Source organism: Nonomuraea sp. NPDC059007 (assembly GCF_042740555.1).
Lineage (GTDB): Bacteria > Actinomycetota > Actinomycetes > Streptosporangiales > Streptosporangiaceae > Nonomuraea.
The window spans coordinates 115344-173014 of record NZ_JBHYJD010000008.1 but is presented as its reverse complement, the minus strand read 5'-3'; the positions used below and the strand labels follow the sequence as shown (position 1 = coordinate 173014).

46 protein-coding genes and 1 pseudogene (2 of these 47 cut by a window edge) are annotated in these 57671 nt (G+C 70.9%); 18 read left to right on the top strand and 29 right to left on the bottom strand.

The window, feature by feature from the left end; all coding sequences use genetic code 11:
- The 4 genes in view from ACFWY5_RS15495 to ACFWY5_RS15480 are tightly spaced (at most 59 nt apart) and all read right to left on the bottom strand, a layout consistent with a single transcriptional unit that may run on beyond the window.
- Positions 1-178, bottom strand: the start of a protein-coding gene (locus tag ACFWY5_RS15495; protein WP_379632446.1) for an ABC transporter substrate-binding protein. The gene continues 782 nt to the left of window position 1, outside the view; the window shows 178 of its 960 coding nt (coding positions 1-178); its start codon is at positions 176-178; the stop codon falls past the left edge of the window.
- Positions 179-237: 59 nt separating this feature from the next.
- Positions 238-1011 (bottom strand): ABC transporter permease, encoded by a 774-nt coding sequence (locus ACFWY5_RS15490; RefSeq protein ID WP_379632444.1) that lies wholly within the window; start codon positions 1009-1011, stop codon positions 238-240.
- Positions 1008-1766 (bottom strand): ABC transporter permease, encoded by a 759-nt coding sequence (locus ACFWY5_RS15485; protein WP_379632442.1) that lies wholly within the window; start codon positions 1764-1766, stop codon positions 1008-1010. Before ACFWY5_RS15485 ends, ACFWY5_RS15490 begins: the two co-directional genes overlap by 4 nt.
- 42 nt (positions 1767-1808) lie before the next feature.
- Positions 1809-2750, bottom strand: a complete 942-nt coding sequence (locus ACFWY5_RS15480) for a helix-turn-helix transcriptional regulator (protein ID WP_379632440.1) — start codon at positions 2748-2750, stop codon at positions 1809-1811.
- Between the two features lie 62 nt (positions 2751-2812).
- Here ACFWY5_RS15480 and ACFWY5_RS15475 point away from each other — a divergent pair, with 62 nt between their 5' ends.
- Positions 2813-3904, top strand: a complete 1092-nt coding sequence (locus ACFWY5_RS15475) for a winged helix DNA-binding domain-containing protein (protein WP_379632438.1) — start codon at positions 2813-2815, stop codon at positions 3902-3904.
- Positions 3905-3979: 75 nt separating this feature from the next.
- A complete protein-coding gene (locus ACFWY5_RS15470; protein ID WP_379632435.1) occupies positions 3980-5128 on the top strand; it encodes an AI-2E family transporter in 1149 nt (382 codons plus the stop codon).
- A 188-nt stretch (positions 5129-5316) separates the two neighbouring features.
- Here the strand turns inward: ACFWY5_RS15470 and ACFWY5_RS15465 are convergent, their stop codons facing one another.
- Complete coding sequence (locus ACFWY5_RS15465; RefSeq protein ID WP_379632433.1) at positions 5317-7215, bottom strand: ABC transporter ATP-binding protein; 1899 nt, start codon at positions 7213-7215, stop codon at positions 5317-5319.
- 506 nt (positions 7216-7721) lie between these two features.
- Entirely contained in the window at positions 7722-9959 is a 2238-nt protein-coding gene (locus ACFWY5_RS15460) for a helix-turn-helix domain-containing protein (RefSeq protein ID WP_379632431.1), read from the bottom strand.
- A 201-nt stretch (positions 9960-10160) separates the two neighbouring features.
- Between ACFWY5_RS15460 and ACFWY5_RS15455 the strand changes: the two genes are divergently transcribed.
- The 8 genes from ACFWY5_RS15455 to ACFWY5_RS15420 all read left to right on the top strand — a co-directional run bounded on the left by ACFWY5_RS15455 (position 10161) and on the right by ACFWY5_RS15420 (position 17469).
- Positions 10161-10721: a MauE/DoxX family redox-associated membrane protein gene (locus ACFWY5_RS15455; RefSeq protein ID WP_379632429.1), complete on the top strand. Its 561-nt coding sequence runs from the start codon at positions 10161-10163 to the stop codon at positions 10719-10721.
- On the top strand, positions 10718-10900 hold the full coding sequence (locus ACFWY5_RS15450) for a hypothetical protein (RefSeq protein WP_379627318.1): 183 nt from the start codon (positions 10718-10720) through the stop codon (positions 10898-10900). Before ACFWY5_RS15455 ends, ACFWY5_RS15450 begins: the two co-directional genes overlap by 4 nt.
- Positions 10901-11214: 314 nt before the next feature.
- The gene (locus ACFWY5_RS15445; protein WP_379632427.1) at positions 11215-13014 is read left to right on the top strand and encodes an asparagine synthase-related protein; all 1800 of its coding nucleotides are present in this window, start codon (positions 11215-11217) and stop codon (positions 13012-13014) included.
- Positions 12995-13258 carry a lasso peptide biosynthesis PqqD family chaperone gene (locus ACFWY5_RS15440; protein ID WP_379627314.1) on the top strand — a complete coding sequence of 88 codons (264 nt, stop codon included), beginning with the start codon at positions 12995-12997 and terminating at the stop codon, positions 13256-13258. The genes ACFWY5_RS15445 and ACFWY5_RS15440 overlap by 20 nt, the downstream gene beginning before the upstream one ends.
- Complete coding sequence (locus ACFWY5_RS15435; protein ID WP_379632425.1) at positions 13255-13686, top strand: lasso peptide biosynthesis B2 protein; 432 nt, start codon at positions 13255-13257, stop codon at positions 13684-13686. The genes ACFWY5_RS15440 and ACFWY5_RS15435 overlap by 4 nt, the downstream gene beginning before the upstream one ends.
- Positions 13683-14879, top strand: coding sequence for a cytochrome P450 (locus tag ACFWY5_RS15430; protein WP_379632423.1), 1197 nt, complete (start codon positions 13683-13685; stop codon positions 14877-14879). The genes ACFWY5_RS15435 and ACFWY5_RS15430 overlap by 4 nt, the downstream gene beginning before the upstream one ends.
- Positions 14879-16591, top strand: a complete 1713-nt coding sequence (locus ACFWY5_RS15425) for an ABC transporter ATP-binding protein (protein ID WP_379632421.1) — start codon at positions 14879-14881, stop codon at positions 16589-16591. The genes ACFWY5_RS15430 and ACFWY5_RS15425 overlap by 1 nt, the downstream gene beginning before the upstream one ends.
- Positions 16588-17469, top strand: coding sequence for a PQQ-binding-like beta-propeller repeat protein (locus ACFWY5_RS15420; protein ID WP_379632419.1), 882 nt, complete (start codon positions 16588-16590; stop codon positions 17467-17469). The genes ACFWY5_RS15425 and ACFWY5_RS15420 overlap by 4 nt, the downstream gene beginning before the upstream one ends.
- Before the next feature lie 644 nt (positions 17470-18113).
- On the opposite strand, the gene ACFWY5_RS15415 is transcribed toward ACFWY5_RS15420, so the two are convergent.
- The 7 genes from ACFWY5_RS15415 to ACFWY5_RS15385 all read right to left on the bottom strand — a co-directional run bounded on the left by ACFWY5_RS15415 (position 18114) and on the right by ACFWY5_RS15385 (position 27934).
- Positions 18114-19430 carry a hypothetical protein gene (locus ACFWY5_RS15415; protein ID WP_379632417.1) on the bottom strand — a complete coding sequence of 439 codons (1317 nt, stop codon included), beginning with the start codon at positions 19428-19430 and terminating at the stop codon, positions 18114-18116.
- A gap of 92 nt (positions 19431-19522) precedes the next feature.
- Complete coding sequence (locus tag ACFWY5_RS15410) at positions 19523-21346, bottom strand: ATP-binding protein (protein ID WP_379632415.1); 1824 nt, start codon at positions 21344-21346, stop codon at positions 19523-19525.
- On the bottom strand, positions 21343-22443 hold the full coding sequence (locus ACFWY5_RS15405) for a hypothetical protein (RefSeq protein ID WP_379632413.1): 1101 nt from the start codon (positions 22441-22443) through the stop codon (positions 21343-21345). Before ACFWY5_RS15405 ends, ACFWY5_RS15410 begins: the two co-directional genes overlap by 4 nt.
- Before the next feature lie 763 nt (positions 22444-23206).
- The gene (locus ACFWY5_RS15400; protein ID WP_379627879.1) at positions 23207-24361 is read right to left on the bottom strand and encodes a phosphatidylserine/phosphatidylglycerophosphate/cardiolipin synthase family protein; all 1155 of its coding nucleotides are present in this window, start codon (positions 24359-24361) and stop codon (positions 23207-23209) included.
- Between the two features lie 628 nt (positions 24362-24989).
- Positions 24990-26282, bottom strand: a complete 1293-nt coding sequence (locus ACFWY5_RS15395; protein WP_379632411.1) for an RNA polymerase sigma factor — start codon at positions 26280-26282, stop codon at positions 24990-24992.
- 168 nt (positions 26283-26450) lie between these two features.
- Complete coding sequence (locus tag ACFWY5_RS15390; protein ID WP_379624347.1) at positions 26451-26762, bottom strand: hypothetical protein; 312 nt, start codon at positions 26760-26762, stop codon at positions 26451-26453.
- 47 nt (positions 26763-26809) lie between these two features.
- A complete protein-coding gene (locus tag ACFWY5_RS15385; RefSeq protein ID WP_379632408.1) occupies positions 26810-27934 on the bottom strand; it encodes an AMP-binding protein in 1125 nt (374 codons plus the stop codon).
- Between the two features lie 30 nt (positions 27935-27964).
- On the opposite strand from ACFWY5_RS15385, the gene ACFWY5_RS15380 reads away from it, so the two are divergent.
- Both ACFWY5_RS15380 and menD read left to right on the top strand, forming a co-directional pair.
- Positions 27965-28909: an o-succinylbenzoate synthase gene (locus tag ACFWY5_RS15380; protein WP_379632406.1), complete on the top strand. Its 945-nt coding sequence runs from the start codon at positions 27965-27967 to the stop codon at positions 28907-28909.
- A complete protein-coding gene (gene menD, locus ACFWY5_RS15375) occupies positions 28906-30561 on the top strand; it encodes a 2-succinyl-5-enolpyruvyl-6-hydroxy-3-cyclohexene-1-carboxylic-acid synthase (protein ID WP_379624353.1) in 1656 nt (551 codons plus the stop codon). Before ACFWY5_RS15380 ends, menD begins: the two co-directional genes overlap by 4 nt.
- A 1-nt stretch (position 30562) precedes the next feature.
- On the opposite strand, the gene ACFWY5_RS15370 is transcribed toward menD, so the two are convergent.
- A complete protein-coding gene (locus ACFWY5_RS15370) occupies positions 30563-31132 on the bottom strand; it encodes a hypothetical protein (protein WP_379624355.1) in 570 nt (189 codons plus the stop codon).
- Positions 31133-31238: 106 nt separating this feature from the next.
- Positions 31239-32525, bottom strand: a complete 1287-nt coding sequence (locus tag ACFWY5_RS15365) for a cytochrome P450 (protein ID WP_379624357.1) — start codon at positions 32523-32525, stop codon at positions 31239-31241.
- Between the two features lie 114 nt (positions 32526-32639).
- Here ACFWY5_RS15365 and ACFWY5_RS15360 point away from each other — a divergent pair, with 114 nt between their 5' ends.
- On the top strand, positions 32640-32894 hold the full coding sequence (locus ACFWY5_RS15360) for a hypothetical protein (protein ID WP_379624359.1): 255 nt from the start codon (positions 32640-32642) through the stop codon (positions 32892-32894).
- Between the two features lie 4 nt (positions 32895-32898).
- On the opposite strand, the pseudogene ACFWY5_RS15355 reads toward ACFWY5_RS15360, so the two are convergent.
- From ACFWY5_RS15355 to ACFWY5_RS15345, 3 genes and pseudogenes are all read right to left on the bottom strand, one after another.
- Positions 32899-34958 (bottom strand): annotated as a pseudogene (locus tag ACFWY5_RS15355) (dipeptide ABC transporter ATP-binding protein).
- On the bottom strand, positions 34955-35827 hold the full coding sequence (locus tag ACFWY5_RS15350; RefSeq protein ID WP_379624361.1) for an ABC transporter permease: 873 nt from the start codon (positions 35825-35827) through the stop codon (positions 34955-34957). The pseudogene ACFWY5_RS15355 and the gene ACFWY5_RS15350 overlap by 4 nt, the downstream one beginning before the upstream one ends.
- Complete coding sequence (locus ACFWY5_RS15345) at positions 35820-36800, bottom strand: ABC transporter permease (RefSeq protein WP_379624449.1); 981 nt, start codon at positions 36798-36800, stop codon at positions 35820-35822. Before ACFWY5_RS15345 ends, ACFWY5_RS15350 begins: the two co-directional genes overlap by 8 nt.
- A gap of 151 nt (positions 36801-36951) precedes the next feature.
- Here ACFWY5_RS15345 and ACFWY5_RS15340 point away from each other — a divergent pair, with 151 nt between their 5' ends.
- Genes ACFWY5_RS15340 through ACFWY5_RS15330 form a run of 3 tightly spaced genes read left to right on the top strand, consistent with a single transcriptional unit; the run spans position 36952 to position 42295 of the window.
- Positions 36952-38547, top strand: a complete 1596-nt coding sequence (locus ACFWY5_RS15340; protein WP_379632403.1) for an amidohydrolase family protein — start codon at positions 36952-36954, stop codon at positions 38545-38547.
- A complete protein-coding gene (locus ACFWY5_RS15335) occupies positions 38544-40523 on the top strand; it encodes a serine hydrolase (RefSeq protein WP_379632401.1) in 1980 nt (659 codons plus the stop codon). The genes ACFWY5_RS15340 and ACFWY5_RS15335 overlap by 4 nt, the downstream gene beginning before the upstream one ends.
- A gap of 29 nt (positions 40524-40552) precedes the next feature.
- Positions 40553-42295 (top strand): ABC transporter family substrate-binding protein, encoded by a 1743-nt coding sequence (locus ACFWY5_RS15330; RefSeq protein WP_379632399.1) that lies wholly within the window; start codon positions 40553-40555, stop codon positions 42293-42295.
- Between the two features lie 156 nt (positions 42296-42451).
- Here ACFWY5_RS15330 and ACFWY5_RS15325 read toward each other — a convergent pair whose 3' ends face one another.
- The 6 genes from ACFWY5_RS15325 to ACFWY5_RS15300 all read right to left on the bottom strand — a co-directional run bounded on the left by ACFWY5_RS15325 (position 42452) and on the right by ACFWY5_RS15300 (position 49801).
- Positions 42452-42793, bottom strand: a complete 342-nt coding sequence (locus ACFWY5_RS15325; RefSeq protein WP_379624370.1) for a hypothetical protein — start codon at positions 42791-42793, stop codon at positions 42452-42454.
- A gap of 28 nt (positions 42794-42821) precedes the next feature.
- Positions 42822-43808, bottom strand: a complete 987-nt coding sequence (locus tag ACFWY5_RS15320; RefSeq protein WP_379624372.1) for an ArsR/SmtB family transcription factor — start codon at positions 43806-43808, stop codon at positions 42822-42824.
- A gap of 376 nt (positions 43809-44184) precedes the next feature.
- Positions 44185-45375, bottom strand: a complete 1191-nt coding sequence (locus tag ACFWY5_RS15315; protein WP_379632397.1) for an FAD-dependent oxidoreductase — start codon at positions 45373-45375, stop codon at positions 44185-44187.
- Entirely contained in the window at positions 45372-45716 is a 345-nt protein-coding gene (locus tag ACFWY5_RS15310; protein ID WP_379632395.1) for a hypothetical protein, read from the bottom strand. Before ACFWY5_RS15310 ends, ACFWY5_RS15315 begins: the two co-directional genes overlap by 4 nt.
- 10 nt (positions 45717-45726) lie before the next feature.
- Positions 45727-48309: a rifamycin-inactivating phosphotransferase gene (gene rph / locus ACFWY5_RS15305; RefSeq protein WP_379632393.1), complete on the bottom strand. Its 2583-nt coding sequence runs from the start codon at positions 48307-48309 to the stop codon at positions 45727-45729.
- A gap of 145 nt (positions 48310-48454) precedes the next feature.
- Positions 48455-49801: a carotenoid oxygenase family protein gene (locus tag ACFWY5_RS15300; RefSeq protein WP_379624378.1), complete on the bottom strand. Its 1347-nt coding sequence runs from the start codon at positions 49799-49801 to the stop codon at positions 48455-48457.
- 155 nt (positions 49802-49956) lie between these two features.
- Between ACFWY5_RS15300 and ACFWY5_RS15295 the strand changes: the two genes are divergently transcribed.
- Positions 49957-50895: a TetR/AcrR family transcriptional regulator C-terminal domain-containing protein gene (locus ACFWY5_RS15295; RefSeq protein WP_379632391.1), complete on the top strand. Its 939-nt coding sequence runs from the start codon at positions 49957-49959 to the stop codon at positions 50893-50895.
- Here ACFWY5_RS15295 and ACFWY5_RS15290 read toward each other — a convergent pair.
- The 5 genes from ACFWY5_RS15290 to ACFWY5_RS15270 all read right to left on the bottom strand — a co-directional run bounded on the left by ACFWY5_RS15290 (position 50885) and on the right by ACFWY5_RS15270 (position 56886).
- Positions 50885-52729: a M4 family metallopeptidase gene (locus ACFWY5_RS15290; protein ID WP_379632389.1), complete on the bottom strand. Its 1845-nt coding sequence runs from the start codon at positions 52727-52729 to the stop codon at positions 50885-50887. The genes ACFWY5_RS15295 and ACFWY5_RS15290 overlap by 11 nt on opposite strands.
- Positions 52730-52844: 115 nt before the next feature.
- Positions 52845-53951 carry a serine hydrolase domain-containing protein gene (locus ACFWY5_RS15285; protein ID WP_379632387.1) on the bottom strand — a complete coding sequence of 369 codons (1107 nt, stop codon included), beginning with the start codon at positions 53949-53951 and terminating at the stop codon, positions 52845-52847.
- Between the two features lie 10 nt (positions 53952-53961).
- Entirely contained in the window at positions 53962-54549 is a 588-nt protein-coding gene (locus tag ACFWY5_RS15280; protein WP_379624385.1) for a dihydrofolate reductase family protein, read from the bottom strand.
- 52 nt (positions 54550-54601) lie between these two features.
- Positions 54602-55273 (bottom strand): response regulator, encoded by a 672-nt coding sequence (locus tag ACFWY5_RS15275; protein WP_379624387.1) that lies wholly within the window; start codon positions 55271-55273, stop codon positions 54602-54604.
- Positions 55270-56886 (bottom strand): ATP-binding protein, encoded by a 1617-nt coding sequence (locus ACFWY5_RS15270; protein ID WP_379632384.1) that lies wholly within the window; start codon positions 56884-56886, stop codon positions 55270-55272. Before ACFWY5_RS15270 ends, ACFWY5_RS15275 begins: the two co-directional genes overlap by 4 nt.
- A gap of 104 nt (positions 56887-56990) precedes the next feature.
- Between ACFWY5_RS15270 and ACFWY5_RS15265 the strand changes: the two genes are divergently transcribed.
- Positions 56991-57671, top strand: the 5' portion of a protein-coding gene (locus ACFWY5_RS15265) for a Bug family tripartite tricarboxylate transporter substrate binding protein (RefSeq protein WP_379632382.1). The gene runs 318 nt beyond the window's last position; the window shows 681 of its 999 coding nt (coding positions 1-681); its start codon is at positions 56991-56993; its stop codon lies off the right edge, out of view.

Here is a 57671-nt window from a genome sequence, read left to right as displayed (position 1 = left end):
CGGCGAAGTAGCCCTTGTCGATGGCGAGTTGCACGGGCGCCACCTCGGGAAGGGCCAGCATGCCGATCGTGATATCGGTCTTTTCCCGGCCATTTTCCTGCCCGGCCGAATTGCCGCCGCACGCGGCGATCACCAACGTGGCGGCACAAAAGAGAGAAAAGCGGCGAAACTCTAACATAAGAGCTCCAAGGGCCGATATAACCGTGATCTTGAGACTACCCGTGAATGACTCCCCTGTCATGACCGGTTATCTTGCGCGATGTCATGCCAGGTGAGGATGCGGCGTTCCAGATAAAGAAAGCCCTGGTTGAGCAAATAGCCCAGCACGCCCAGCAGGACGATGGCGCCCCAGACGCCCGGCAGGTCGAAGGCCCGCTGGGCGGCGCGGAGCTGGAAGCCGATGCCCTCGGTGCTGAAGAACTCCGCGATGACCATGAGGATCAGGGCCAGGGAGAGGCTGAGCCGCAGCCCGGCGAAGATCTTCGGCGCTGCTGCCGGAAGGATCACCCTGCACAGGCGCTGCCCGCGCGAGAGGCCGAAGACCCGCGCCGTGTCCAGATGCAGCCGATCCACGTGGCGCGCTCCGTCGGCCGCGTTGAACAGCACCGGCCACACGATCCCGAACGTGATCACCGCGATCTGCATGCGGGGCCCCGTCGAGAACAACGCCAGCATCATCGGCAGCAGCGCGGGCGGCGGCAGCGCCCGCCCGAACTGGATGGCCGGATCGAGCAGCCGGTAGAGCAGTGGCGACCGGCCCAGGGCCACGCCCAGCGCGACACCGGCCACGCCCGACACGGCCCAGCCCGCGAGCAGCCGGCCGAGGCTGGGCGGGAAGGTGGCCAGAGCGGTGTCGTTCAGCCAGAGCCGGGCGGGGGAGCCGGTGAACCACAACTCGCGCATGTGCGTCACGATCACCGACGGCGGCGGGAAGAAGGGGTGGGCCATGGCCCGCGTGGCCAGCTCCCAGATCAGCAGAACGGCGGGCACCACCACGACCCGCGCGATCACCGGGCCGCCCGCCAGTGGAAGAGGCGGCGTTCCGCCCAGGCGAACGCGCCGTTCGTGACGACGCCCAGCACTCCGGCCCACACGGTGGCGGCCACCGTCAGCGTGAGCCCGTCGGGGCTGCTTCCGGCCAGGATGATGAACGCGCCGATCCCGCTCGACCCGCCGGCCAGCAGTTCGGTGCTGATGGCCAGGATGAGCGCGATCGTCGCGGCCACCCGGATCCCGGTCGCGATGAACGGCGCCGTGCTCGGCAGCGAGACCCGCAGCAACACCGCGATCCGGCCGAACCCGAAGGCCCGCAGCGTCTCCTTGGCCAGGGGATCGACCTCCTTGAGGCCGTACATCGTGTTGATCAGCATGGGCCAGACGGAGGCGTACACGATCATCGCGATCTTCATGTCGAGCCGCTCGCTGAAGACGAACGCGGCCAGCGGGATGAGCGCCACCGACGGGATGGGCCGCAGGAACTCGATCACCGGCCGCAGCGCCGCCTCTATCGGCGGCACGCTGCCGAGCAGGAGCCCCGCCGGTACGGCCACCGCGACGGTGAGCAGCAGCCCCAGCGCCCAGCCCGCGAAAGTGGCGCCGACATCCAGCAGGAACGCGGGATCCATGGCGAGTTGCGCGGCGGTGACCAGCACGGTGGAGGCCAGCGGGAATTGCGCGGTGGAGACGATTCCCAGCCTGCCCGCCGCCTCCGCCAGAACGAACAGACCGGCCATGCCGATGAGCCCGCAGACTAAGGCGTTTTCCAAGAGAGTGTCGCGCTCAGCGGAAATACCGGCCTCCCGGGGTCTTTATCCTGATGCTTTCGCATATCGGCGAGCGAGGTGGGCGAAGGCGTCTTTGAGCGCGGGTGGCCCGACGACCTCGATGTCGGCGTCGAAGCGGCCGATGGTGGCTGCCAGGCCGGGCCAGGACCACGAGCCGAGGATGAGCCGGCAGCGGTCCGGGCCGAGTTCCTCCACGACGCCGTCGCGGGCGTAGGGGGAGACGTCGGCGGCGGGCAGGCCGAGGATCACCTCGCCGCGGCACGGCCACTCGCCCGATGCGCCGGCGCCCTTGAACCTCTCCGCCACGAACGCCGCCACGTCCCCCAGGTCGCGCGGGGTGAAGCGGGGACCCGACGGGGGCCGCGGGGTGACGCGGTCGGCGCGGAAGGTGCGCCAGTCGCCGCGGTCGAGATCCCAGGCGACCAGGTACCAGCGCCCGCCCCAGGTCAGCAGGTGGTGGGGCTCCACCCGGCGCGGCGTGTCGGCGCCCGCGTAACCGAAGCGCAGCACCTCGCGGGCGTGCACGGCGGCGCCGAGCACGGTGAGCACACCGCTGTCGGCCGGGGGATGCCGGCGGGCCGGCTCGACCGCGGTGATCTGGAGGGTGTCGATGCGGCGGCGCAGCCGGGCGGGCATGACCTGCCGGACGGTGTTCAGCGCCCGCGCCGCGGCCTCCTCGATGCCGGCGCCGCTGGTGGCCGCGCTCTGCAGGGCGATGGCCAGCGCCACGGCCTGCTCGTCGTCGAACAGCAGCGGCGGCAGGTCGGTGCCGGCGTCGAGCCGGTAGCCGCCGTCCGGGCCCTTCACCGCCACGATGGGGTAGCCGAGCTCGCGCAGCCGGTCCACGTCCCTGCGCACGGTGCGCGGGCTGATCTCCAGCCGCTCGGCCAGCAGGGCGCCGGGCCAGTCGCGGCGTACCTGGAGCAGGGACAGCAGCGACAGCAGCCGTGCCGACGTCTTGAGCATGACCTCTATGTTGCCCCGAGAAGAGGACACAAACTGACCGCTTCTCCTGCGATCTTTGGAGGATGACCGTTTTCGGCACCCGGGCGCTCAACCGCGCCACCCTCGCCCGTCAGATGCTGCTCGACCGCGCCGACCTGCCGGCCCTGGACGCCGTCGCGCACCTGTGCGGGCTGCAGGCGCAGGAGCCACAGGAACCGTTCGTGGGGCTCTGGTCGCGGTTGCGGGCGTTCGATCCGGCCGAGCTGTCCGATCTGCTGGTACGGCGGAGCGTGGTCCGTACCCACCTGATGCGCAGAACCGTTCACCTGCTCACCGCCGACGACGTCCTGGCCTGGCGCCCCCGCCACGACGCCATGCTGCGGCAGCGCGTCCTCGGAACCTACCGCCGCGAGCTCGCCGGAGTGGACCTGGGCGAACTCGCCGCGGCCGGCCTGGACGTCATGGCCGACGGCGAGCCGCGTTCGATGGCGGAGATCGCCCGCGCGGTGGCCGATCGGTGGCCGGAGCCGGGGACGCGGGCCCTGGGCGAGATGCTGGTGGCCGCGCTCATCCCGATGGTGCAGATGCCGCCGCGCGGGGTGTGGCGGACCAAGGGCGGGGTGCGCAACGCGCTGCTCTCGTCCTGGCTGGGCCGCGACGTCGTGCCCGCGCCCGCGAACGGCTCCGACCCGGCCGGCGCGGCGCTGGTCCGGCGGTATCTGGCCGCCTACGGCCCCGCCGCCACGGCCGACGTGCGCGCCTGGAGCGGCCTGGCCGGACTGCCCGCGGCGGTGGCGTCGATCCGCGCGGAACTGCTCACCTTCCGCGACGAGCGCGGCCGGGAACTCCTGGACCTCCCCGGCGCCCCGCGCCCCGACCCGGACACGCCCGCCCCGGTACGGTTCCTGCCCGCCTTCGACAACGCGCTCCTCGGCTACGACGACCGCACCCGGATCGTCGACGACGCCCACCGCGGCCTGTCGGTCGCGGGCACCCGCGTCGTCCTGGCCGACGGCCGGGTGGCCGCGACCTGGACCGTCGAGTCCGGCGCCGTGACCGTCACCCCGTTGCGCGCCTTCTCCCGCGCCGAGCGCGCGCAGGTGACCGAGCAGGGACAGGCCCTGGCGTCGTTCCTGTCCGACGGCGAAACCGATCAGGTGCGGATCTCTCCCTGAGCCGGCGGGGTGCGGCCGGGACGGTAGGAGGCGGCCGGTGAGGGCAGATGTCGTCCCTCACGTCCAGGAGCCGCCATGACCGACGACCGCCCCGCGCCCGATCCGTCCCGGAACCCGGCCCCCGCCACCCGGAGCGACCCCGGCCCCCACGGTCCCGCCGAGCCGGCCGGGGTGATGCCGTTCGGCAAGCCGGGACGGCCGTTCGGCAGCAGCCCGTTCACCTTCGGCTTCACCGCCGCGCTCGGCGTGCTGACCGCCTGGCTGCTGGTCCAGGCCCTGACCGCGGCCGCCTCGATGATCATCCTGATCGTCGTCTCGCTGTTCCTGGCCGTCGGCCTGGACCCCGCCGTACGGTGGCTGCAACAGCGCCGCCTGCCGCGCTGGGCCGCGATCTCGGTGGTGTTCGCCGGCGTGATCGCCTTCTTCGCCGGGTTCGGCCTCGCGGTCGTCCCGGCGCTGTCGCAGCAGGCCGGCCAGTTCATCGACCAGGTCCCCGCCTACGTCGAGCAACTGCAGAACAACCCCCAGATCCGCGACCTCGACCAGCGCTACGGCCTGCTGGAACGCCTGCAGACCTACCTGACCAGCGGCGATCTCGGCAGGCAGGTGTTCGGCGGGCTGCTGGGCGTGGCCGGGGTCCTGGTCAGCGCGGTGTTCTCGGCGCTGACGGTGCTCATCCTCACCCTGTACTTCCTGGCCTCGTTGCGCTCGGTCACCCGCACCGGCTACCGGCTCGTCCCCAGGAGCCGCCGCGCCCGCGTGCGACTGCTCGGCGACGAGATACTCAACCGGGTCGGCGGCTACGTGGCCGGTAACCTGATCATCTCGTTCATCGCCGGTGTGAGCAGTTTCTTCTTCCTGTCGATCGCGGGCGTGCCGTACGCGCTGCCGCTCTCGCTCATCGTCGCCATCACCGACCTCATCCCGCTGATCGGGGCCGGCATCGGCGCGTCGGTGGCCACGCTGGTGGCGTTGTTCGTCTCGGTGCCGGTGGCGATCGCCACGCTGGTGTTCTTCATCGTCTACCAGCAGATCGAGAACTACCTGATCGCGCCGAGGGTGATGAAGTCCTCCGTCGACGTGCCGGCCGCCACGACGATCGTCGCCGCGCTCATCGGCGGCGCCCTGCTCGGCGTCGTGGGCGCGCTGCTGGCCATCCCGGTCGCCGCCGCCGTCCAGCTGATCGTCGGCGAGGTGGTCCTCCCGCGACAGGAACACCACTGAGCGGCTCACCGGCTCCTGACCCGCACCGGCACATCGGGTACGCGCCGGAGCGGCGGGATGCCGGAGAAGGCGCTCTGCGTGTTGCCGGCGGCGCGCCCGGGTTCGGGACGGCCGGTCTCGGGACGGCCAGGTCCGGGACGGCCGGGTCCGGGACGGCCGGTGCGGTGGCCGTCCCGAAACCGGGCGTCTCAGCGGCCCAGGCGCGAATACGCGGGCGGCATGTGCTTGAGCCGGATCCGGTTGGAACGCCGGACCGGTTCGAGCACGATCATCGCCGCGTCCGGCGGCACGTGCCGCAGGTCGTGCGTGATCAGGATGGTCGTGCGGCCTTCCATCAGCCGCCGCATCGGCTCCTGCACGCGCGCCGCCGTCGCGGCGTCCAGGCCGGTCATCGGCTCGTCCAGGACGAGGACCGGCGCGTTGCGCAGCAGGGCGCGCGCGATCGCGATGCGCTGGAGCTGCCCGCCCGACAGCAGCCGCCCGCGCTGCCCGAGCGGAGTGTCGTACTTGTCCGGCAGCCGGTTGATGAAGTCGTGCGCGTCGGCCAGCTTGGCGGCGGCCACGATCTCCTCGAAACTCGCCCCAGGCTTGCCGTAGGCGATGTTGTCGCGGGCCGTACCGGAGAAGAGCAGGTTCTCCTGCTGCAGGATCGTGATGTGGTCGCGCAGCGAGGTGCTGGAGATGTCGCGGATGTCCGTGCCGTCCAGCAGGATCCGGCCGCTGGTGGGCTCGTAGAAGCGCAGCAGCAGTTTGGCCAGCGTCGACTTGCCCGCGCCGCTGGGGCCGGTGCAGACGATGGTCTGGCCGGGTTCGACGGTGAAGGACAGATCGGCCAGCGTCGGCCTGGTCCGGTTCGGGTAGGTGAAGCCCACCTGCTCGAACGTGATCCGGCCGGGCACGGGCCCGATCAGCGGCCTGGCCGCCGGGTTGTCGGCGACGCCGGGACGGGCCTTGAGCACCTCCATCACACGGTCGGAGCCGGCCGCGGCCTCGGAGACGGTGAGCGCCAGTTCGCCCAGGTTCTGGACGGCGGGGTAGAGGAAGGCGAGGTACGCCGCGAACGCCAGCAGTCCACCGATCGTCAGGCGGCCGGCCGAGATCTCCCACGCGCCGAACCCCAGGATGACGATCATGCAGATGGTCTCGAGCACCTGTACGGCGGGGCCGTACAGGCCGGACAGCCAGGCCTGTGACATGTTGGCCCGCAGCCAGGTCTCGCCCTGGCGGTGCAGGTGGCCCGCCTCGGCCTCCTGGCGGTTGTGGGCCTGCACCAGGGTCTGGTTGGACAGGCTCTCCTCGATGACGCTGTTCATCATGCCGTTGCTCTGCCGCTCGCGGGCGGCCGCGCCCCTGAACTTGGCCGCGAACAGCTTGGAGATGATGACGAACCCGGGAATGAGCGCGAAGGTGATCAGCGCGAGGTCCCAGCGGACGACGAACGCCGCGGTCGCGAACACGATCACGCTGATGACCGTCGTGAACGCCTTGACCAGGCCGGACCCGACCAGCGTCTCGATGGCCTCGATGTCGTCGGTGAGCCGGGCCATCAGGTCGCCCAGGCGCCGGTTGTTGAAGAAGTCGGGGGTGAGCGTCTGCACGTGCGCGAACACCCGGTCGCGCAGGTTCAGCAGGAAGCGCTCGGCGGCCAGCGCCGTGATGTAGGCGCCGCCGAAGGCGGCCAGGCCGGCGACCACCGCCAGGCCGAGCCAGGTGAGCGCCGGGGTCCAGAACGCCCCCAGATCCTGCCGGGCGAGCACCTCGTCGGTGATGACGGCGAACAGTCCGATGGCCGCCACCTCGCACAGCGCCGCCACGATGGCGAGCACGCCGCCGATGACGAACAGCCTGCGGACGCCGCGGGTGTCAGGCCAGAACTCGGCGAAGGTCTTGCGGATCATGACGGCGGGCGCGAGCTCCGGCCCGTGCGTGCCCGATCGCGCCCCCGGCCGGGCGGAAAGGGAGAGCCGACGGGAAACCCGCCGGCTCTTCCCAGTGGTGGTTACCACCACCACCTCCGCCGCCCGCAACCGCAGCGGCGGCGACGACGGCAGCGTCTGCGGCCGCCCCACCATCCGCCGCCGCCCCATCCCCAGTCATCCCAGTGACGCGTAGGGAAACCGACAGGAGTCATGATCCCCCTCCTTTGTGCGTGCACTCGCATGCGAGTGCTGCCAGTGCTGACAAATAGGACGCTAACACCCGAATCCCGCCATATCGGCCTTTAGAGGAGTATTTGGGCAGGGTTTGACGCGGCGCCCGAGAGGCCGCGCTCGATAATCGGCCGCGCGGTCCCGGAAAAACGTCAATCATGCCTGTTCAGCGCGGTGTCGGAGGTCCGTGCCCGCCAGGCGGGAAGCGGCCGGGGCCGGCGCTTCAAGCCGTTTCGCGGCACCCACGTTAAAGCGCAAATAAATAGAGGGGCCGATCTCTAACGAAAACGGCAATCTTTCCTATGTGAGCTTTCGCCGGAGTGCGGCTCACCTGCTAGTTTTTCGGTGTCGAGCGTTTCGTTTAGTCGGCAGGTCTGCTGGGCAGTGACGCGGTCCGCCGGGGCCGGCATGTGCCCGCCGGGACCTCGTGATCTTTCCTCCCTTTACTGTTGCCGGGTGCGCGCCGCCCTCAAGCCCGCGCTGGCCTCCGTCTGGCCCCAGCGGTCGCCGCTCTGCCTGCTCAGCGTCAGGGCCCTGGTGAAGTGCCTGCGGGCCATCCCGGCATCGCCGACCTCCAGCCACGTGGCTCCCAGGGCGGTGCGTACCGTGCTCTCGCTCAGCCGGTCGCCCACCAGCCTGCTCAGCTCCAGCGCCCGTACGAGGTGGCGGCAGGCAAGACCCGCCTCGCCCGCCTCCAGGTGCGCCAGCGCCACCCCGGTGCGGGCCTGGATCTCCCCCCACGGATCGGCCGCGCTCCTGCTCAGGGACAAGGCCTCCAGCAGGTACGGCATCGCCCGCTCCGCCCGCCCCATCCTGCGCAGGCTGTCGCCGAGACCGCTGAGCCCGCGGTTGCCCCCGACCGGGTCGTCCACCTCCCGGTAGAGCATGACGGCCAGCAGGAAGTGGTCGGCGGCCACGGCGTACTCGCCCGCGCGGTGGTGGATGTAGCCGAGATGGGTCAGCGTCTTGGCCTGCCCGACCGGGTCGCCGTTCCAGCAGTCCAGCACCAGGGCCTGGTGGTGCAGCGCGATGGCGCCCTCCCGGTCGTCCGACAACCAGTACGCGACGCCGAGGTTCTTGAGCGTCTCGGCCTCGCCCTCGCGGTCGCCCAGCCGCTGCACGGCGCTCAGGGCCAGCCGGTGGGTGTGGATCCAGTCACGCGGGTCGCCGCGCAGCAGGAAGAAGTGCCACAGCGAGCGGGCCAGCTGCCAGGTGTGGACGAGCAGGCCCCCGGCGGCGGCGCTCTCGATGGCGGCGATCAGGTTGGGCAGCTCGCGTTCGAGCCAGCAGATCGCCTCCCGGCGGTCGGCCAGGCGCAGGGCGGGGGCGGTGACCGGGCCGGAGATCGGGTTGGGCCGCCTGCTGGGCTCGATCAGCTCGGCGGCGTGGTCGGCGACGCGCAGGTAGTGCTCGACGATCCGGGCCAGCGCGGCCTGCCGCTGTTCCTGCCGCTCCCGCTCGGCCAGCACCGCCCGCGCGTAGTCGCGTACCAGGTCGTGGAAGCGGTAGCGGTCGGCCGACGGGCGCTGCAGCAGGTGCGCCTGGATGAGCTGCTCCAGCAGCGGCTCCGCGGCCTCGATCGGCTGGCCGGTCAGCGCGGCGGCGCCCGCGAGGTCCACGTCCACGCCGGGGATCAGGCCGAGCAGGCGGAACATCCGGCGGGCCGGTCCGCCGAGCTTGCCGTAGGAGGTGGCGAAGGCGGCGATGACGCTGCGGCTGCCTGCCTGCAGCTCGGCCAGGCGCCGGTGCTCCTGGCGCAGCTTCTCGTTGAGGTGGCCGGGGGTCCACGACAGGCGGTGGCGTAACCGGGCGGTGACGATCCTGATGGCGAGGGGGAGGTAGCCGCACAGCCGTACCGTATCCTCGGCGTCACCGAGGTCGGCGGGCGGGCCGGCGTCGGCGATCTTCATGAACATGGCCAGGGCGTCCTCGGCGCTGAGCTCGCCCAGCGTGATCGTGCCCGTGCCGTCCAGGTCCACCAGCCGGGCCCGGCTGGTGATCATCATCAGGGACGGCGTGGCCCCGGGTAACAGCGGCATCACCTGCTCGGCGTCGACGGCGTTGTCCAGGACGATCAGCATGCGCCGCCTGGCCAGCGCCGAACGCCACAGGGAGGCCCGCCGCCCGGCTTCGGCGGGAATGCCCTCCTCCGGCACCCCGGCGGCGCTCAGCAGCGCCTTCAGCGCGTCGGAGGCCGGCATCGGCGCGACGCCGGCGGTGTGCCCGTGCAGGTCGAGGAAGATCCGGCCGTCCGGATACCCCTCCTTGAGCTGGTGCGCCGCGTGCAGGACGAGCGTCGTCTTGCCCACGCCCGCCATCCCGTCGACCGTCCAGACACCGCTGGGCGTGCCACCGGCCTTGAGCAGCGCGCCCAGCTCCTCCGCCCGCCCGGTGAAGTCGGCGATGTCGCGCGGCAGATCGTCGTGCGGCAACTCATCGGGCGAGGCCGCGGCGCCGGGCCTGGCCTGCGGTACGTCCCGCGCCAGCCGCCACACCCCGCGCAGGATCTCCGCCTCCCGCCGGTCGGCCCCCAGAGCGGCGGCCAGCCGCTCGACCAGCGCGGCGTCCTGCGGCAGCTGCTTGCCGGTGCAGAACCGGTGGACCGTCGAATGGCTCAGCTCCAGCCGCCGGCCCAGCGCCTGATAACTGCGGCCGGAGCGCTTTTTCCACGACTGCAGCATGAGCGCGAATTGTTGCCGTGCCTCAGAATCCGGCATCCGTCCCCCCGGTCATGACGGCCTCCGTCATTTCCCACCATGCCATCCTGCGGATGACCGCGCGGCGGGACGAACCATGGCAAATGCCCAGCTCATCCCGCCCGGATTTCTCATCGCATCTCATTTCCCTGGTGAGACGGGCAAGACCGACGCAATGTCGGACCCGTGAGCGTCATAACGAGTTCGTGGGAATCGCTCGGCGCGCCGGCGGTGCTGGCGGTGCGGATCGTCCTGGCCCTGCTGTTCGGCGTCGCGGGGGCGGGAAAGGTGATCCGTCCGGGCTCGGCCGCCCGCGCGGCGGTGCAGTTCCGGGTGATGCGCAAGGAGAGCACCGTCTTCGCCGTCGGGCTCGGCGCGGTGGAGGTGCTCACGGCGGTGGCGCTACTGGGGCCGCCACCGCTGACCGTCGCGGGATGCGCGATGGCGGGAGCGCTGTCACTGTCCTTCATCGCGATCTCGGTGCCGGCACTGGCGCGCGGGGACCGCTTCGCCTGCGGATGCCTGTTCGGGCAGGCGCACCTGTCCTGGGTGACGCCGGTGCGCGCGGCGGCGATGGCGGCGGGCGCGCTGGTCGCGCTGGTGGTGTATCTGACCGGGGCGCCCGCCGTGCACGCGGGGGCGGTGGCGGACGCGCTCGGCCTGACGATCCTGGTGATCGGCCTGCCCGCGGCCTTCGGGACCTACCTCACCGTCCAGTCCGCGCACAGGGAGAGGAGGCGGGCATGACCACCATCCTCGTCTACGGGGCGCTGGTGTGGCTGCTGGTGCTGACGTTGCTGCTGGCCCGCATGCTCCGGTTGATGACCGGGATCGAGGCGCTCTCGCCCCACGGTCCCGCCCAGGTCCGGGATCCGGAGCCGGAACCCGCCCGGATCGAAAGCCGAGCAGGAAAGGAGGTGAGCTGAATGCGTGTCTACGAACGTCCGGAAATCACGCTGGAAGGCGGATTCACGACCCTGACGAACGCCGGCTGCGGCTGTGTCTGGGAATGGCTTACCGACCGTCTCGACTGGTAGCGGAAACCTGGAGGTGAATGACATGCGCGTCTACGAACGCCCGGAGATCACGTTCGCCGGCGACTTCCACACCCTGACCAACGGGGGCTGCGGCGGCCCGCACTGGGAGTGGATCTACCCGAACTACTGCCGTTAACCGCCCATGAGGTACGGCAGGCGGCCACCGCACCGCCTGCCGTACCGCGAAGGATGGGAGAGCGACCTTGCCCGCGACAGAAGACCCATGGTTCACCGTCCTGCCCGACCGGGAGGAGAGCACGGACGTGGCGCGGCGGATCCACGACACCCGCGGCGGCGCGCACGAGGTGAGCCACCCCTCAGGACGGCCGTGGCTCATCGGGCGCTGGCCGCCCGGCACGCTCACGGTCGGCAGGAGCGCGGGCGCGGCGATCGCGGCCTTCGGCGAGCACGCGAAGGAGCACCTGGCCGGTGGCGCGCCCGGCCTGACGGCTCCCGGCAGCGCGTACGTGATGGTCTCGGAGGGCGGCCGGGTCCGGGTGCGGGGGACGGCCTCCGGGCTGCGCAGGGTGTACACCTGCCGGGTCGGCGGGACGCCGGTCGCGGGGAACCGGGCGCTCGTGCTGGCGGGACTGACCGGGGCCGCGCCGAACCCGGCCAGGCTCGCCACCCGGCTGCTGTTCGCCCACCCGCCGTGGCCGCTGAACTGGCTGCCGGTGTGGGACGGGATCGACGCCGTGCCGCCCGGCCACGACGTCGTCCTCGACGAGCGCGGCGCTCTCGCACAGGCGCGCTGGTGGCGCTTCCCCGAGCCGATGGAGCGCGAGGAGGCGGTCGCGGCGCTCAGAACCGCGCTGAGCGAGGCGGTCGCCCTGCGCGCGGGGCCCGGCCGCACGGTGGTCGCGCACCTGAGCGGCATGGACTCCTCGTCGGTCTGCTCCCTGGCCGCCCGCACCGGTGCCGACGTCGTGGCCCTGACCGCCGCCCAGCCCGACCCCATGGACGAGGACGTGCTGTGGGCGGGGCGCACCGCCGCCGCGCTGGCCGCCGCCGGACACCCGGTGCGGCACGAGATCATCTCCGCGCGGGAGTGCCCGCTGGTCTACGACGACATGCTCGGCGCGCACGAGCGCTTCGACGCGCCGTTCCTGCTGCTGCACCACCGCAGCCGGCTCACGCACATCCTGCGGCGCGGCCAGGCGTACGCGCCCGGCGTCCACCTGACCGGGCTGGGCGGGGACGAGGCCGCCACGATGATGCCCACCTGGCTGCCCACGCTGATCAGGCAGGCGCCGCTCACCGGGACGCGGCACCTGCTGACGGCCGCGGCCAAGAACCGCTGGCCGCTGCGGCGGACGCTTCGGCACCTGGTGAGCGGCAGGGCGTACGACGCGTGGATGCGGGCCGCCGCCGACCGGCTCGGGCGCGACGGGCGCGGCGTGGACGGGCCCGCGCTGGGGTGGGACCTGCCGCCGACGATGCCCGCGTGGGCGACGCCGTACGCGGTCGAGCTGGCCGCCGGTGAGCTGCGCGCGGCGGCCGCGCGCCACCTGCCGCTGGCGGAGGGCCGCGGCGCCCACCACAACCTCGCCGCGATCCACGGCGGCTGCCAGATGGTCGGCGACTTCCAGCAGATCGCCGCCGCCCAGGGCATCACCCTGTCCGCGCCCTTCTTCGACGACCGGGTCATCGAGGCGGCGCTGGCGGCCAGGCCCCGGGACCGCCACGACCCGGCCAGGTACAAGCCGGTGCTGGCCGACGCCATGCGCGGCATCGTGCCCGAGGCGACGCTGGGCCGTACCACGAAGTCGGAGACCTCCGCCGGCGCGGTCATGGGCAGCAGGAAGCACCGCGACCAGATCATGGCACTCGCCGAGGACAGCCTCCTGGGCGAGCTCGGCCTCATCGACGCGGACCTCTTCCGCGCCACCTGCCGCGGGCCGATCGACGTGCTGACCCAGCACCGCCGCATCGAGCCCACGCTGGCGTGCGAGATGTGGCTGCGCACCGTGAAGGAGGATGAGCGTGTACGCGCTGGCGCCTGACATCTCCGCCGTCGACACCGACTACGGCATGGCCCTGCTCCACCAGGTACGCGGCCAGTACTGGAGCCTCAACCCCACCGGAGCGATCGTGCTGCGCTCCGCGCTGGAGTCCGGCGACCCCGGGCACGCCGTCGACCGGCTCGTGGCGGCCTTCGACGTGGACGGCGGCGAAGCCGCCCGGGACGTCGCCCACCTCATGGACAGCCTCGTGACCATGGGCATCCTCGTACGGAGGCCGGCATGAGCGTCGACCCCACGATGGCGCTCGCGCCGCGGGCGTACCCGCCGCTGGAGCGCTGGCGCGCCCGTCTGGCGGTGCTGGCCGCGAAGGCGCTGGCCAGACGCTCGCCGAGCACCATCGTCAAGGTGCTGGGCCGGGTCAGCGCGGGCGCCCGCCCGGCCACCTACGCCGAGGCCGGCCGGGCCTGCGAGGTGGTCACCCGCACCAGCAGGGCGTGCGCGAGCCCGAAGGGCTGCCTGCCCCGCTCGATCGCGACCGCGCTGCTGTGCCGGTCCCGGGGGAGCTGGCCGACCTGGTGCACGGGCGTGCGGGTGCTGCCGCCGTTCGGCGCGCACGCCTGGGTCGTGGCCGAGGGGCGGCCCGTCGACGAGCCCGCCCCGCCGGGCTACCACCGCGTCCTGCTGCAGGTGCCTCCGGAGGCCACCCCATGAGCGAGCTGCCGGAGATCCCGATGCCACGTGGCTGCCCCTACCACCCGCCGCCGGGGTACGACCGCCTGCGCGAGCACGGCCCGCTGGCCCGCGCCGCCCTGCGCGACGGCACCCCGGTCTGGGTGGTGACCGGCCACGCGCAGGCCCGTTCGCTGCTGGCCGATCCGCGGCTGTCGTCGGACGCGCTGCACCCGGCTCACCCGCACCTGGCGCGGGAGAAGGGCGCGCCGGCACCGGACGCGGAACGCAAGAAGCGGGCGCTGAGCTTCGTGGAGATGGACGACCCGCTCCACGCCGAGCACCGGCGGATGGTCATCCCCCACTTCAGCCTGCGCCGGGTGCGCGAGCTGCGCCCGCACCTGCGCTCGCTGGCCGACGGGCTGATCACGGCGATGGCCGGCGCGGGGCCGCCCGCCGACCTGGTGAGCGCGCTGGCCGCGCCGTTGCCCGCGCTGACGCTCTGCGCGGTGCTCGGCGTGCCGCAAGAGGACCAGGCCGTCTTCACCGAGCACCTGCGCTGGCCCACACTCCTCGACCCGGCCGCGGGCCCGCCGTTCCGGGTGGTCTACGACCTGCTCGCCCGGCTCCTGCGCGACAAGGCGGCCCGGCCGGGCGACGACGTGCTCTCCACCCTGGCCCGCCGGGTCGCCGGCGGTGAGCTGAGCCGGCGGCAGGCCGAGGAGATGGCCGCCATGCTGGTCATCGCCGGGCACGAGACCACCGCCAACACGCTCGCGCTGAGCGTGCTCACGCTGCTGAGCAGGCCGGGCGGGCTGAAGGCGCTCACCGCCGCCACGATGCCCCGGGCCGTCGACGAACTCCTGCGCCACACGAGCGTCGCCGACCCGCTGCCGAGGGTCGCGACCGCCGGCATCTCGCTCGGGGACCGGCTGATCGGGGACGGCGACGGCGTCATCGTGCTGCTGGCCGCCGCCAACCGCGACGCCGCGGCCTTCCCCGCCCCTGACGACCTCGACCTGGACCGCCGCGACGCCCGCCACCTGACCTTCGGCCACGGCCCGCACCAGTGCCTGGGCAACAACCTGGCCAGAGCCGAGCTGGAGACCGCGCTGAGCGCCCTGCTCGCCCGCCTGCCCACGCTCCGGCTTGCCGAGCCCGCCGGGAACCTGCCGGTGAAACCCGCGCTGTCCCTGCAGGGCGTGACCCGCCTGCCCGTCACCTGGGGGCCGTGATGGCCTGGCGGACCCTCCTGGCCCAGGTACGCCCGCACCGGGGCCGGATCCTCGCCGGAGGCCTGCTCGGCCTGGCCGGCGGCGCCGCCGGCCTGATCCAGCCGGTGGCCGCCAAGATGGTCACCGAAGACCTCCTGGCCGGAACCCCGGTGCTCGGCACGCTCGCCGTGCTCACCTCGCTGCTCGTCGCCGGCGCCGTGTTGTCGGCCTGCGGCCGCTACGTGCTGGAGGTCGCCGGCGAGAACGTCGTGCGCGCCGCCCGCGACCGGCTGACCGAGCGCGTCTTCCGCCTGCGCCTGGCCGACTTCGACCGGCTCGAACCCGGTGACCTCATGTCCAGGCTCACCGCCGACATCACCCTGCTGCGCTCGGCGACCACCAACGCCGTCGTCACCGGAGCCACCGGCCTGGTACTCGGCGCCGGCGCGCTCGCGCTCATGGCCACGACCGACCTGGTGCTGCTGGGCGCCACCGCCGCGGTCCTGGCGCTCACGCTGGCCGCGATGGCGCTGGTCATGCCGCGCGTCTCGGCCGCCGCCCAGCGCACGCAGGCCGCCGTCGGGCTGCTCGGCGCGATCGTGGAGCGCGTGCTCGGCGCCTACCGGACGGTCAAGGCCAGCGGCGGCGAGCGCCGCGAGAGCGCGCGGGCCGCGCGGGCATCCGGTACGGCATGGCGGCACGCGATCACCGCCGCCCGCTGGCAGTCGGCGACCGGCGTGGCCGGAACCCTGTCGACCCAGGTCACCTTCCTCGTCGTGCTCGGCCTGGGCGGCCTGCGGGTGAGCCAGGGCACGCTGACCCTGCCCTCGATGATCATGTTCCTGTTCTGCCTGATGTACCTGTCGGGCCCGATCGGCCAGATCCTGTCGGCGTTCACGCAGGTGCAGGTGGGGCTGGCCGCGGTCCGCCGGCTCCAGGAGGTCGACCGGCTGCCCGCCGAACCCCTGGAGGCTCCCGGTGACCCGGGCGGCGACGGGGCGTCGGTGCGCTTCCGCGGCGTGCGCTTCGGCTATGGCGGCGGCGCCGTACTGGAGAACGTGGACATCAGCGTCGCGCCCGGGACCATGACCGCCGTCGTGGGCCCGTCGGGAGCGGGCAAGAGCACGCTGTTCGGCCTGCTGGAACGCTTCTACGACGTCGAGGACGGCGTCGTCGAGGTGGCTGGGCGCGACGTGCGGGACTGGCCGCTGGCCGAGCTGCGGGCGGCCATCGGCTACGTCGAGCAGGACGCGCCCATCCTTGCCGGGACGCTGCGCGACAACCTGCGCTACGCCGCGCCCGAGGCCACCGACGAGCAGATCCACGAGGTGCTGGCGCGGGCCAGGCTCACGCCCCTGCTCGACCAGCTCCCCCAGGGGCTCGACACGCCGGTCGGCCACCGGGGCGCCACCCTGTCCGGCGGGCAGCGCCAGCGCGTCGCGGTCGCCCGCGCCCTGCTGCGCCGTCCCCGGCTGCTGCTGCTCGACGAGATCACCTCCCAGCTCGACGCCGCCTCCGAGCTGGCCCTGCGGCAGGCGGTCGAGGAGATCGCCGCCACCACCACCGTCATCGTGATCGCCCACCGGCTGTCCACCGTGGTCAACGCGGACACCATCATCGTCCTGGAGGAGGGCAGAGTGCGCGCGGCGGGAACCCATCGGGAACTGCTCATGGCCGACGACCTCTACCGCGACCTCGCCGCCGGCCAGCTCCTGCCCGCGGCGAGCTCATGAACGACCGGATCTACGTGGCCAGCCCCGACACCTCGTCCGTGGCCGTCCTCGACGCCGTCACCCTCGAACACCTGGCGAGCGCCGGCGCGGGGGCGCGGCCGTACGCGCCGGCGCTGTCGGGTGAGCGCCTGTACGTCACCGACTTCGGCGGAGGCAGCGTCACCGTCATCAGCACCGCCACCCTGGCCGTCGTGGGCCGCATCCCCGTCGGCGACCATCCCGGCGGCATCGTCATCGACCCCGCCGGCCGCCACGCCTACGTCACCAACTACCAGAGCAGCGACGTGTCGGTGATCGACCTGCGGCGCGGCGCCGTGACCGCCACCATCGCCGTCGGCCGCAACGCCGCCGCCCCCGCGCTGGCGGGTGAGCGCCTGTACGTGACCAACTTCGAGAGCCACGACCTGTCGGTGATCGACACGGCGGCGGGCAAGGTGATCGCCACAGTCCCCGTAGGCCAGCACCCCAACGGCGTAGCCGTGACCCGCGACGGCGCCCACGTCTACGTCACCACCACCGGCGCCAACCTGCCCGGTCAGGACAACCACGTGCTGGTCCTGGACGCGGCCACCCTGGAGGAGGTCGCCACCGTCGGCGTCGAGTCCGGCCCCTACGGCATCGCCGCCTCACCGGTCCACGACCGCGTCTACGTCACCCACTACTACAGCAGGAGCGTCCTCGGCATCGACACCCTGACCAGGCGGATCGTCTCCCGGGCCGAGGTCGGCGAGAGCCCCGAGGCCCTCACCCTGTCCCCGCGGGGAAGCCGCCTGTACGTCTGCGGCACCCGCGCCCACCAGGTCGCGGCCATCGACACCGCCACCGGCCGGATCGTCGCCACCGCCCCGGTACGCCGCCCCGCCGGCGTGGCCGCCTAACTGCGCGGCATCCGGGCCTGGGTCGTTGCGCTAGGGAACTCGCGCATGTCCTCGATCTTGAGGACGGGCACCGTGCCCGCAGGCGGGTGCCACGCGGAGGTGGCGCGAAGGTAAGCGTTGCCGACCCCACGATGCTGGTGACGGTCAGCAGCGCGGAGTCGCGCACATGTCCCTTTGAGCCCGGCGAGTAGGCCGGTGCGCCAGGCGAATCCGGCACGCTCGACAGGCAGGTTCGCCCACGTGCGAAAAGCGTGATCGGCCATCGCCCACGAGCCCGCCTGGCCACCGGGAGGTGATCGCCGATGTTGCAGAATAGGCGCTCCAAATACCGTGGACCATTGCGGGTCGATCTCGGCGAGGACCCTCGGGCCTCACCATCGGGCATGGCTCGCACGGGATTGTGTACGCGGGGAGGGACTGGGCCAGAAAGCCGGCAACCTCAAGATGGCCAGCAGGCGTCCAGGGGTGTACATCAATATGCGAATGCTATGGAGCGCTCGGTTGGCCATTTCGATGATGCATCCGCCCCGGGGCTCGATGGGCAGATGCCGGGCCGGTGGCAATTGACCCGGGGCGAACGAGCATCGTGTCCTCCACCGACGGCGTCGTGGGTGACAGCAGGTTTGCGTACCGGCTGCGGACGCCTAAGGCCGGCGTCCGGAGACGATGTACTCGCGGATTCCTGCACTGTGGTTGTCGCTCGAGAAACGGCCGCTTGCGGGATCTCGGCCTGGAGGCAGGATGCGGCGTCCAGCCTGTTCGCGTGCGGTGGAGCGTACATCGGCGAACCCGGCCTCCAGCAGGAGCTGCTCGAACCCTGCTGCTAGATCGAAGACTCTCCCGGCGCGAACGGAGTTGGCCACTGAATAGGCGACCACTCCGCCCGGCGCGACGACTCGCATCGCATCCTTCAGGTGTGTTCTGAGGTCTTCCACGTATGTCCTGAGAGCTCGCCCCAGCGTCGTCCTTTCGGCACCGAAGTCTGACTCATACCAGGTGCGGAACGCAGCCGGAAGATCAACGGCTCCGCCGAAGGAGTCATGGCCATACTTGGCGCCGATCTGATCACGGCGCTGGACCGGCCAGCCGAAAGCGAGATAGGACAGCCGCTGGATGTCGAAGTAGTCATATGTCACGAAATACGGGGGAGAGGTCACAATGGCATCAGCGCCAGCGTCTGCCAAGGGCAGTCTCCTGGCATCGCCGAGCGTGACCGCCGCGGGAGGACGCCGTTGGCCGAAAATGTCGTTGATGTCCGCAAGGGCGTCTTGCTCGGCAGAGCAGTCTCGGGCAAGCTGCCGCGCCCAGCGAGGCAGGCTGTGCCGTAGCGGTATGGGAGTACGGAGAGGATCGGCGGTCACCTTGACGGACCCCGCGAGCCATTGAGAAGACGGTCGCAGGGACTGGGAGAGCGCGACCGTGACGAATCGGCTCAAGCGCCTGTCGTCGACAGTCTCCAACACCGGTCGCCAAGCAGTGAGGAGGCGGGCGTTTTCGTCGCCGAGCCACCTGGCCAGCTCGTCGTTGACCCGGGCATTCTTGGCCGGTTCAAGCCGCGCCATGCGCTCGCAGAACGCCGCCGCCTCCCATGGGTTGACAGGAGGGTCGAGTCTTAGCCGTCCCACGGTGACCCCGAGCGTGGTCAACTCCACGCCCATTGCGGCAAGGCCGAGCTGGCGGCTGGCGGCGACAACAGCGGCCGTCCCGCAGAACGGGTCGAGAATCGAAGTGACGGGCCGTCGTGATTCGGTCACCACTTGGGCGAGCATGCCCGTCACGACGTCCGCGGCGAAACGAGCCGGGTAGCGATGGAACCACCCGAGCACCACATGCTCACGGGCGCGTTTGAGGCGTTCCAGTGCCAGGACCGGAACCGATGCGCGTCGCGGGCTGAAGGCCGGTTGCTCACCGATTCCCCAGCGCCAGGAGATCTCTGATGCATCGGTTGAGAGTTCTGGCACGGACTACGCCTCTTTCTCCTGCATCCGGGTCGCGGCGCCATGCAGGAGAATCTGCATGGCGCCGGGCAGGAAGACTCTACGGGGGATCGTGATCAAGCGGTATGCATGCGCCGGGAGCGTGCTGGGCGCATCTGCACGAAGACGGGATTGCGGAACATGGACCCGGTGAGCAAGCACTGACCTTGGCCAAGAGCGGGGACGGTCGCCCAGAGTGCCTCGTGAACTCCGCCCGTTGTGGCTCGGACGGGCGCGAGGTTGCCGGCTGACTTCAGCTGATGGATGAAGCGCGTGTTCGCCAGCTCGAACAGCTCCTCTGGTACGTGTCCGGGCTGCTGCGACACCAGCGCGAGCCCCATCCACCGCTTGCGCCCTCGGCGGCTGATGACCTGCAACTGATCCAGCACGGCGCGCATGCGTCCCGCGCTGGCTCGCGACACGAAGGTGTGCACCTCCTCGATCACGACGAGGACAGGCGGGCGAGGCGGCAGCCCCGGTCCGAGTGGCTGGCCGCGAGGAACAGCGATGACTCGGTCGAACAACGCCTGAAGCAGGAACGAGATGGCGATGTTACGCGCCGTGTCATTGGTTTCGCTGACGTCGAACACGCTCAGGCGGCCGGGTGCCAGGAGATCGTCCACGTTCAAATACGGAGTGTTCTGTGTGGGATTCCAGTCGAGCATGTCAGATCTGCCGAGCTTGAAGAGCTTGTTACGCAGCGTCGACGCGGTGTTCTTCTCTGGAACACCAATCTTGCCGGTGAGCAGAGGGATGGCGCCTGCCGGGTCCTCCTGGACTCCGTCGATCAGCGTGCTGAGGGTGTACGGGCGTGCAGGCGGCGTCGTGGCGGGGCCGAGCGAACCCATCTTGCTTGGTCGCGAGGCCTTCGCCGCATCGCGTCGAGCTTGGGCTGTGATCGCTCCCCACATGCGAACCTGGGCCTCGCTCAGTTCGAGGATATCGGCCACGATCTCTTCGGGCACGTCCGAGATCGGGACCTTGAAGAAGACAGGGCGGGGAGCATCTGTCATGCCCGCGTTCGGCACGTAGACACGGCAGTCGGGAAGTCCGCGCGGTAGCCGTTCACCGAATCGCTTTTCCAAAAGGAATGCAAGGTGGGGTTCATCATTACCTTGATCCATCCGGACGTACTCGCCTTCGACGTCGATGGCGACCACTGCCCATCCAGCCCGGATGGCCTCCTCCATCAACACCTGGGTCGTGTTGGACTTACCTGAGCCCACCGTGCCGAAGATGCCGATGTTGCGGGGAAGAAACCCCTTGTTCGTCGAGTCCGCCTCGACCCGCACTCCGTCGTACCCAAGGAGTGTCCCGAGTTGCATGTCGCCCTCAAGCCCGAGCATCCGGCGAAGCCTGTCGCTGGGGTAGATGAAGGCTTGGGAGTATGGCCGTGGCCGTGTGGACGTGGGGAGGACGACCTCCGCGTCTGTGACCTCGCCAAGGATCTCGATCGTGCCAGACGCGTAATAGGTGGGGCGGAACTGTGTGCGGTCAGGGTGAAGCAGCGTTGTACGGCTGATGGCCGAGTCGGGCCCAATCTCGTGTGGGCTGTGGAAGGGGCCTTCGACGACACGGCCTAGAAACGTGATTCCTTGTTCAGTATCGGTGATACCGACATAGGCATCGCGACGGAAGTGTCGCCTGAGCTGCTCCGACACCATGACACCGGTACTGGTGTTGTCGGTGCCTTGCCCGTCGAAGGCGACGAAGCCCAGAGTGACGAGCGATCGCGTGAGGCTGGACTCGGCCGCCACAATATCGCCTGAGTCAATCTCAGGCTCGCTGATATCGAGCTCGGGTGGCGCGTTCCCTCCTGGTTCGCCGGTTTGGCGGTCTTCACTCGCCTCATCCGGTTCATCGGCATCGGGTTCTGTCGGTAGGTTCTCCTCTACGCTCATCCGCGGGTCCTCCGTGGGTCCAGGTCGGCGAGTCCTTGTTCGACGCCGAGCTCCATCAGCCGGGTTTCGATGAAATTGCGGAACTCCCCGCCCTTGAACATCGTGCGGGCAACGTTGTCCGCGAGGTCGATGTGGAAGGGAAAACCCCGAGCCGTCGCCGCGACTCCCTCGTCAGGCAGCCCTCGTGTCCAGAGCGCATCGGCGAGGAACAACGCGGCAGCCTCCTCGACACGATCTTTGTGACACTCAAGGAGGAAGGGCCGATGTCCGGCCTTCATGAGAAGGATGGTCACTTCGGGTCCGACGTCAGCGATGAACTTCCGGAAGGTCGCCCGGTCCAGGTTGTTGAATCCCGCCTTGGAGGTGCCGGTGTCAACGTCGCCGTCGAGGAAGATCGTCAGATCATCATGAAGGGTTCGAAGCTCGATGAACTCACCCGGTTCCAGGATGATGCCGGCGTTGAGCACGTCGAGATCCTCGGGGCTCTCGCTGACCGCGATGAACTGTTGGTTCTGGATGTATCGTCGGGCGAGGTCGAAGACCGGAGGAAGATTCTCTGCGGGTCTGCCCACGCCCGTGCGAAGTTCGTAGGGGATCAGCTCGCCGTGAATCATCCGCCAGTCGGCTTCCTGCGTGAGCAGAATTTGACGTTCGCCAAACAACATCAGGGCGCGGCTCGCCAGATTGGAGCTGCCATGCACCTTTCGAAGGTTCTCGAAGAACTCCCTGGCAGTGTCTCCGCCGGCTGACAGCTCGTGCTCGAAGACCCTTGTCACAAGGCGGACCGACTCGCCGGTGTTCGTGACGATCACGACTCCGATCTGGATTTTGGTACCACTCAGAAGCGGCACCGCAGCCACCGTGCCGTCAGAAGCGGCGACGATCCCCGAGCGTAATAGGCCCTTTGCCCACGCTAGTTTCTCCGGTTGTGGGCGCCGGATTTGAGTACGCAAGCCTGGGTTTTCGGAGAGGATCTCCGTGCGGAGTTGTTCGCGACGGGCATGTGAGGCCAGAACGGCTGCGTCGACCCGGTCGCGCAGATGATCAATATGCTTCTCCAAGTCGGTCCACGGTGCGACCGAAAGAATGTCAGCCAAGCTGTGGATGTCAGGCCGCATCGGAGGATCGCCCACCCAGCTCTCTCAGGCTCCGGTGACAGTTGGTAACTGATCGTGACGCTTTCGTTAACGCTACTGAGGTGACGAATGAAGATCTAGACCCAAATATGTCATTCTCTGCGGTGTCGCATTGTCTGCGACCACCGGCGATTCTCCAGCCGACACGTGATCGAGCATTCCCTTGGCTTGGATGAGGCGCACGTTCTTTGGCGCCCCGCTGCTTCGCTTTCTGCGGGTGCGTCCCGGCAGCCAGAAGGAAGGCCTCGGTGAGGATGAGCGTCAGCCTCCCATTCTCCTCGATGGGAAGGAACAGTCCGGTCGGCGGCGAAGACGATCGCGGTGCGACCGATCGGTGGTGGGACGGCGCAACGGTGGACCTCGGCGGGCGGCGTCAACGCCCCGAACGAGCCGCTGACGCCAGTGGTCGCGAACCCGGTTCGGCGCCTCACCGGCCCACCGCTGCTCGGTCGTGATCAAGGAGACGGCCCTCCGCCCGCAAGTGGAAAGCTCCTCGGGAGTTGCCCGTGCATGCCTCGGTGTGCGGCTGTGCTCCAGGCTTGCCCGCCAATCGCCTGCCGGTCAGCGCGCGCCATGTCTGTCCGACGCCGCCGTCCCCGCTGCCTCGGGAACGCCAGGCGCAGCACTGGATGGCCGCCACGCCGCTGCCACCAGTGGAGCATGGGGCGGAGCGTGGGAGCCGGGGTCCGCCGGTTCGCCGGCCCGGCCAGCCGCTGCTTTGTGGTCAGGGTTTGCCGATGAAGCGTTCTCCGGCGGCCTCGATGCGCTCGATCTCGGTGCGGAAGAAGCGGGCCAGCTCCGCGCAGGCGGCGGGGTCGACCGGGCCTCCCTCACGTTTGGGCAGGTCCGGGTAGGGGCTGCCGAGGACGAAGATGTTCTCGTCGTTGTAGTTGTTGGCCGGAGCGGTGTAGTTGAAGGACCCGGCGATGACGACGGCCTCGTCGATGACCATGAGCTTGTGGTGCAGCTTGCCGAAGGCGGCGCTGCGCTTGGGGAAGTACAGCTCGATGCGGGCGCGGTCGAGGTCGTGGGTGGCGGCCCAGGCCTGGGCGCCCTGGCCGGGGTCCATGACGCCGGTGACGGTCCGCTTGGCCGCGGCCAGCGCGATCATGGCGTCGTCGATGCCCGAGGAGCCGGAGAAGGTGAAGATCGCGAAGTCGACCCGTTTGGCCGCCTTGAGCATCTGCTTCATGATCTCCAGCTCGGGCGCGTGGTCGGGCGCGAAGAGGATCTTGACCGGCACGCCGTTGAGGTTGAACGCCATGGGCACCTTGCCGTGGGCGCCGCGGCCGAACTGGCCGGCGCGCATCTGGGCGAACTCGGTGGTGTACTCGCGGCAGACCCGGGCGTCGTTGAAGATCACGATGTGGTTGAGGTTGCGGTGGCAGTCGGTGCCGGTGAAGTTCGCCGAGCCGGACAGGATCGCTGAGCTGGGCAGGGCGCGTTCGCGGAAGTCGCGGATGATGAACTTCTGGTGGAAGATCGCCGGGTTGTAGTCGGCCTTGACGTCGACGTTGCAGCGCAGCAGCGCGGCGAGGATCTTCCGGTTCGGTTCCAGGCTCTTGGCGCCGCTCTCCTGGCCCCACTGCACGCGCAGGCGGGCGGCGGCCTCGTCCTCCCCGGCCTTCGGGGCGATGTTCGGGAGCTTGGCGGAGATCAGGTAGTCCTGCTCCAGGACCATGCGGACGTCTACGCCGCGGAAGCGGGCGTCGAGGATGGCCTGGGCGATGGGCTCGGAGTCGAGCTCTTGGACGGCGATGTCGAGGAACCGCTTGGCGCCGCCGATGAAGTCGATGATCACCTGTTCGAGGTTGTCGGCCGCGCCCAGTTCGGTGGGCCCGACAAATGCCTCGATCTTGCCTCCGGCAAAGACGGTCATACCGTAAGTATCACACTACGGAACGTGGACATCTCCGCAGGCACCACCCCAACCACCCAACTACTCTCAGCCCACCCCAAACCCACCCCCGAACCCCGCCCCGGCCTGCCTTTGCCTCGCCTCGGGTCTCACCGCGGACCTGCCTCGGACCCGCGCCCCCCGGGCCCGCGCCTCGGGCTCGCGCCCCGGCCTCGTCTCGGACCTGCGCCCCTCGCCCTCGCCTCGGACCCGCCTCGGGGCCGTGTCCCGCCCGCCTCAGGGCCGCCACAGCCTCGCCCGGGGCCGTGTCCTGCCCGCCTCGGGGCCGCCTCGGCCTCGCCCGGGGCCGTGTCCTGCCCGCCTCGGGGCGGCCACGTTCTCGCCCCGGGCCGTGCCGCCTACCCGCCTCGGGCCGGCCCCGGACCGTGCCATTGCCCCAGGAGTGAGGGAAGGGCACCTCGGTGAGCCGGAGGGCGCCGCCCGGAGGCGCGGTGGCCGGGCCATGGGTGGTGGGTCAGATCTGGTCAAGCCGGTCGGCCACAGGGGGTCTGGTCAGGGCTTCGGGATTGGGTGGGGGAGGGCGGCTTGCCGTACCGGAAAAAGGAAAAGGCCCGGCACCGCGCGGGGTGCCGGGCCTTTCCGGGGTGGGTCAGCTGGCCCAGTCCAGGAGCGGGCGCGTGTTGCTGGGGTGGCGGAGCTTGGACAGCGACTCCTTCTCCAGCTGGCGGATCCGCTCGCGGGTCAGGCCGAGGTGCTTGCCGATCTCGTCCAGGGTGTGCGGCTTGCCGTCGACCAGCCCGAACCGCAACGCCATGATCTTGGACTCGCGCGGAGAGAGGTTGTCGAGCACGCCACGGAGCTGGTCGCCCAGCAGCTGGCGGTCGACGATCTCGGAAGCCTCGGGCGAGTCGACGTCCTCGATGAGGTCGCCGATCGTGGTCTCGCCGTCCTCGCCGATCGTGGCGTTGAGGGAGATGGGCTGGCGGCTGGTGCGCAGCAGTTCCTCGATCTGGTCGGGCGTCTTGTCGAGCTCGACGGCCAGTTCCTCCGGCGTGGGCTCGCGGCCGAGGCGCTGGTGCATGTCGCGCTCGATCCGCGACAGCTTCGACAGCATCTCCAGCACGTGGACCGGCAGCCGGATCGTACGGGCGGAGTCGGCGAAGCCACGCTGGATGGCCTGGCGGATCCACCACATGGCGTAGGTGGAGAACTTGAAGCCCTTGGTGTAGTCGAACTTCTCCACGGCGCGAATCAGCCCGAGGTTGCCCTCTTGGACCACGTCCAGCAGCGACATGCCGCGGTCGGTGTACTTCTTGGCCACCGACACCACCAGGCGCAGGTTGGCCTCCAGCATGTGGTCCTTGGCCTGCCTGCCGTCCTCGATGACCAGCTCCAGGTCCGCGCGTACCGCGGCGGAACAGTTCTGGTCGCTGTCGAGCTTGTACTCGGCGTACAGCCCGGCCTCGATGCGCCTGGCCAGCTCCACCTCCTGGGCGGCGGTCAGCAGCGTGCGGCGGCCGATCGACTTGAGGTAGGTGTGCACGGAGTCGCCCATGACGGACTGGTTGTCGTCGAGGTCGAGCGGTTCCTGCTCCAGCTCGGCGTCCTCGTCGGACATCGCCGGCTCGTCGGGCTCATCCTCCGAGGAGGCGGCCTCGGGAGCCTTCGGCGCGGCGCTCTTCTTGCCGGTCGCGGACGTCTTCTTGGCGGTGGTCTTCTTCGCGGCCGGGGCCTTCTTGGTCAGGGCGGGCTCGTTCTCCGCGGCCAGGCTCACCCCGGCCTCGGTCAGCTCGCGCAGGATGGAACGGCCCTCGGCGGGGCTGATGCCGGCCAGCGCGAACGCGTCGCGCAGTTCCGAAAGAGAAAGGTGACCCTGAGCTCGCCCTCGGTCAAGGAGCTGGTCGAGGGTCGCGGGCGGGGCCGCCACGGCGGTTCTGGGCATGAGGACACCTCCTCCATACGGAGTCGAAGCGATCAGGCAGTTGTGGTGGGGCGGTGTGGCCGCTCGACGCACCAGTATCAATAACGTCATTCGCCGCCATTTGTTCCCGGACCCGGCAAAAAAGGGCGGACCGCGGAGAATGCGATCCACCCCACACCCTGCGGGAATTCACTCCGCCAGTTCGAACTCTCCCGGCTTGAGCTCGACCTCGGGCATCGGCATCGGTTCCGCGCCCTCCATGCGCTGCTCGGTCCAGTGTTCCAGGACCTTGGAGGGGTCGGGGTTGATGTCCTGGGAGACCACGACGCGGTCGGTCGGGGTGGGCGTAGGCGTGGGCGCGGTCTTCTCGACCTCCGCCCGGGTCTCTCCCCGGGCCTGGTCGACCCGGCCCGCCGAGGCGGCTGCCGCGACTGTGGCGCCACCGACGAGGATCACGCCGACGGCCGCCGCGGACGCCCACATCTTGCGGGTCTGGTTCATGAAGCGCTCCCTCTTTCTCTCGCCACCTATGACGCAGCCCGGCCGCGTCAGGTTCCGGTCCGCAACAGGGCGAGGTCGGTTTTACCGTTCGGCAGTAGCGGCAACCGGGGGAGAAGCCGCAGCTCGCGGGGGGCGGCGTAGGCCGGGAGCCGGTCTTTGGCGTAGGCGCGGAGCTGGTCGAGCGTGGGCGGGCGCGCGGGGTCGGCCGGCACCACGACCGCGACCACGCGCTCGCCCCATTCGGGGTCGGGGCCGCCGACGACCGCCACGTCGGCGATCTCGGGGTGCTCGCCGAGCACGGCGGCCACGACCCCGGCCACGACCTTCTCGCCGCCGGTGTTGATGACGTCGTCGGCCCGGCCGAGCACGCGCAGCCGCCCGCCGTTCAGCTCGCCGAGGTCGGAGGTGACGAACCAGCCGTCCTCGAACGGCGCCGCGCCGAAGCGGTAGCCGGAGAACAGGACGGGACCGGCGATCCGCACCCGGCCGTCGCCCCCGATTTTGAGATCTACATTGTAAAGGGGCCGGCCGTCGTACACGCAGCCGCCGCTGGTCTCGCTCATCCCGTACGTCGTGACGATCCGGGCACCGAGCGCCCGGGCCTCCTGCAGCAGCCCCGGCCGGGGCGCCGCGCCGCCGAGCAGGATCGAGCGGAACACCGACAGGTCCGCGCCCCGCTCCACCAGCCGGTGCAGCTGGGTCGGCACCAGCGACACGTGCTGGGCCCCGGAGCCCAGCACCGCCTCGGGGGAGAAGCCGTCGTGGATGACCGGCTCGCTGCCGGTCACCACCGACCTGACCAGCACCTGCAGTCCGGACACGTGCGAGGGGGGCAGGCAGCACAGCCAGCGCTCGCCCTTGGCGGCCTTCAGGTGGCGCAGTGACGCCTCGGCGGAGGAGCGCAGCGCCCGCCCGGTGAGCATGACGCCCTTCGGCACGCCGGTGCTGCCGCTGGTCGCGATCACCACCGCGACGTCCTCGGGCACGCCTTCCCCGCCGGCCTGCCGTACCCCGTCGAGATGGGTGGGGCGCAGGGCCGTGAGGGTGGCGCCGGCGTCGGCGGGCGGCAGGGGGAGCACGGCGGGACCATCGCCGGTCAGAGCATCGCGAATCGCCGCGAACAGCCGCGGACCGGGTGGCAGCGCGAGGGCGTGCAACGGTTTGCTCACCATGCTCGTAAGGTTAGTGGCGACAGTTCGGATATGAGTGCGGGGAGGGTCGTGGAGCGTTCTCCCGTCGTCTTCCGGATCCCCATGCGCGAGCGTTTTCGCGGGCAGACCGTCAGGGAAGGCGTGCTCATCCACGGGCCCGCCGGCTGGGGGGAGTTCTCGCCGTTCCCCGAGTACGGTCCGCGCGAGTGCTCACGCTGGTTGGCCTGCGCCCGCGAGGCCGCCGACGAGGGCTGGCCGGCGCCCGTGCGCGCCGCCGTCCCGGTCAACTCGACGATCCCCGCCGTGCCGCCGGACAAGGCCTTCCAGCTCGTACGGCGGGCCGGCTGCGCCACCGCCAAGGTGAAGGTCGCCGAGCGCGGCCAGAGCTTCGCCGAGGACCTGGCCCGGGTGGAGGCGGTGCGCGACGCGCTCGGCCCCTCGGGGAAGGTGCGCGTGGACGCCAATGGCGCCTGGAGCGTGGATGAGGCGGTGCGCCGGTTGAGGGAGCTCGGCCGTTTCGACCTGGAGTACGCCGAGCAGCCGTGCGCCACCCTCGACGAGCTGGCCCAGGTGCGGCGCAGGTGTGACGTGCCGATCGCCGCCGACGAGTCGATCCGCAAGGCGGAGGATCCGCTGCGGGTGCGCGCGGCGGAGGCGGCCGACATCGCGGTGGTGAAGGTGCAGCCGCTCGGCGGTGTGCGTAACGCGCTGCGGGTGGTGGAGGCGTGCGGGCTGCCCGCGGTCGTCTCCAGCGCGGTCGAGAGTTCCGTCGGCCTGGCGGCGGGTCTGGCGCTGGCCGCCGCCCTGCCCGAGCTGCCCTATGCGTGCGGTCTGGGCACCATGACCCTCCTTTCGGGAGATGTCGTGAAAGACTCCCTCATGCCGGTAGACGGACAGATAGCGGTCCGCCGCCCGAACGTGGATTTTTCGTATTTGTCGGAATTTGAGATCGAATCCCCCTCGTGGCTTCGCCGGATGCAGGAGGCTGCCCCGTGAACCCCGCCACCGCGCTGGCCTCCGTGCTGGTCGACGAGCTGGTGCGCTGCGGACTCACCGACGTCGTGCTCGCGCCCGGCTCCCGCTCCGCCCCCCTCGCGCTGGCCCTGCACGCCGAGTCCCGGGTCCGCCTGCACGTGCGCATCGACGAGCGCTCGGCCTCGTTCCTCGCGCTCGGCCTGGCCAAACGATCGGAACGGCCCGTCGCCCTGCTCTGCTCGTCCGGGACCGCCGCCGCCAACTTCCACCCCGCCGTCATCGAGGCGGGCGAATCGGGCGTACCCCTGCTGGTCCTGACCGCCGACCGGCCGCCCGAACTGCGCGGCACCGGCGCCAACCAGACCATCGACCAGATCAAGCTGTACGGCTCAGCCGTCCGCTGGTTCGCCGAGGTGGGGGTGCCGGAGGACCGCCCCGGCCAGGTGGCGTACTGGCGCTCGCTGGCCTGCCGCGCCTACCAGCGCACGCTCGGCCCCGCCGATCCGGGACCGGTCCACCTCAACCTGTCCTTCCGCGAGCCGCTCATCCCCGACGGCGACACGAACTGGTGCGAGTCGCTCGACGGCGACGTCAACGGCCCGTGGGTGCGCGCCCGCGTCGCCCCGCCGCCCGTGGCGCTGCACATCCCGCCCACCCGCCGCGGCGTCCTGGTCGTCGGCGACGGCGCGGCGAACGTGCGCCGCTACATCGCCGCCGCGGGCATGGCCGGCTGGCCGGTGCTGTCGGAGCCCAACGGCGGCGGCCGCTACGGCGACCACGCGATCTCCACCTACCACTTCCTGCTCGGCACGCCCGAGTTCGCCGACGCCCACCAGCCCGACGTGGTCGTGACGCTGGGCCGTCCCGGTCTGTCGCGCCCGCTGCTGACGTGGCTGAAGCGGGCGCAGGAGCACATCGTCGTCGCGCCCGACCTGGCCCGCTGGCCCGATCCGACCCGCTCGGCCACGCAGGTCGCGCAGGCCGTGGAGATCCCGGTCGCCTCCGGCGACGACACGTGGCTGCACTCCTGGCGCGCCGCCGACCTGGCCGCCCGCGCCGCGATCGACGAGCTTCTCGACGCCTCCGGGCTCAGCGAGCCGCGCCTGGCCCGTGACCTGGTGGACGCGCTGCCGAACGGGGCGCTGCTGTTCAGCGGCTCCTCCATGCCGATCAGGGACCTCGACCAGGCCATGCGGCCCCGGCGCGGGATCCGGGTGCTGAGCAGCCGGGGCGCCTCCGGGATCGACGGGCTGGTCTCGAGCGCGATGGGGGCGGCGCTCGGGCACAACGGGCCGTCGTTCGCGCTGCTGGGGGACCTGTCGTTCCTGCACGACCAGAACGGGCTGATCCTCGGGCCCCGCGAGCCCCGGCCCGACCTGTGCTTCGTCGTGGTGAACAACGACGGCGGCGGGATCTTCTCGCTGCTGCCGCAGGCGGCGGTGCGCGATCCGTTCGAGCGGGTCTTCGGCACGCCGCACGGGGTCGATCTCGGGTATGTGGCGGCGGCCACCGGGACGCCGTACACGCTGGTGAGTGACATCTCGGAGCTGGGCAAGGCGTTGCGCGGGGAGGGGCTGCGGGTGGTCGAGGTGCGTTCGGAGCGCGAGTCCAACGCCCTGATCCACGCCCAGTTGCGCGAGGCCGCCCAGACGGCGATCCGGGCGGCGCTCTGAGTCAGGCCTGTGCCAGGGCCGCGCGCGCGGGTTCCGCCCGCCACAGGCTCACGGCCAGCCAGGCCACTCCGGCGGCGGCGACCAGCAGGCCCAGCAGGTAGAGGGGTTCGGGGACGACGTTCCTGAGCGAGCCGGGGATCATGCCCGCCGCGTAGAGGACGATGGCGCCGGTGGGCAGGCCGCCCGCCCTGATGGCGGCCACGGCGAAGGTGAGGACGCCGGCCATCAGCACCAGGGACGTCACCAGGAACGCCCGGCCGGTGCCCCCGGCGACCAGGGTGGCGACCGTGCTCCGGCCGAGGGCGGGGAAGACGAAGTGCAGGGTGTACTCGACGGCGAAGGCGCCGGCCAGGCCCGCGGCGTTGAGCGTGAAGCCGATCAGGCCGAGGCGGCCGGCCGTACGGGAGATGAGGAAGTAGCAGCCGGTGATCGCGAACAGGCCGGCCAGCGGCGCCAGGGGCGCGATCGCGTGGGTGAGCGCCGTCTCCGGCAGGAGTCCGGCGCGGCGGGCGGTGTTGACGGCGAGGACGACCGCGCACAGGAATCCGGCGGCCGCGGTGAGTCGGAACATGGTCGTTGACTCCGATGTTTCGGGGCTTTGTCGCTCGTATCATGAGCGTCCCGGACCCCTCGGGAGGAGGGGCGCGGGCCTGACGTAAGCAGCCCGAAAGAACCGGTCAGGACGGCGCCGGCAGCACCGTCATCTCGATGTCGTGCTCGGCCCACAGCACGAACCGCTCGACCGGCACCACCGGGTGCCCTTCGACCGGGCGGAAGGTGAAGCGTTTGAGCAGGACGGCCAGCACCAGCCGCGCCTCCAGCATGGCCAGCGACGCCCCTTCGCAGGCGCGCGGGCCGAAACCGAACGGGATGTAGGCCAGCCGTGGCCGCTCCGGCATCCGTTCGGGCGCGAACCGGTCGGGGTCGAACCGCTCCGGATCCGTCCAGACGCGCGGATTCATGTGCACCGCCCAGATCGGCACGAACACCGTCGTCCCGGCCGGCAGGTCGTAGCCGCCGAGCGTGAGGTGCTCGGTGGTCTCGCGGGCGCCGTACGGGCCGGGCGGGTAGCGCCGCATCGACTCCTTCAGCGCCATCTCCAGCACCCGCAGCCGGCTCAGGTCGGCGAATCCGGGCACGTCCGGCACCTCCGCGAGTTCCGCGCGGATCCGCTCGGTCACCTCCGGGTGCGCGGCCAGCAGGTAGAGGGTCCAGGAGATCGCCACGCCGGTGGTGTGGTGGGCCGCCAGCATCATCGACAGCACGGTGTCGCGTACCCGCGCCGGCCGCTCGCCGGCCTCGGCCATCAGCGTGATCAGGTCGGGCCGGTCCGGCGGGCGCCGCCCGGCGAGCACCTGGTCGACCGCGTCGCGCAGGAACGCCAGGCCTTCCTGCGCCCCGCCCTCCCGGTACGGCGTGCCGTACAGCTTGCCCAGATACTCCGACAGGACCTCTTCGAAGGCGCCCACCACCCGCCGGGGCAGGTCGCCCTCGTCCATCTCCATGCCCAGCGCGTACTGGCAGATCATGCGCAGGGACAGTTCGCTGAGCTCCTTCTGCAGCGCCACCGGCCCGTCCGCGGCGGCCCAGCGGTCGGCCATGGCGGCGGTCATGCGGGCGAAGGAGGGGTAGTGCGCCTCGTGCGACTTGCGCCCGGCCAGGGCGGACAGGACGAGCTTGCGCCACGGCACGTGTTCCTCGGCCGGCATCACCTGCAGGTTGCCCGTCTCGAAGAGCGGGGCGAGGAACTCGAACAGCTTCTCCGGCCGCTTGTCGACCCGCGCCACCCGTTCCAGCAGCAACGGATCGGCGACGGAGACGAGCCGCGAGCCGGGCATCCTGAACGCGGCCACGTCGCCGTAGTCGCGGTGCAGGGCCAGCTGGAAGGTGTGCAGGCCACCGGCGGCGGCGATGTCGTCGAGGTTGTCGCCCGACGCGGACGGCGCCGGCCCCGGGATCACCATGCTCGCCACCCTCGCACACGCGTCCGTGCCCCGCCACCCCACCCTGGCGGGTGATGCGGTAGATCACCGTGTCGGGGATACTTTGTCGCGTTCCAGCCGTTTCCGGGAGGTCGCATGTCGCTGTGGAAGAAGCTCGGTCTTGGCCTCGTGGGGGCGTTCGCGCTGCTCGTCGTGGCCCTCATCGTGGCGATCGTGGTGCCGGGCGGCTGGAAGATCTCCATCTTCATCGTCGGGGTCCCGGTGGCGGTGGTGTGGGTCGTCATCCAGATCATGGGGGAGTCCCACTCCTCCCGCCGTGACGACCCGCCCCCGCCGCCGCCCGCCCGGCGCCGCAGGCCGGGGGACGAGCACGGCGAGCCGTGGCGGTAGGGCGTCAGACGACGGCGGCCACCTCCGCGTAGTGGCAGGCGGCCGGGTGGCCGTGGCCGCGGTCGACCAGTTCGGGCGCCTGCTCGACGCAGATCGTCCGCTCGCCCTCGGTGAGCTGCGTGAACTTCGGGCAGCGGGTGCGGAAGCGGCAGCCGCTCGGCGGGCTGACCGGGTTGGGCACGTCGCCGCCGATGACGATCCGCTCACGTGCCCTGACCCGTTCGAGCCGCGGGTCGGGCAGCGGGATGGCAGAGATGAGCGCCTGGGTGTAGGGGTGGGCGGGCCGGTCGAACAGCTCGTCCCTGTCGCCGATCTCCACGACCCGGCCGAGGTACATGACCGCGACCCGGTGGGCGATGTGGCGGACCACCGACAGGTCGTGCGCCACGAACAGGTAGGCCAGGCCCAGCCGTTCCTGCAGGTCCTGGAGCAGGTTGACCACGCCGGCCTGGATCGACACGTCGAGCGCCGACACCGGCTCGTCCAGCACGATCAGCTCGGGCCGCATCGCCAGCGCCCTGGCGATGCCGACGCGCTGGCGCTGGCCGCCGGAGAACTCGTGCGGATACCGGTTGCCGTGCTCGGGGTTGAGCCCGACGGTGGCCAGGAGCTCGCGTACCCGCTCGTGGCCCTCCTGGCGGTAGGTGTCGTGGATGCGCAGCGGCTCGGCGATGGCGTCGCTGACGGTCATCCGCGGGTCGAGGGAGGCGTACGGGTCCTGGAACACGATCTGCATGTGCCGGCGCAGCCTGCGCGTCTCCGCGGCGCCGGCCGCCGCGAGGTCCCTGCCGTCGAACAGCACCGTCCCCGAGGTGGGCGGCTGCAGCTTGAGCACGGCGCGGCCGGTGGTCGACTTGCCGCAGCCCGACTCGCCGACCAGGCCGAGGGTCTCGCCCCGGTGCAGGTCGAAGGAGACGCCGCAGACGGCGTGCACCTGTCCCGTGGTACGCGGGATCAGGCCCTTGCCGCGTACCGGATAGTGCTTGACCAGATCCCGCACCGACAGCAGCGGCGATTCGCTCATGCCGCGCCTCCTTCGTGGTCTGCCGAGGTCAGGGCGAAGACGTCCTCGGGGCGGCGGCCTTCCAGGTCGGCGGAGAAGTGGCAGGCGGCCAGGTGGCCGGGGGCGGTGGCGAGCAGTTCCGGCTCGGCGCTGTGGCACCGGTCCTGCCGCATCGGGCAGCGCGGCCCGAACGGGCACCCGGGCGGCAGGTCGAGCAGCGACGGCGGCGAGCCGGTGATCGGGACCAGCCGCTCGCCCCTGCGGGCGTCGTCCAGCCGGGGCAGGCTCCCGATCAGTCCCAGCGTGTACGGCATGCGCGGCTCGTAGTAGATGGCATCGACGTGCCCGAGTTCGACCGGCCGGCCCGCGTACATGACCAGGACCCGGTCGGCGGTGCCGGCGACGACGCCGAGATCGTGGGTGATCAGCACCATGGCGGCGCCGGTGGCCGTCCGCGCGGTCTCCAGCGCCCGCAGCACCTGCGCCTGGACGGTGACGTCGAGCGCGGTGGTGGGCTCGTCGGCGATGATGACGTCGGGGTCGTTGGCCATCGCGGTGGCGATGACGACACGCTGGCGCATGCCGCCGGAGAACTCGTGCGGGTAGTCGCGGGCGCGTTCCCTCGGCCGGGGGATCTGCATCATCGCCAGCAGTTCGACCGCGCGCTCGCGGGCCGCGGCGGCGCTGACGTCGTTGTGCGCCCTGACCGCCTCGGCGATCTGGTCACCCACCGGGTGGACGGGGTTGAGGGAGGTCATCGGGTCCTGGAAGACCATCGCGATCCGGCCGCCGCGGATGGCCCGCAGCTCCTTGTCCGGCGCCCCGACCAGTTCCTGGCCGCGGAAGCGGACCGAGCCGCCGACCTTCGCCGATCCCGGCAGCAGGCCCATCACCGCCATGGAGGTGACCGACTTGCCCGAGCCGGACTCGCCGACGATGCCGAGCACCTCGCCCCGGCGCAGCTCGTAGCTGACGCCGCGGACCGCCCTGACCAGGCCGTCCTCGGTCGGGAACGACACGGTGAGGTCCTCGACCTCCAGCACGATCTCGCGCTCGCTCATGTGCGCACCTTCCGCTGCGTCGGGTCGAAGGCGTCGCGCAGCCCGTCCCCGATGAAGTTGATGGTCAGGGCGATCACCACGATGAACGCGCCGGGGAAGTAGAACAGCCAGGGCCGGGTGCTGACCGCCGTGTCGGCCTCGCTGACCAGCAGGCCGAGCGAGGTGTCGGGCGGCTGGACGCCGAGGCCGAGGAACGACAGCGCGGTCTCGACCAGGATGGCGGCGGCCACGAGGATCGTGACGTTGACGATGATCGGCCCGAGGGCGTTGGGGATCAGGTGGCGGAAGATGATCCACCGGTCGGTGGCGCCGAGCGCGCGGCTGGCCTCGACGTACTCCTTCTCGCGCAGCGACAGGACGACGCCGCGTACCACGCGGGAGACGTAGGCCCACTGCAGGGAGGCGATGACGAGGGCGACGAACCACCACGAGCCCGACGTGCCGCGGGTCAGGACCGCGGCGACCGCCAGCAGCGGCAGGGTCAGGACCAGGTCGGCGACGCGCATCATGACGCTGTCGGTGATGCCGCGGTAGTAGCCGGAGAAGGCTCCCCACAGGGTGCCCACCAGCCCGGCGAGCAGCGCGATGAGCAGGGCGATCTCGATCGAGCGCTGGGTGCCGCGCAGTACCTGGGCGAAGGTGTCGTGGCCGAGGTTGTCGGTGCCGAACGGGTGCTCCAGGGAGGGCGGGACCGACACGGCCGAGGTGATGTCGGCGTAGTCGTAGCGCCACAGCGCGCCGCCTGCGAAGGCCAGCAGGACGACGGCGGCGAACAGCACCAGGCTGGCCACCGCCGCCTTGTGCCTGAGGAAGCGGCGCAGCACCAGCTCGCGCTGGCTGCGCCGGCGGACGGCCGTGGCGTCACTCATAGCGGATCCTGGGGTCGAGGAGGGCGTACAGGAGGTCGGCGATGAGGTTGAACACGATGACCGCCACGGCCACCACGAGCAGCCACGCGAGCACCGCGTAGGCGTCGCGCTGATTGATCGAGGTGACGAGGAAGTCGCCGAGCCCGCGCCACTGGAAGACCGTCTCGGTGATGACGGCGCCGGAGATCAGGGAGGCGAAGTCGAGCGCGGTCACCGTGGTCATGGGGATGAGCGCGGTGCGCAGCGCGTGCCGGACGACCACGCGTCGCCGCGTCAGTCCCTTGGCCCGCGCGAACAGCACGTAGTCGCTGTTGAGCACGTCGAGCATCGAGGCGCGCTGGAACCGGCTCCACGCGCCGAACGAGATCAGCGCCAGCGAGATCGTCGGCAGCACCATGTGGCCCGCGGCGTCGGTCAGCTGGGCCCAGGCGCCGCCGTCCACGACCACCGATTTCTCCCCGATCGTGTACACCACCTGATCGCCGACGAGCTGGTTGAGCGAGATCCCGCCCTGCTTGAGCAGGACCGCGAACCAGAACGACGGCATCGACAGGAACAGGAACGCGGCGAAGGTGAAGCCGTAGTCGATGCCCGAGTACTGCTTGACCGCGCTCAGCACGCCGACGACCACGGCCAGCAGCAGGGCCAGGACGACGGCCACCGCGATGAGCCGCAGCGTGACGCCGAACCGGGCGGCGATCTCGTGGCCGATGTCCAGGTTGGTACGCACCGAAGGGCCGAAGTCCCCGCGCAGCACGCCGGTCATCCAGGTCCAGTAGCGCTGCAGCACCGGCTGGTCCAGGTACAGCCGATGCGCCTCGACCGCGATGACCTGCGGGGACGGCGGCGGGTTGCGGCCCTTGAGGTTGGCGAGCGGATCACCGGACATCGTCACGAGCAGGAACACGACGAACGTCGACGCCACGATCACCGGGATGGAGATCAGGAGGCGGCGGAAGGTGAAGGTGAGCACGATAGGGGTCACCGGCTCTCTGTGGCTGAGGTTTGGTCACCCAGTGCAGTCGTTCCGACTCGCCCGTACTTCGTCGGATGCGACGTAAGATCTGCGCCACTTCATCGGATTCGATGAACATTCGGTGAGCGTGACGTCGCAGGATGCCCGCATGTCGGCTTCTCTGGTGATTCGCGGTGGCACAGTTCATGACGGTGGAGGCGGCCCTGGCCGGGTCGCGGACGTCCTGGTCGAAGGCGATCGGATCGTCGCCGTCGGCCCTTCGGCGGGCGGCCACGACGTGCCCGTCCTGGACGCCACCGGGCTGGTGGTCGCCCCCGGTTTCGTGAACGTGCTCAGCCACGCGTACTTCACCCTGGAGAAGGACGGTCGTGGCCTGTCCGACCTCTACCAGGGCGTGACCACGCAGGTCTTCGGCGAAGGACTGTCGATCGGGCCCTTCACCCCCGCGATCAGGGCCGAGCTCGGAGCGGGCTTCGAGTCCTTGGAGTGGGAACGGCTGTCGCAGTTCCTATCGCACCTGGAGCGCAAGGGCGTGGTCCAGAACGTCGTCAGCTTCGTCGGCGCGCACAACCTGCGCATGATCGGCGCGGGCACGGACGACCGGCCGATGACCGCCGCAGAGCTCTCCCATGTACGCGGCGTCCTCGACGAGGAAATGGCCGATGGAGCCCTGGGCCTGGGATCGGCGCTCATCTACCCGCCCGGCTGCTTCGCCCCGACCGACGAGCTGGTCGCGCTGTGCGAGGTCGTCGCCCGGCACGACGGCATGTACATCTCGCACATGCGCAGCGAGGGCGACCACTTCCTCGACGCGGTCGACGAGCTGATCGAGATCGGCCGCCGGGCCGGGGTGCGGGCGGAGATCTACCACCTCAAGGCCGCCGGACGCGCCAACTGGCCCAAGATGGCACGAGCCGTCGAACGCGTCGAGGCTGCCCGCGCCGCCGGGCAGGCGGTGACCGCGGACATCTACCCCTACCTCGCCGGGCAGACCAACCTCGCCGCCTCGATCCCGCCGCACTTCCACGAGGGAGGTCACGAGGCGCTCGCCGCCCGGCTGGCCGACCCGGCCGAGCGGGCCCGCATCCGCGAAGGGGTGCGGACGCCGTCGGAGCGCTGGGAGAACATCTACCTGGCCTCGGGCGGCGCGGACGGCGTCATGCTGCTGCCCGACCCGAAGGGGCCCGCCGCCGCCTACCGCGGACTCAGCCTCGGGCAGGCGGCGCGGGACCGGGGCGCCGACCCCGTCGAGACGCTGCTGCAGCTGGTCGAGGAGGAGCCCGGGCTGCACGCCATGTACTTCATGATGGACGAGGACGTGCTGCGGACCGCCCTGCGCAACCCGTGGGTCTCCGTCGGGTCCGACGCCGAGACCTTCGCCGCCGAGCCGCCCTACACCGACGCGCCCACGCATCCGCGGGCCTACGGGACCTTCGCCCGGATCCTCGGCCGGTACGTGCGGGAACAGGGGCTGCTGACCCTCGGCGAGGCGGTGCGGCGGATGACCAGCCTGCCCGCCACCAACCTGGGCCTGCGCGACCGCGGCCGCCTTGCCCCCGGCGCCTATGCCGACATCGTCGTCTTCGACCCCGAGACCGTCGGCGACCTGGCCACCTACGAGTCCGCGCACCAGTACGCGCGCGGGATGCGCCACGTGGTGGTCAACGGCCAGACCGCGTTCGCCGACGGCGCGCCCACCGGGCGGTTGCCCGGACGGGCGCTGAGGCGGGGGAGGTCGTCATGAAAGAGCAGGTCGAGCAGGTTCTCGGGCCGATCGGCGCGCGGGCGTGGGTGCACGCCGTCGACCTCGACAGCGGCGCGGAGATCGGGTACGGCGAGTACGGGCTGGTCGCGCTGGCCAGCGTCTTCAAGATTCCGGTGCTGGTGGAGTTGTTCCGCCGGTTCGGGGACGGGCGGCTGTCTCCTGACACGCGGCTCGACGTTCCCGCCGAGGGACGCTCGGCCGGGCCCACCGGGCTGTCCGTCATGGCCGACCCGATCGAGCTCTCGCTGCGTGACCTGGCCTACTGGATGATGAGCGTCAGCGACAACGCGGCCACCGACATCCTCGTCAACCTGCTGGGCACCGACGCGATCAACGCGACGCTGCGCGAGCTGGGCCTGACCAGGACCAGGGTCGACGGCACCTGCGACGACCTCTACCAGACGCTGTACCAGGACGTGCCGGAAGGCGCGGGTCCCGACGCTCTGCGCGCCGCGCGCGCGGTCGATCCCGAGCGCACCCAGCACTCCGGTACGCCGCGCGAGATCACCCGGTTGCTCGCCTCCCTGTGGAAGGACGAGGCGGCGGGGGCCGCGGAGTGCGCCGAGATGCGGCGCATTCTGGGGTTGCAGGCGTGGCCGCATCGGCTGCGGGCCGGGTTCACCGAGCCTGGGACGCGGGTGAGCGCCAAGACCGGGACCCTGCCGTTCTGGCGTAACGAGGCCGGGGTGGTGGAGGCCGACGGCGGGCGGTTCGCCGTCGCGGTGTTCATCAGAACCGAGGACCACCGCTACCGCCAGCCCGCCGCCGACGCCTGCGTCGGCACCCTCGGCCGCCTGGCCGTCGACCACCTGCGCTCATCCGCCGGCGACCATCTGCGATCATCCGATGACCACCCACGCTCGTTCGGCGGCGACCATCAGTGTTCGTCTGGCGATCAGCCGCGCTCATCCAGTGACCAAGCGCGATCGGACGTTCACTTGCGGTCGGCGGATGCCCCTGAGCGATCGGACACGCTCGTGTGGTCAGCGGACGCTCCCGTGCGATCGGCGGCCGATCACCTGCGATCGCGGGGGAGTGGCGTGCGGAGGCCGGGTACGGTCAGGGCGGGCACGCCCGAGGCGATCCGCGAGCACGCGGCCGGGCTCGGCGCCGAGATCTGGCTGCACGCGCGTGATCTCGACACCGGCAAGTCGGTCGGCATCGGCGAGAACACCCCGGTGGTCACCGCCTCGGTCTTCAAGGTGCCGGTGGCCCTCGAACTGGCCCGTCAGGCGGCGGCCGGTGAGATCGACCTCACCCAGCGGGTCACCGTCCCGGACGAGGGCAGGGTGCCGTCGCCGTACGGCCTGGCCGCGCATCGTGACCACGTCGTCGCCTCCTACCGCGACCTGGCCCAGCTCATGATGGTCATCAGCGACAACGTGGCCACCGACCTGGTCCTCGATCGGGTGGGCAAGGACCGGGTGGCCGCGCTGCTGGCCGAGCTGGGTCTCGGGGGCACGGCCGTACCGCAGAACTGCGCGGAGATTCTGGCCAGTGTGGCGCAGGACCTCGGTACTGCCTACGGCGACGACGAACGCGAGCTGAGCGAGGTGCCGCTGGAGCGACTGCGGTCGTTGCGCGCGCTGGACCCGGCGCGGACCTGCCGCACGACGCCCGAGGAGATCACCCGCCTGCTGGCCGGCATCTGGCGCGAGGAGGCGGCGGTGCCGGACGCCTGCGCCCTGGTACGCGGCTGGATGGGCGCCCAGATCTGGCCGCACCGCCTGAGCAGCGGTTTTCCGGGAGACGACGTGGTGATCAGCGGGAAGACCGGCACCCTGCCGCTGATCCGCAACGAAGCCGGCGTGCTCGAGTTCCGCGACGGCGGCAGGTACGCCGTCGGCGTCTTCACCCGCGCCGCCGACCCCACCCCGAACGCCCCACACCTCGACGCGCTGATCGGCTGGGCGGCCGCCGAAGCCGTCGCCCAGTTGCGCGGCGAGCGTTCCTGATCCAACTCACCCCCCGTTTGGAGCCGAACATGGCTTTGCGCCGCACCTATCCGAAGGCCTTGACGGCCGGCGCCCTGGCGCTCCTGCTCACCGCCTGCGCGGGCGGAGGCGGAGGCGGCACGAAGACGGCGACGTCCGGCGACGGCCGCGTCACCGGCGAGGTGAACACGGTGAACACCGCGACCGTCGGCACCGGCGGCACCGTGACCTACACGATCACGTATCCGATCTCGAACTGGAACGTGCTCAACGCCGGCGGCGCCACGTACTCCGTGATCGACATCTCCAGCGTGCTGCTGCCGGGCGCGTTCTCCATCCAGCCCGACGGCTCGGTCACCCAGAACACCACACTCGTGACCAGCGCGGAGAAGACCGCCGACTCACCGCAGACGATCACGTACACGATCGATCCGAAGGCCGTCTGGTCCGACGGCACCCCGATCTCGGCCGACGACTTCGAGTACACCTGGCGGGCGCTCGACCCCCGCACCTGCCCGAAATGCCAGGCGGCCAACAACGCCGGCTACGACCGGATCAAGTCCGTCAAGGGCTCCGAGCAGGGCCGTACCGTCACGGTCGTGTTCGACCGGCCGTATGTGGACTGGAAGGCGCTGTTCTCGCCGATCCTGCCCGCGCACGTCGCGAAGACCTACGGGCCGGCCGACACCGCCACGGGCCTGGAGAAGAGCTTCAACGAGGGCTTCGCCAAGTCGGTCCCGAAGTTCTCGGCGGGGCCGTTCAGGATCGAGGAGTTCACGGCGGACGGCTCGGTGGTGATGGTCCGCAACGAGAAGTGGTACGGCAAGCCACAGAACCTGGACAAGCTTATCTTCCGCCTCATCACGGACGTCTCACAGCAACCGACCTCGCTCGCCAACGAGGAGGTCGACGTGATCTACCCGAACCCGCAGGTCGACATCGTCCAGCAGGTCGACGACCTGCCCGCGGTCCGTTACCAGGTGTCGCCGAGCGCGTCCGTGCACCAGATCTGGCTGAACCACAACGCCCCGGCCCTGAAAGACCTCGCCCTGCGCAAGGCGATCTTCCAGGCGGTGAGCGTGAAGGACCTGATCGCCAAGACGATCGGCCAGTTCGACAGTACGGCCGAGCCCCGGCTGAGCCAGATGTTCCTGAGCGGCGCGCCCGGTTACGCCGACGTGGTGAGCGAGTTCGAGTACGGCATCGGCGACCCCGAGAAGGCGAAGAAGACGCTGGGCGATGCCGGGTATACCGGGATCGGCGCCAAGCTGGTGGCGCCGGACGGCAAGCCGGTGCCCGCGCTGCGCTTCGCCGTCCAGGCCGGCGACCAGCTGCGCGCCTCCGAAGCCCAGCTGGTCAAGGCGGCGGTCGCCCCGCTGGGGATCGAGGTGCAGGTGGCCACGGTGTCCAACACGGTCGATGCCGTACAGGAGGGGAACTGGGCGATGACGGTCGGCACGGTGTCGCAGTCGCCGTTCACCGCGACCAGCAACATCCCGTACTTCCTGAGCTGCGAGGAAGGGGTGAACTTCTGCCGGTTCAACCTGGGCAACTACCGCAACCTCAAGGTCGACAAGCTCCTCGACGCCGCCCTGTCGGCGACCAGCGCCGAGGAGGCGACGAAGAAACTGCAGGAGGCGGACAAGATCGTCTCATCGGACTACTCGATCCTGCCGCTGTACCAGAACCGATCGTTCCTCGCATACGACGCGAAGCTCGGCAACATCCGCGACAACAGCCTGTCGTTTCCTACCTATAACAGCGAGCAGTGGGGCCTGCTGAACGGGTCCTGACCCGCCCCGGGGCGGCGCGACATGCCACTCTCCTCCGCCCCACCCGCCTGCCCGTCGTTCGTCAGGTGCCGGGTGGTCCCGCCCGCTCGGCCCGACCGTTATCCGAGTTGCCCGTCAGCCCCGCGCGTGTGGTGGACGGCGCTACTGCTGGGAGCCCTAGAGGCAGGGAACGCTGGTGCCCTGGCGGATGTGGATGAGGGCGTTGCTGGCGTAGACGGCGGGCACGGTGCCTTGGCCTGCGCACAGCACGAAGGTCTGGCTCCCGTTGCTGAGCCAGACGGCGCAGCCCGGTGCGGGCGTGTTGTCGAAGGTCGCCAAGCCGGAGGGAGCCTGGGAGAGCAGGGGGTTCTGGCAGCCGCCGTAGATGAGCTGGCTTGAGGAGCCTGTGTCGGTCGTCAGGACAAGGCGTCCGGCGGCCGCGGCGGCGGGAGTGGGGGCGGCGGTGAGTGCGCCGACCATGGCGATGCCGGCGAGGGCGAGCACTGCGGGTTTTCTCATGATTTTTCCTCCGTTCGAGCGTTTCTCTTCACCCGCCGTTGAGGAGCATGGCCCCCAGTGCGGTCAGGGTGTGGATCACGGTGTTGCGATGCCTCTGTGTGGTGATCAGCCCGGCCTCACGCAGTACGGTCGCGTGCTGGCTGGCGCCCGCGGCGGAGATGTTCAGGTGGCGGGCGATCTCACCGGTCGTGCGCCCCTCGGCGACGGACTCCAGAACCGCGGCGCGGGTACGGCCCAGCAACGTGGCCAAGCGCCGAAGGTCGGCCTGCTCACCCTTGGACCAGATGTCGGCACCCGCCTGCAACGTCGGCCGCGCCGGCAGAACGAGAATGAAGGGCCGCTGCGTGTCTTCGGGATGGAGCATGCTGGGCCAAGGAGAAAACAGGGAGAACGCGATGTCGAGTCCGCGTCCCTCCAAGCAGAAGTCGCTCAACGTCGCGTTCCAGGGGTCATTCGAGGCAGTTCTTCTGCGAAGCTCCAGGACCGGCGGATTCCACGTCAGCGACGGATGCGCACTCAGCAACCCGGCGATACCACGCGCGGCAAGAACCCGCGAGGCGACCAGAGTCCGCGCCTCGAGATGCCCTTTGACCCGGTCCCAATACGGCTCGACCGTGGCGGAGAATCCCGTCTTGAGCGCCCGCACCAGCGCCGTACGCGCGGGCCCATCGCCATAGGCGAGCTGACCGACGGGATCGGGCACCCGGCGCGAGCCCACCACATAGTCGACCTCCGCATACAGCATCCACTGGGGTACGCCGTGCAGCCGGTCGAGCGCGTCATCCATTTCCGCGTGTACGCCCACGAGTGAAGGCACGTCCAGAATGACGCTGTTGGCCGGGGCGATGAATCGCGTGAGGGCCGCCGCCTGCGGCGGAATACGTTGCCTCGCGGTTTTGCGCCACGCCTCGAACAGAGCGGGACTGGCGGTGTGCTGCAGCGTCTGAAGGGCGAACGCCGTCTCGGCAAGCGGTCCCAGCGTCCCGATCAACCGGGTCTTGGCCAGGTCTTCCACGGATAAGGTGTAGCGCCTGATACGCATTGACCTTCCTGGGGTGTCGTGCCGCAGGTACACGCGATGGAGTTCTGAGTCCGTCCGTTTCAACGACGGCGGGTGGGTCCCGGCCAAGCTGGGGTATCCGCTTGTGACGCGGTATCTCGGTCTTTCGCATCGGGCGACTCCTTCCAGGGGGAACGAGAAGACAGCACTGGGCTGCCGTGTTGCCCAGAAAGCTTGTCTATTGCCGATGTAGCACGCGCCGGTTGATCGGATTCAGAGCAGTGGTCCCAATCAATCAACCGCGAACAATCGCCGGGGGTCGCTACCGACGCTCGCCCGGCGGTCGGGTGACCCCACCACGGAGGCGGAGCGGGCTCGACCTGCTGCGCGCCTAGGAAAGGCTTTTGTGGTGGGCGGCGAAGTCGATTTGGTGGTGGTGCAGGTCGCCGAACATCTTCTCCGGCGTCATCACGGTCTTCATCATCACGGGCATCAGCAGGTCGCGGACGATCCGGCCGACCGGACCCGCCGCCTTGTCGTTGTTGACCTTGGCGGCGCGGGCGATGATCCGCTCGACGCGCTCGCGGCGTACCGACTCGTAGGCGGCGAACGCGCCCGCCACGGTCGGGGCGTCGCGCAACGCGCGGGCCAGTTCGAGCGAGCTTTCGATCGCCTGGGACGCGCCCTGGCCGGAGCTGGCTGAGGTCGGGTGGGCCGCGTCGCCGACCAGGACGACCCGGCCGCGGTGCCATGTCCGCACGGTGGGGATGTCCTCCAGCGGTCCTGGCTGGGCGACGTCCTCGGGCCTCAGCAGCGCGACGATGTCGCGGGCCGGGATATCGTCGGCGTGCCGTTCGCGCAGGGCGGCGAGCCAGCGCTGCGGTGAGGTGGTCCTCGCCTCGGCCGAATCCGCGGCGGGGACGTTGCTGAACCAGAGGATCTCCCGCTCGTCGATGAAGTAGCCGAAGAACGCCCGCTTGCCGAAGGCGAAGTGCTGGTAGTCGCCGGTGGTGGGCAGGCCGGGGTTGGGGATCCAGCCGCCGAATCCGAGCAACCCGGTGAACCGCGGCGCGGGCGCGCCGGAGTCCAGCGTGGAGCGGACGGCCGACCGGATGCCGTCCGCGCCGACCAGGACCTCGCCGATGGCCGACGATCCGTCCGCGAAGTGCGCGGTGACCTTGTCGCCCTCGTCCTCGACAGCGGTCAGGCGTTTGCCGAACTCGACCGCGATCCCCCGGCCGAGGGCCTCGTCCATGAGCGCGCGGTAGAGGCGATCGCGGCGCAGCAACAGGCTGGAGGGCGGTCCGGGCAGTCCGTCGAAACGGGCGACGGGCCGTCCGGTGTGGTTCTGCATCACCATTCCCGGCACCTCGACGCCCACGGCGGCCGCCGCGTCGTCGGCGTCGATCTGCCGCAGGGCGTTGCGCCCGTTGGGGGCCAGCGTCAGCGCGCCCCCGATTCCGTCCGCCGTGGTGCGGTAGGCCTCGTACACGGTGGCCGTGATGCCCGCGCGCTGGAGCGCCATCGCCGTGACGGTGCCGGCGATCCCGCCACCGATGATCAACGTGTGTCCGACGGTCATGTCTTCCCCTTGAAGTGGTGGTTCCACGCCTGGTGGTAGTCGTCGCCGGTGACGGAAGCGGCGAGCCGTTCGACGAAGGCTCGTTCGGCCTCGACCTTCGCCAGCCGGTAGTCCTCCTCGATCAGGAACCACCAGGCCAGGTCCTGGTCGCGGGCGCGCCGGATGGTCGCGCCGATCTCCTCGGCGGCGGCGGTGAGGGCCGCCAGCCGTTGCCGGAGCAGGTCGCTCGCCTCTTCCGGGGGCAGCACCATGAACAGCGACAACGCGACGCCGAACAGCGGGTAGCGGGTGCGGGTAGGGGGCTCATCAAGGATGGCCTGGCTGCGTGACCCGGATGGCACTACCGTCCGGTCAGGGCAGGATCTCGACGTACCCGTCGCTTCCGTGTACGCGGATCCGCTGCCCATCGGGAATCAGCCGGGTGGCGTCGACCACGCTGACGACGGCCGGCAGGCCGTACTCCCGCGCGATCACCGCGCCGTGTGTCATCAGGCCTCCCACCTCCGTCACCAGGCCCGCGACGGCGACGAAGAGGGGTGTCCAGCTCGGGTCCGTGTGGGCCGTGACGAGGATGTCGCCCGGTTCGAGATCGGCCTGGGCCATGTCCAGGATGACGCGGGCGCGCCCTTCGACGGTCCCGGCGGAGACCGGCAGGCCGATCAGCGCGCCGGCCGGCACGTCGTCGCGCCGGTACGCCCCGGTGATGGCCTCGCCGTCGGAGGTGAGCACCCGGGGCGGCGTGAGCGCGTGGTAGGACCGGAACGCCTCCTTGCGCCGCCGGATGAGCTCGTCATCCACCCGGTTCGAGCGCACGACGTCGTGGAACTCCTGGAACGTGAGGTAGAAGGCGTCCTCCTTGTCGGTGAGCACGCCGGCCCGCACCAGGCGCTCGGCCTCGCCCAGCAAGGCCTGCTTGTAGATGAAATAGCGGCTGATGATGCCGTACTTCGGGTACTCCCGGTAGCCGATGAAGGTCCGGACCCGGTCGATCATCCGCTGGGTCTCGACCGCCTTGTGCTCGCCGTCCGGCTGGGCCCGCAGGCGTTCGAGGACCTCCTCCGCCTTTTCCCGTGCCTTCCGGCGTCCTTGCTCGAAGCGCCGCTTGGCGGCGCCCGGCTCGAAGTTCCTGACGTTGTCGAGGATCACGGGCACGAGCGTGGCGGGGCTTTCGCGCCAGCGCGGCCGCGTGATGTCGATCTCGCCGACGCAGCGCATGCCGTACCGGTGAAGGTAGCCCTCGATGGCGTCGCGCACGTCGCTCCCGCCCGCGAACTCCGGCAGCTCGTCCAGGAAGCCGTCGTCGTGGACGCCCCGCAGGTACGCCACCACCTCCGGATGCGAACGGACCACGTCGGCCACGTCGAGCAGCGCCAGTCCCATCTCCGACGTGATGTTGCCGGGGGCGGACAGCGTGAGGGTGTCGGCCGCGTTCTTCTCGCCCAGCCAGTCCCGCAACCGGTCGTTGAGCCACCAGGTGGCGTCCATGCCCGCCATGATCGCCCGCATGCTCAGGGGATCGCCGAGGTCTCGCTTGTGCTCCTGGAACGCCTCCAGCAGGAAGTCGAACAGCGCCGGCCCGGTCTTCGTCCGGACGTCGCGCCGCAGCGCGGCGATGGAGGCCTCGCTGCGCTCGATCAGCCCGGCGACGATGGCCGGGTCGGTCTCGATCGGGGCGGGCGCGCCGCCGGGCGGCGGCCCGCCGGGACCGGCGCCGGGAAACGCCGGGACGAAGTCGTCGCGGTCGAGTACGGTCTCCACCGCGTCCCTGGTCAGCGGATCGGATCGGCCCACCATCTCCAGGAAGCCGGGTGCGGCCAGGCGCAGGGTGGCGTCGACGAACAGCCTCCCGCCGGCCTCCCGCATCGGTGTCAGCGCCGTCAGTTGCCACATGGACAACCCCAGCGGCTTCATGGGGTCGGTCATCATCTGCTGGTGCCCGACGGAGAGGTAGACGCGGTTCTCGCCGTCGGGAGCCGCGGGGATGGGGAACAGCGTGGTGATCGGCCGGCTCTGCACGATCTGGAAGTCGTCGCCGGCCAGGCACCATTCGATGTCCTGCGGGCGGCCGAAACGCGCCTCGATCCGCCGTCCGAGCCGCACGAGCCGTACCACCTGCGCATCCGTCAGCGCCGGCTGCTCCCGCCGCCGCGGCTCGATCGCCACTTCGTGTGTCCCGCCGGCCGGCAGGGCTTGAACGGCCCGCGTCTTGGCGGCGAGCGTCCTGGCGATCACCTCGCCGTCGCGCACCTTGAAGACGTCCGGGTTCACCAGGCCGGAGACCAGGGCCTCGCCGAGGCCGAACCCGGCCTCCACGGTGGCGACCTTCCGGTTGCCCGTGACGGGGTCGGCCGTGAACAGGATGCCGGCCGCGTCCGGGAAGACCATCTTCTGCACGACCACGGCCATGTGCACCGCGCGGTGGCCGATGCCGTTGCGCAGGCGGTAGGTCACGGCCCGCTCGGTGAACAGCGACGCCCAGCACTTGCTGACGTGCCGGAGGATCGCCTCCTGCCCCACGATGTTCAGGTACGTGTCCTGCTGGCCGGCGAAGGACGCCGTCGGCAGGTCCTCGGCCGTCGCGCTGGATCGCACGGCGCAGGCGGCTTGCTCGCCGAGCCGGCCGAGCGCGCCGGTGATCGCCGCGGCCAGATCGTCCGGGATGGCCCGCCCTTCGATGCTCCGGCGGATCTCCGCGCTGAGCGTCCGGATCGCCTCCCGGTCATCGGGGTTCAGGCGCGACAGCCGATCGAGCGGGTCGTCGATCGACGCCTCCGCCATGATCCGGCGGAAAGCGGCCGTCGTCACGCAGAACCCGGCCGGCACGCGGACGCCGTCGATCCGCGACAGCCCGCCCAGATGAGCGGCCTTGCCGCCGACGACGGCGACCTTCGTCTCGTCAGCCTCCCGCAGATCCCACACGTACTTCTCGATCATCGCCATACCTCCGACGCGGTCGCGCACCCTCCCATCGAGTATCCGCGGTAGGCGATCTGTGGCCGGCACCGCCCAAGCCGCCCCCGCGGTGCTTGGGCTGCTGCCGTGCCAGAGAGCGGAGAGCGCGAGCCGATCACCCTGACGCTCAGTTGTCGGGGATCCAGTTGCCGTGGAAGCCGAGCGGAACGCGGACGGGCAGGTGGACGCGGGCCACGGGCGGGCCGGTGAAGTCCTGGGCGGACAGGATCACCAGGTCGGAGGCGCCCCGGTCGGGGTCGGCGACGTAGGCCATCAGGTAGCCGTCGTCCTCCTCGCCGCCGCCGGACGGGTTGGCCGCGAACGTCGCCTCCCCGGCCGCCGCGTCGCGCGCGAACCCGTGGACCTCGGTCGTGCCGTGCAGGAGATCGTGCTTGACGAGCGCGTTGGTGAACGCCTCGTCGGGGTGGGGGCCGTCGGGGGTGAACGGCACGCCGTACACGGGACCGACGGCGGAGTAACCGAAGCGGTGCGGCAGCGAGGCGAACGCGTCGTTCACCCGCGGGAAGTCCTGCGCCCGGTCGTCGAGACGCCGCTGATCGACGGTGCCGCGGGCCGGGTCGATGGTCCAGCGGTCGAGCGTCGGCTCGATCGCGCCCGGGTCGAAGATGTCGGCCGGGCCGTCCGCCCGGATGAAGTCGACGGTGATCGTGGAGCCGTCGTCGTGGGCGTTGAGGACGTGGCTGACGTAGAAGGGGCCGACCGGCAGCCAGCGGACCTCGCCGCCCGCCCGGGGAAGGACGCCGACGCGGGCCTGGTACGCCGGGTCCCACTGGAAGGACATCGCCTCCATGGTGAAGACCAGCGGGATGTCGAAGACGATGACGAAGTTCTGCGACAGCGCGAAGTCGTGGAGGAACGGGGTCTGGACTCCCTGCAGCGGGATGTTCGTCGCATGGGTCACCGTTCCCGATGGGTCGGTGACGATGTGCTGCGCGAACGGCTGCCCCATCAGGTACGCCAGGGAGTGCAGGTCACCGGTGCGCGGGTCCACCTTGGAATGCGCGTTGGCGCTGAAGCCCTCCGGGGTGGCGCCCACCGGGCACGGCCCGATCGTCTCCAGGTCCTTGCCCAGCTCGTGGGGGAGCCCGCCACCCTCGATGAGGGCGAGTGTGCGCCCGGCGTGCCCGATCACGTGGATGTTGGGGGAGGGCACGACGAACCCGGGCTCCTGCCCGCGCTCCATCCTGCCCAGCGCGTCGCCGACCTCGGCCGAGCGGACCCAGCGGTTGCGGTACCACTCGGCGCGGCCGTCCCGGATCCGGACCCCGTGCACCATCCCGGCGCCGAAGGCCCAGAAGTGGGCGGCGGGATCCTCCACCCCGAGGGGGTTGGGGCCCATCCGCAGGTAGCGCCCGTCCAGGTCGGCGGGGAGGCGGCCGGTCACCGGCAGGTCGTGGACGGTGACCTCCTCCTTGACCGGGGCGAAGGGACCTTCCAGATAACGGTTGCTCATGTTCACTCCTTTGTACGGTGTACGAGGACGACGGTACGCCGTACAGAACAGCAGACAGGCGGTTGAGAAGGTGTACTAGGCCAGCGGACGAGCGGAAACCCGCCCGCGACCTCGGAGACTTGGCACCCCGGCCCCTCGTGCTGTGTACTAGCACAATGGACCGGTACCGGCAGATCATGGCCGACATCAGGCGGCGCGTCACCGAGGGTGAGCTGCGTCCCGGCGACCGCGTCCCGTCCACCCGGCAGGTCGCCGAGCAGTGGGGCGTGGCCACCGCGACCGCCGCCAAGGCGCTGACCGCGCTGCGCCAGGAGGGCGTGGTGGTGACCGTCCCGCGGGCCGGCACCGTGGTGGCGGAGCAGGCCGGCAGCCGCCCCGTACGGCCGGCGCCCGCTCCGTCACCCCCGAAACCGGGCCGCGAACGCGTCGTCGGCGCGGCGATCGCCATAGCCGACGCCAAAGGCTTCGACGCGGTCTCGATGCGCAGCGTCGCCACCGCCCTCGACCTGCCCACGATGTCGCTGTACCGCCACGTGCGCGGCAAGGAGGACCTGGCCGCGCTGATGACCGACACCGCCTTCGGCGAACTGGAGTTCCCCGTCCCGCCACCGGCGGGCTGGCGGCCCAGGCTGGAGCTCGCCGCCCGCCTCCAGTGGCGCCTGTACCTGCGCCATCCCTGGCTGCCCCGGCTGGTCTCGCTCACCCATCCCCAGCCGATGCCGAACATGTTCCGCTACGCGGACTGGGCGATGAGGGCCGTGCACGAGCTCGGGCTCGACCCCGAGGCGGGCCAGATGGCGTGGTGGACGGTCGCCAACTACGTCAGGGGCACCGCCACCAACCTGGAGCAGCAGGCGGAGTCCGAACGCGACACCGGCCTGACCTCGGACCAGTGGTTCACCTCCCACATGCCGGTCTTCCAGGCGGGCCTGCCGTCCGGCGCGCTGCCCGCGCAGGAGACGCCCCAGGACTTCGACCTGTCCGCGTTCTTCGAGTTCGGGCTGCAGCGCGTGCTGGACGGCATCGCCGTGCTCGTCGGCCGGCGCGGCGCAGGGCTCCGGGCTCGGAACCCTGCGCGGACGCTCACGCGGTGACGGTCAGGGTGAGGACGGCGACGCGGTCGGTGGAGGTGCCGTTGGCGCGCACCGCGATGGAGTAGGTGCCCGGTGCCGTGCCGGCGCCGGCCGTCACGGTCAGCGTGGAGGCGGCGCCGGAGGTGACGGCGGGCGGGGTGAAGCCGGCCGTGGTGCCCGGGGGCAGGCCGGTGGCGTACAGGCTGATGTCCTGCGCGGGGGGCGCGGTCGTCACGGTGGAGACGGCGACGCTCACCTGGCCGCCGGCCTGGACGGTCGCGGCGGCGGGGGTGAGGGTTACGGCGAAGGTGTTGCGGCAGCCCGGGGGCTCACCGGCCACGGCGGGGACCCGGACGGCGTTCCAGGCGGTGCGCACGGTCTTCAGCTCCACGCAGGAGCTGGGGAACAGCTGGCCGGCCGCCTCCAGGGAGGCCTTGCGGGCGCGTTGATGCGTCCAGATCTGGGTCTTGCGCAGCAGCGTGCCCATGAAGATCTGGCCGGCCTTGCGGATGCCGAGCCCGGCGATGATGGAGTTGTCGCAGGTCGGGCTGGGCGGCTGGCCGTTGGCCGGGTTGCTGCCCTCGGCCAGCAGGTAGAACCAGTGGTTCTGAACGCCGGCTCCGATCTGGGGCATCATGGGCGGGACCTGGCTGGAGAAGCAGTCCGGGTGGCCGCTCTCCGTGGAGGGCCGGTACATGTAGCGGATCGGGCCGGATCCGGCGATGTTGACCTCCTCGCCGACCATGTAGTCGGGCGGGTCGAGGGTGGCGGGCTGGTTGGCGTAGTGCTCGGTCAGCGCGCCGAAGATGTCGCCGGCGGACTCGTTCAGGATCATCTTCTCGTTGGTGCCGAAATCCTGGCCGGGAGTGTGGGCGAAGACGGCGTGCCCGTACTCGTGCGCCACCACGTCCATCGAGGTGACCTGGCGGCGGTTGTCGGCGGTGCGGCCGAAGCTGGCGTTGATCCCGTTCCAGTAGGCGTTGACGGCGTTCAGCCCGACGCGCGCGGGGAAGCCGCGCCCCAAGCCGTCGAAGCCGTCACGGTTCAGCCAGGCGTCGAGCATCTCCCACTCTTTGCCGATCGCGTACAGCGTGTCCACGCAGGCGGTCTCCAGGTTGGTCCCGCTGCCGTCGCCCCAGGAGTCGTCGGGCCCGGTGTAGGCCACGCCGTTCTGCCCGCCGCAGCCGATTCCCGGGCGCATCGGGTCGGTCATGGAGTAGGTGCCGCCGGACAGGCGCGTGGGGATGGTGACGGGGTCGCCGTTGTAGAAGCTGTTGCCCACCCCGGCCATGACCTCGTCGGACCTCTGCACGATCGCGCCGGTCCTGGCGTCGACGAAGACGTGCGGCCTGCTCGGCCTGCCCCGGTCGGCGCCGGTGACCACGACCTCGTAGACCAGGCGGCCGCGTCCTTCCGCCATGACGCTCAGCTTCGGGGCGGCGACCGACGTGACCTCGCTCAGCTGGGCCCTGGCCAGGCGCGCGGCCTCGTCCGCGCTGAGGCTGGGGGTGGTGTCCACGTCCAGGGCGGCCTCCTGGGAGACCGAGGTGCTCAGTACGCCGCCGGCGGCGTCGGTGACCACGACGAAGTCGCCGCCGTGGACCGGCAGGCCCGCGTAAGTGCGGGTGTAGGGGGTGTAGCGCAGGCCGCCCTGACCGGCGATCACGCGATGGCGGGTGTAGGCGTCCTTGGGCGAGCTGTGCAGCAGGGCGGGCCTGGAGGTCACCAGGTGGTCGGTGGCCGCGGTGACGCGATCCGGCGTCTTCGGCGGGTCGGCGGCGGCGGGCGGGATCGAGAGGGTCACGAGCACGCTGACGGTGCCCGTGACCATGGCTAACGCGACACGGCGTCTCACGGGAGGCGCTCCTTCGAGCTGGGCGGCGGCGGGGCGGGTGCCGGGCCGCCGGCTGCGAATGGGGGAGGAGCCTCTTGCATTCGATCCGATGAGACACACGCGGTCAATGTCCGAGTCAGGACGGCTGCTGGTCCTCGCCCACGACGCGCAGGTCGTCGCCGAGGGCGCCGGCGATCTCGGCGGCGCGGGAGTGGTCGGCCAGGCGGCGGGTCAGGTAGGCGGCGGCGTGACCGTGGGTGCGTGACCACCAGCCGGCCGAGCCGCCGATGCCGCCTTTGGCGATCTTGCCGGAGTCGCGGACGAAGCCGAGGGTCCAGGTGATCCGGGTGCCGAAGACCTCGTCGAAGTCGGTGACCTGGGCGGCCAGCAGTTCCTCGTGGAGTTCCCGGCCCAGGAGTTGTCCTACGGGACCGGCCGGATCGGTGAGGTGGGAGAAGAAGCGGGCGATCGTGGTGGCGGTGGACTGGAGGTTGACCGCGCCGAAGACGGCTTGGCGCCATGGGATGGCGTTGGTGCGGGCCGTGTCGAGGGCTCCGGCGGGGATCTGGAGCCAGGGGGCGGCGTGCAGGTGCCGGGGCCAGGCCGGGTCGGCGTACTCCAGGTCGGCGACGCGGTCCAGGTGCCGCTCGGGTACGCCGAACCACGCGTCCAGGTCGAGCGCGGGGCGTACCACGTCGTGGTGGATCCGGCCGAGGGTCGTGCCCGCCGTCGCGCGCAGGGCGGCGTCCACGAGGTGGCCGTACGTCAGGGCGTGTTCGCCCAGCCTGGTGCCGGGGGTGTACTCCGGGGGCGCGTGCACCAGGCTCTCTCGCAGCGCCGTCTCGTCCAGCAGGTCCGTGCCGGCGGCCTCGGCGGGGAAACGTGGCTGGCCGGCCCGGTGGGTGAGTACGTGGCGGAGGGTGGTGGCCTGCTTGCCGTTGGCGCCGTACTCCGGCCAGCGTGCGGCCAGGGGTTCGTCCAGGGTCAGGGCGCCGTCGCGCACCGCCACCAGGGCGGCGATGGTGACGAAGGCCTTGGACAGGGAGTACGGCATGACGAGGGTGTCGGGCCGCCAGGGCCGGGTGCGTCCGGCGTCGGCCCAGCCGCCGGACAGGTTCACCACCTCGCGGCCGTCGCGCCAGACCGAGACGCCGGCGCCGGTCTCCCGGCCGCTGTCGAGGAGGTCCTGGAAGACCTCGCGTACGCGTTCGTAGCCGGGTTCGGCGAAACCTTGTGTCCTCATGGCATCCACATTACCCCGTGGGGGTATGCAGGGCGGGCCGGTAGATGAGCTCCTGGGTGTGGCCGTCGAGCGTCCGGTGCTCGATCAGTTCGAGGTCGAAGTCGAGCGCGCCCTTGAAGACGGGGTCCTGCCCGGTCCGGCCGGTGATCACGGGGAAGAGCGTCACCTGGACGTAGTCCACCAGGCCGGCGGCCATCAGCGCCCGGTTCATCGACAGGCTGCCGTGTGAGCGCAACGGCACCCCGGACGTCTCCTTGAGCCGGGCCACGACCTCGACCGCGTCACCGCTCTCGACGCTCGCGTCCGGCCAGTCGAGCGGTTCCCGCAGCGTGGCCGACACCACCGTCGCCGGCAGGTTCAGCATCCGGGTGACCCAGGGGTCGCGGACATCCGAGTCCTCGGTGCTCGTGGCCAGCATCCGCGCGAACGCCCGATGCGTGGTGGCGCCGAAGACCATCCGCTGCTCCTGCCCGTACAGGGCGAACCGGCGCTCCAGCAGTTCGGGGCCCTGCTTGCCCCAGTAGCCGCCCCAGTCGCCGCCGGCGGCGCCGAAGCCGTCGAGGCTGGAGAAGACGTCGAAGGTGTAGGAAGCGGTCATGATGCCCTCCTCGGGTGCGGTCGGAAGTACAGACTCGCGGCCCCGGCGAAACTCATCGGTGCCACTGGTAGCGGCGCTCCGGGCGGCCGGCGCCGCCGTACCGCAGAGAGACCTCGACCTGGCCGATGGCGGTGAGATGTTCGAGGTAACGGCGGGCACTGACGCGGGAGATGCCCACCTGGGCGGCGCATTCGGTGGCCGACAGCGTGCCGCCGGTCGCGTGGAGCGCTCGCTTGACCAGTTCGGCCGTCTCGACGCTCATGCCCTTGGGCAGTACGGCGGGCGCCGGCGAGCCGGCCCCGGCCAGGAGCCGGTCCACGTCGGCCTGGCTGGTGATGACCGTCGTGCCCAGGCCGGCCCGCTGGGCGGCGTAGTGCTCCAGCCGGACGCGCAGGTCGTCGAAGTCGAACGGCTTGAGCAGATAGTCGCTGACGCCCCGGCGCGCGGCGCCGCGCACGGTGTCGGACTCGCGGGCGGCGCTGATCACGATGACGTCGCAGTCGTGCCCGGCGGCGCGCAGGCGGGTGATGACCTCCAGGCCGAACAGGTCGGGCAGGTAGAGGTCGAGCAGCACCAGGTCGGGCCGCAGTTCGGTGACGCGGTCGAGGGCCTGCCGGCCGGTGCCGGCGGTGCCGATCACGCGGAATCCGGCGACCTGGTTGACGAAGCCGCTGTTGACCTTGGCGACCATGAAGTCGTCGTCCACGACCAGTACGTCGATCATCGCAGGATCTCCTCGGCGGCCTGCCGCCCGATGGACATGCGGGCGGTGAACACGGCGCCGTCGGCGGTGTTGGCGACCGCGACCTCGCCGCCGCGGCGGCGGCAGACGAGCTGGGTGAGCGCCAGCCCGATGCCGCGTTCGCCGCCTTGCGCGGCTTTGGTGGTGAAGCCGCGGGTGAACACCTCCTGGGCGAGTTCGGGGGCGACGCCGGGGCCGGAGTCGCGTACCACGATCTCGACGCTGGAGGTGTCCTGGCGGAGCTCGACGTCGACCCAGGCGCCGTCGGCGGTGCCGGCGGCGGCGTCGATGGCGTTGTCGACCAGGTTGCCGGTGACCGTGGCGACGTCCGCGGCGTCCAGGGGGTCCAGCCGGTCCAGCGCGGTGCGTTCGGACAGGCGGAGCTCGACGCGGCGTTCGGCGGCGAGCGAGGATTTCGCCATCAGCAGCGCCGCGAGCGAGGTGTCGCCGATGCGGCTGCTGAGGTTCAGGTCGAGGGATTCGCGGTGCTCGCGGATGGCCCGGATGTAGCGGACGACCTCGTCGTGCTCGCGCACCTGGATGAGCCCGGAGATGACGTGGAGCTGGTTGGCGAACTCGTGTGCCTGGGCCCGCAGCAGCTCGGTGGAGCTGCGGAAGGAGCCGAGTTCGCGTTCGAGCCGGGCGAACTCGGTGCGGTCGCGCAGGGTGGTCACCGAGCCGAGGCGGCGTCCGTCCTTGCTGATGGTCATGCGGTTCATCACCAGCACGCGCCCACGGTGGATGGCGATCTCGTCGCGGGCCTCGTCGGCGCCGCTCAGCACGTCGTACAGGCGATCCTGGATGCCCAGCGCGGTCAGGCTCATCCCGACGCAGTGCTCGGGAAGGTCCAGCAGCGTCCTGCCCACGTCGTTGACCAGGGTGAGCCTGCGCTGCTGGTCGAGCGCGACGACACCTTCGGCGATGCCGTGCAGCATGGCCTCGCGGTGTTCTGCCAGGCCCGCGATCTCGCGCGGCTCCATGCCCAGGGTCTGGCGCTTGATCCGCCGGGCGAGCAGCCACGAGCCGAGCCCGCCCAGCAGGCTGGCCACCCCGAGGTAGGTCAGCAGGTAGGAGGAGGCGCCGGCCAGCCGTTCCCAGACGGTGGGAGCGGCCACGCCGATCGAGACCGTCCCGAGGTGACGGCCGTGATTGCCGGGGGCGTCGTCGAGGACCGGCACCTGGGCGGCGACCTCGGTGACTCCGTCGACGACCAGGTGGCCGGACCATCCCCGCGCCTGCGCGACGCCCGGGTCGCCCAGCGGCAGCTCGCCGCCGAGGAGCGTGGTGTTCGTCGAGCTGATGATCGTGCCGTGGACGTCGGCGACGGTCACCGACGTGACGCCGGAGCGCGTCAGCGTCGCATGCACCAGCGGGGCGAGCACCTCATGCGGCGCCGGCTGGTCGATCTGGGCGCGGATCAGCGGGTTCCACGCCAGTTGCTCGGTCAGGGCGCTCACCCGCCGTCCCTCGACCCGGTCGAACGTGGCGGCCGACTGCGCCAGAGAGATCGCGCCCACGGCGAACAGGACGACCACCACAACGGCCAGTTGCAGGATCAACATCTCGCCGGCCAGGGTCGGGCGGCGGCGTCTCACGAACACAATGAACACAATCTCCGCTGGTCACACAAGGCAGACGGCCCGTCGTCCGGGTTCGCATAATCATGGCGCCGCGCTTCTCCCGACGAAAGAGACCCACTGTGAGAATTCACCTCAGCGCTCTCGTGGCGCTGTCGATGATCGCGCTCAGCGCCTGCGGAGCGACCGCGCCGAAACCGGACGGCACGCGCGCGGGCGGGGCGGGCGCGCCCATCAGCGGGCTGCGCATCATGGTGCCCAACACCCCCGGCGGCGGCTACGACACCACCGCCCGCACGGCCGCCAAGGTCATGGAGGACACCAAGATCGCCACAGGGGTTCAGGTGTTCAACCTGCCCGGCGCCGGAGGCACGGTCGGCCTGCAGCGCACGATCAACGAGAAGGGCAACGGCAAGCTCGCCCTACTCATGGGCCTGGGCGTGGCCGGCGCCTCGTACGCCGCCAAGTCCAAGGCGACCCTCACCCAGACCACCCCGATCGCCAAGCTCATCGAGGAGGCCGGCGCGATCGTGGTGTCGAAGGACTCGCCGTATCGGACGATCGGTGACCTGGTGGCGGCGTGGAAGAAGGACCCCGGGAAGGTGACGGTCGGCGGCGGGTCCTCGCCGGGCGGGCCGGACCACCTGCTGCCCATGCAACTGGCCAGGGCCGTCGGCATCGACCCCAAGCAGGTCAGCTTCGTCTCCTACGACGGCGGCGGCGAACTGCTGCCCGCCATCCTGGGCAACAAGATCGGCTTCGGGGCCAGCGGCTACGGTGAGTTCCTCGACCAGGTCGAGGCG

Excerpts from the sequence above, each read along its gene's own strand:
- ACFWY5_RS15480 (WP_379632440.1), bottom strand. The coding sequence starts at position 2,750 with ATGCTCAAGACGTCGGCACGGCTGCTGTCGCTGCTGTCCCTGCTCCAG.
- ACFWY5_RS15475 (WP_379632438.1), top strand. The coding sequence starts at position 2,813 with ATGACCGTTTTCGGCACCCGGGCGCTCAACCGCGCCACCCTCGCCCGT.
- ACFWY5_RS15470 (WP_379632435.1), top strand. The coding sequence starts at position 3,980 with ATGACCGACGACCGCCCCGCGCCCGATCCGTCCCGGAACCCGGCCCCC.
- ACFWY5_RS15465 (WP_379632433.1), bottom strand. The coding sequence starts at position 7,215 with ATGGGGCGGCGGCGGATGGTGGGGCGGCCGCAGACGCTGCCGTCGTCG.
- ACFWY5_RS15460 (WP_379632431.1), bottom strand. The coding sequence starts at position 9,959 with ATGCTGCAGTCGTGGAAAAAGCGCTCCGGCCGCAGTTATCAGGCGCTG.
- ACFWY5_RS15450 (WP_379627318.1), top strand. The coding sequence starts at position 10,718 with ATGACCACCATCCTCGTCTACGGGGCGCTGGTGTGGCTGCTGGTGCTG.
- ACFWY5_RS15435 (WP_379632425.1), top strand. The coding sequence starts at position 13,255 with ATGAGCGTCGACCCCACGATGGCGCTCGCGCCGCGGGCGTACCCGCCG.
- ACFWY5_RS15430 (WP_379632423.1), top strand. The coding sequence starts at position 13,683 with ATGAGCGAGCTGCCGGAGATCCCGATGCCACGTGGCTGCCCCTACCAC.
- ACFWY5_RS15425 (WP_379632421.1), top strand. The coding sequence starts at position 14,879 with ATGGCCTGGCGGACCCTCCTGGCCCAGGTACGCCCGCACCGGGGCCGG.
- ACFWY5_RS15420 (WP_379632419.1), top strand. The coding sequence starts at position 16,588 with ATGAACGACCGGATCTACGTGGCCAGCCCCGACACCTCGTCCGTGGCC.
- ACFWY5_RS15410 (WP_379632415.1), bottom strand. The coding sequence starts at position 21,346 with ATGAGCGTAGAGGAGAACCTACCGACAGAACCCGATGCCGATGAACCG.
- ACFWY5_RS15400 (WP_379627879.1), bottom strand. The coding sequence starts at position 24,361 with ATGACCGTCTTTGCCGGAGGCAAGATCGAGGCATTTGTCGGGCCCACC.
- ACFWY5_RS15395 (WP_379632411.1), bottom strand. The coding sequence starts at position 26,282 with ATGCCCAGAACCGCCGTGGCGGCCCCGCCCGCGACCCTCGACCAGCTC.
- ACFWY5_RS15390 (WP_379624347.1), bottom strand. The coding sequence starts at position 26,762 with ATGAACCAGACCCGCAAGATGTGGGCGTCCGCGGCGGCCGTCGGCGTG.
- ACFWY5_RS15385 (WP_379632408.1), bottom strand. The coding sequence starts at position 27,934 with ATGGTGAGCAAACCGTTGCACGCCCTCGCGCTGCCACCCGGTCCGCGG.
- ACFWY5_RS15380 (WP_379632406.1), top strand. The coding sequence starts at position 27,965 with ATGAGTGCGGGGAGGGTCGTGGAGCGTTCTCCCGTCGTCTTCCGGATC.
- ACFWY5_RS15370 (WP_379624355.1), bottom strand. The coding sequence starts at position 31,132 with ATGTTCCGACTCACCGCGGCCGCCGGATTCCTGTGCGCGGTCGTCCTC.
- ACFWY5_RS15365 (WP_379624357.1), bottom strand. The coding sequence starts at position 32,525 with ATGGTGATCCCGGGGCCGGCGCCGTCCGCGTCGGGCGACAACCTCGAC.
- ACFWY5_RS15360 (WP_379624359.1), top strand. The coding sequence starts at position 32,640 with ATGTCGCTGTGGAAGAAGCTCGGTCTTGGCCTCGTGGGGGCGTTCGCG.
- ACFWY5_RS15350 (WP_379624361.1), bottom strand. The coding sequence starts at position 35,827 with ATGAGTGACGCCACGGCCGTCCGCCGGCGCAGCCAGCGCGAGCTGGTG.
- ACFWY5_RS15340 (WP_379632403.1), top strand. The coding sequence starts at position 36,952 with ATGTCGGCTTCTCTGGTGATTCGCGGTGGCACAGTTCATGACGGTGGA.
- ACFWY5_RS15335 (WP_379632401.1), top strand. The coding sequence starts at position 38,544 with ATGAAAGAGCAGGTCGAGCAGGTTCTCGGGCCGATCGGCGCGCGGGCG.
- ACFWY5_RS15330 (WP_379632399.1), top strand. The coding sequence starts at position 40,553 with ATGGCTTTGCGCCGCACCTATCCGAAGGCCTTGACGGCCGGCGCCCTG.
- ACFWY5_RS15325 (WP_379624370.1), bottom strand. The coding sequence starts at position 42,793 with ATGAGAAAACCCGCAGTGCTCGCCCTCGCCGGCATCGCCATGGTCGGC.
- ACFWY5_RS15315 (WP_379632397.1), bottom strand. The coding sequence starts at position 45,375 with ATGACCGTCGGACACACGTTGATCATCGGTGGCGGGATCGCCGGCACC.
- rph (WP_379632393.1), bottom strand. The coding sequence starts at position 48,309 with ATGATCGAGAAGTACGTGTGGGATCTGCGGGAGGCTGACGAGACGAAG.
- ACFWY5_RS15300 (WP_379624378.1), bottom strand. The coding sequence starts at position 49,801 with ATGAGCAACCGTTATCTGGAAGGTCCCTTCGCCCCGGTCAAGGAGGAG.
- ACFWY5_RS15295 (WP_379632391.1), top strand. The coding sequence starts at position 49,957 with ATGGACCGGTACCGGCAGATCATGGCCGACATCAGGCGGCGCGTCACC.
- ACFWY5_RS15285 (WP_379632387.1), bottom strand. The coding sequence starts at position 53,951 with ATGAGGACACAAGGTTTCGCCGAACCCGGCTACGAACGCGTACGCGAG.
- ACFWY5_RS15280 (WP_379624385.1), bottom strand. The coding sequence starts at position 54,549 with ATGACCGCTTCCTACACCTTCGACGTCTTCTCCAGCCTCGACGGCTTC.
- ACFWY5_RS15275 (WP_379624387.1), bottom strand. The coding sequence starts at position 55,273 with ATGATCGACGTACTGGTCGTGGACGACGACTTCATGGTCGCCAAGGTC.